This window comes from Sphingomonas sp. SL1004 (genome assembly GCF_057815015.1).
On the sequence record NZ_JBYMUX010000001.1, the window covers coordinates 4102171 to 4159841 of the forward strand.

The window sequence follows — 57671 nt, forward strand, 5'->3', positions numbered from 1 at the left end:
CGAATACGACCTCGGGGGTATCACCAGGCATGACGGCGCAACTCCTTCGACGAAGTGAGCTAGGGCAGATCGACGTCCAGTTTAAGCCGGGAGGGTAGAACTTTCCATCCGTCATGCCGGACTGGTTCCGGCATCCACCGTCCCACACGAGCGAAGGAATTGAATTTGCGGAACCGTGGACCCCGGAACAAGTCCGGGGTGACGGAAAGGCTTGGTATTGGTTCCGCTCAAAACTCCGACCGTCGATCTGCTCCGATGCTCGATCTTCAGATGTAAGGCGGTTGCGTATAACCCTTGGGGCTGAGCGTGAAGATGTCGCACCCCGTTTCGGTAATCCCGATCGAATGCTCGAACTGCGCCGACAGCGAGCGGTCGCGCGTGACCGCCGTCCAGCCATCGTCGAGCAGCTTCACGTCGGGGCGACCGATGTTGATCATCGGCTCGATCGTGAAGATCATGCCGGGGCGAAGCTCGGGGCCGGTGCCGGGCTTGCCGACATGGACGACTTCGGGGGCGTCGTGGAACAGGCGGCCGACACCGTGGCCACAGAAATCGCGGACCACGCCGTAGCGGTGCTTCTCGGCATGACGCTGGATCGCGTTGGCGACGTCGCCCATGCGGTTGCCGGGCTTGGCATGCTCGATGCCGATCATCAGGCATTCGTAGGTGACTTCGACGAGGCGCCGCGCCTTGATCGGCACGTCGCCGATCAGGTACATCCGGCTCGTGTCGCCATGCCAGCCATCGAGCAAGGGCGTGACGTCGACGTTGACGATATCGCCCGATTTCAGCGTCTTCTCGCTCGGGATGCCGTGGCAGACGACATGGTTGATCGAGATGCAGACGCTGTGCGTATAGCCGCGATAGCCGAGCGTCGCGGGGACGCCGCCGCCGGCGACGATGAAGTCGTAGATCAGCCGGTCGATCTCGGCGGTGGTCACGCCCGGCACCATGTGCGGGACGATCATGTCGAGCGTTTCGGCGGCGAGCTGCCCTGCCTTCATCATGCCGGCGAACGCGGCGGGGCCGTGCAGTTTGATGGCGCCGGTGCGTGCGTCGGGCTGGTCCGAGGTGACGGTTACATATTCGGTCATGTCGCGCGATATAGCGTGGCGGGCGCGGTTTTGCGAGGCTATGCGAGGGGCATGACAGAGGAACGCATCTGGACGGCCGCGCTGACGATCATCGGCGACGAGATCCTGTCGGGCCGCACGCAGGACAAGAACGTCGCGCAGATCGCGGCGTGGCTCAACGTGCAGGGCATCCGCCTCGCCGAGGTGCGCGTGGTTGCCGACAAGACCGAGGCGATCGTCGAGGCGGTCAACATTCTCCGCGCGCGCAACGATTACCTGTTCACGACCGGCGGGATCGGGCCGACTCACGACGACATCACGGTCGATGCCATCGCCGAGGCGCTGGGCGTCGCGGTCGAGCATCATCCGCGCGCGATGGCGGTGCTGGAGGCTTATTACGCGACCCGCGGCGGGCTAACCGAAGCGCGCGCAAGGATGGCGCGGGTGCCGGTCGGGGCAGATCTGATCGACAACAAGGTGTCGGGTGCGCCGGGAATCCGGATCGGCAACATCTTCATCATGGCGGGCGTGCCCCACATCACCGCGGGAATGCTCGACGCGCTGACGGGGACGCTGGAGGGTGGGCGCCCGGTGGTGTCGAAGACGATCGGCTGTTGGGTCGCGGAAAGCGAAGTGGCGGACCTGTTGCGCGATGCGGAGAAAACGCATGAGGGCGTCGCGATCGGCAGCTATCCGTTCTTCCGCGATGGCAAGACGGGCGCGAATTTCGTCGTGCGGAGTTCGGACGAGGCGTTGGTCGACCGCTGCCTCGCGGACCTGACCCGCGATCTCGAGGCGACCGGCCGGACGGTTACCGCGCAGGGAATCTAACGCGGTTCAAGCCCCCCATTTGGGGCCTGCGGGATCGGGATAGAAGACGTCGGGATCGTAGGATGAGGACGGCGCGGGCTTGTCCGGTACCGGCAAATTCGGCGCTTCGCCACCGAAGCGGATGCGGACCTAGCCCATGCTGCCAGCAAGCGCCTGGAAGACAACGGCATAATCCCCCTGCTGCATGCGCCGCCCGATGAACGGTGCGCGTTCTGCCGACAGATAGCCCATCTGCACGCCGCGCAGGCTGAACACCGCGACAGCATTGGCGTCATGCGGGTTCTTCGGTTCGCGACGCAGTTCGACCGGCTCGCCCGGCGCGCAGAGCAACAGCTCCATACGCCGGTTGCTCTTGCTCTTGTCCGGATTGGGGAAGTCGATGCCGACCACGCTGAGCGTCAGTTCGTCCATACCGGACAGCGTACGCGTCAATCGAGCAAATCGGAAGCTGGAGCGGGTGAAGGGAATCGAACCCTCGTCACTTGCTTGGGAAGCAAAAGCTCTACCATTGAGCTACACCCGCGCTATCAGCTGCGATGGCCGGCTCTATCGAGTGCCCGCGGTCGGCGCAATAGGGATCCGCGGCCCGCCGGCATCATCGATTCTGGTTCGGCAAGTCCAGTTGCGCAGCGAGGCCGCGCAGCGAGGCGGCCCGTGTGAGCTTGAGCGTGCCGCCGTTGAGTTCGGCCAGTTCGCGGGTGATCGACAGGCCGAAGCCGTGGCCGTCGCCGCGCTCGTCGAGCCGTCGTCCCGGCAGCATCGCCTCATCCAGGGCGGCATCGTCGAGGCCCGGGCCATCGTCCGAGATAACGATCGCCACCACCGCGTTGACGGTGCTCACCTCGATCGCGATCGTAGTGCGAGCGTGTCGCCAGGCATTGTCGAGCAGGTTGCCGACCATCTCGTCGAGATCCTGCGGGTCGATCGCGACGGCGAGCGTCTCCGGTACGTCGATGTGCAGCGTCATCGGTCGCTCGGCATGGATATGCTGGAGGACGGAAACCAGATCGGCGATCGCCGGCGCTACCATCGTCCGCGCGCGCGCGCCGGAACCCGCGGCGTCTGCGCGGGCGCGGCCGAGATGGTGACGCAGCCGGCGGTCGATCTGGTCGACCATGTCGCGCACGTCGTCGGCGGCGCCTGCTTCGGCGAGTTTCAACGACAGCGCGGCCAGCGGGGTCTTCAGCCCGTGCGCAAGGTTGGCGACATGCTGGCGGGCATGCGCGAGGCCGGCAGCGTTCTGGTCGATCAGCGCGTTCAGTTCGGTGACCAGCGGTTGCAATTCGCCGGGCTGGTCGGCGGGCACGTGCCGCTCGGTGCCGGCGCGAACCGCGGCGAGCGAGATGCGCAGATCGCGTAGTGGCCTGAAGCCGATCCGCAGCTGGAACAGCGTCGCCAGCGCCAGCCCGACTCCCAGCAGCGCAAGCGAGCCGAGCAGTGGGATCATCGCCTCACGTAGCGGAGCCTCGACGATCCGACGCGGGCCGAACGCGGTGATCGTGACCGGACCGATACGGGTGGCGACGGTCAGCGTCCGCGAATGCAGGCGCTCGCCGTTGAGGCCGTGGCTCTCGCCGGGACGCGGTCCGCGGTCGTCGCGATCGTCGCGGTGATCGCTGTCGAAGCGTTGCGGGCCCGGCGCGATCTGAAGCGGGGTGGCGGTGCTCTGCCAATTGCCGACCGGGCCATCGACTTGCCAGACCCACCCTGAGTCGCGTTCGTCGAATCCGGCAAGATCGATGACCCGCGCCCGATCGAGCGTCGCATCTGGGCGGACCGCGCGGGCCAGCACCGAGACCTGCGCGTCGAGCCGATCGTCGAGCCCGTGCATCACGAACCGCTCGAGAACATGGCTGATCGTCATTCCCGCGAATATCAGTGCGAGCAGCGTCGATATCGCGGAGATCGCGAGCATCCGCCCGAATAGCGAACGCGGAATGAGCGCGTGTCTACGCCGCGTCACGCTGTGCCGTCCGCCGTCAGTCGATAGCCTCGCCCACGCACCGTCTCGATCATCTGTGCGCCGATCTTGCGCCGCAGTCGGCCGATGATGACTTCGATCGAGTTCGAATCGACGTCCGCGTCGCCTTCGTAGACGCGTTCGATCAGGTCGGAGCGCTCGATGACGACTTCGCGACGGAGCATCAGCGCGGAAAGGACCCGCCACTCGAACGCGGTGAGTTTCAGCGGCAGGCCGTCCAGTTCGAACGTGCCGAGTTGCGCGTCGAACGTCAGCGGCCCGCAGGTAACGCGCGATGCTGCGTGCCCCGCTGCACGGCGGACGAGCGCGCGAAGGCGCATCACGACTTCCTCGACGCGGAACGGCTTCACGACATAATCGTCGGCGCCGGCCTTGAAGCCCTCGACCTTTTCCGACCAGCCATCGCGCGCGGTGAGGATCAGCACGGGGAGGTCGCGTCCCGCCGCGCGCCAGTCGCGCAGTACCGACAGCCCGTCGCGCTTGGGGAGGCCGAGATCGAGCACGGCGGCGTCGTAGAGTTCGGTGGCGCCGAGATGCCCGCCATCCTCGCCGTTGCTGGCTACGTCGACCGCGAAATGCTCCGCGCGTAACGCCCGCGCGAGCCCCTCGGCGATCGCCGCATCGTCTTCGACCAATAATACCCGCATGCCGATGTCCCTATCCTCGCATGCCCAACGGAAACTGAACGGCTTGGTTCAGCGGGCGTCGGCAGCGGCGGCGTAAACGGTGATTCGTCAACCAATGAGAGGAACGACATAGTGACCGAACACTCCCATACCGCCCCCGGGCGCTTCAACTTCCGCCGCAACCGCCTCGCACTCGCCGCGGCCGGCCTGCTCGTCGTCGGTGGTGCCGCCGGTGCCGTCACCGTCGCCGCGACCCGACCGAGCGTGACGATGGCGCCGGCTACCCCGGTCGCCATTCGGTCGCTCCAGTCGGACGGCATCGTCACGATCCGCGGCACCGTCGCCGAGATCTATGGCAACAAGTTCGTGATGGCCGACCCGACCGGCCGCGCACTGGTCGACCTGGGCCGCGAAGGGGAAGACGGCAGCCTGGTGAGCGCCGGTCAGCCGGTCACGATCCAGGGCCGGTTCGAGCACGGCTTCGTCCACGCGTCGTTCCTGGTCGGCGCCGGTGGCAAGGTGACGGCGCTCGGCCCGCTCGGTGGCCCACCGCGCGGTCGTCATGGGCCGGGTCATGGCCCAGGTCGGGACGGTCCGGATCGTGATGGCGGCCCGGACGGTGGCCCGGACGGTGGTCCGGATCGCGGCCCCGGCGCGCCCCCGCCGCCCGCCGGCATGGCACCGCCACGGCCCGCAATGGCCCCCGGCGCTGCTCCTGCACCGGCCACCGCGCCGGCGACCTGAGCGGACGAGGCGCCGGTGAAAAGCGCCGGCTGCCTGTCCCGCCCGATCACCGACCACTCCGTCACCCCGGACTGGTTCCGGGGTCCACTGTTCCGCAAACTCAATGCTATCGGTTTTGCGGTACCGTGGATGCCGGAACCAGTCCGGCATGACGGAGGACCAGTCAGACCCGTCGATCCAAACCAGCTGTCCACCCGGTCCCATGAGTCCTGGCGGGACGGCGGGCCGGTTTGCGCCAAAACCACGCGGTCACCACCAACGGTGCAGCTAGCAACGACCCCGCAGCGCCATCCCAGCCGCCATCGCCGACCAGGCCCGCGCCCAGCCCGATAATCGTCGCGATGCCCAGCAGGATCGGTACGCCGAAGATCTGGCGGTTGGTCTTGTGGCTCATGCCTCGCCCGCCATCACGACTTCGCGGACGCGCTGGTCGCTCGGTCCGCCGCGGCGGCCGATCCAGAGATATAGCCCGCTGCCCAGCACGACGATCGTCAAGACGTCGAACAGCGCCCAAACGATCTTCATCGCCAGCCCGCCATAATCGCCGAAGTGCAGCGGTTGCGCGAGCAGCATCGCCTGCATGTACCACGGCATCGGAGTCACCGCGTCGAGCCGCCCGGTGGCCGCATCGACGAAGCCGGGCAGCAGCAGCTTCGACGTCAGCGGCGTCGTGCCGTGGAAGAAGACGGCATAGTGATGCTTGCTGCTGAAGACGACGCCGGGGAAGGCGATGAACTGCGGCTTCATGCCCGGCGCCTTGGCCTGCACCGCGTCGAGCGCGGCCTGTACCGATGCGCGCTGGGGCCCGAGCGGCGTGCGCGTTTCGCTCGCCATGATCTCGGCGAGGCCGTTCGATTTCCAGATCGCGGTGATCGGCACGACGAACGTGTTGATTGTGCCCGTTACGCCGACGACACTGGCCCAGACGAGCGTGACGATGCCGAGCAGATTATGCCGATCGAGCCACCCGAGCCGCTTGCTGCGTCCGCGCCGCAGCGTGCCGAAGTCGAGTTTCGCCATGAACGGCGCGTAGAGCACCACGCCGGACACGATCGCCGCGAAGAACAACAGGCCCATAAACCCGAGGAAGATTTCCGCCCAGAAGCCGAGCAACATGTCGGTGTGGAGCTTCAGGATGAAGTCCATCACGCCCGAAACATAGGGTGGCATTGCCTCGCCGGTGCGCGCGTCGAGGCCCATGAAATGCATCTGCGCGGGGGCGGCGTCGGGCGTGGGGCCGCTGGTGACGTAGACGATCGGTCGCTCGTCGTCGAAGCTGAGGTAGAGCGGGACATTGCCCGGTGCCGTCTTCGCAGCACGCGCGAGGATCGTGTCGAGGGAGAGCGGCGGGGTGTTGGCGGGCAGCGCGGCAAGCGGGGCGGGGGGATCGAGCCACTCGTCGATCTCGTGGTGAAAGATCAGCGGCAGGCCGGTCACGCACAGCATCAAAAGGAACGCGGTACAGATGAGGCTCGTCCATTTGTGGACGAGATACCATGCCTTGATCGTGCCGCGTGTCATCGCGGGGCGGTGTCACAGATGTGATAACGATGTGCAATAGCGATGTGTGAGGTGGTTATCGATCGTGCTGGGGGAGCCGGCGTTCAGCGGTCTCGACCGCGACCGCTTAGTATCGCTCCGTCACCCCGGACTGGTTCCGGAGTCCACCGTGCCGCAAACCAAATTCCATCGATTTTGTGGCGACGTGGATGCAGGAACAAGCCCGGCATGACGGACGATGGGGCGGGTCCTTCGATCCGAACCGAAAGACGATACGATCCGAACGAGAAGAGCTCTCGTTCGCGACGCGACTTCGGCTCAACTCTTCGCCGACCTCAAGCCACGCCTGCACCGCCGGTAACGCCGTAAACCTCGCCGGTGATGTAGCTCCCCTCCTGCGAGGCAAGCAGCACATAGACCGGCGCGATCTCGACCGGTTGGCCGGGGCGGCCGAACTGACTCTGCGACCCGAACGTCTCGACCTTCTCCTGCGGCTGGCCGCCGCTCGGCTGCAGCACCGTCCAGAACGGGCCTGGCGCGACGACGTTCGCGCGGATACCCTTCTCTATTAGCTGCTTGGCGAGCCCTTTGGTATACGCGACGATCGCCGCCTTGGTGGTCGCGTAGTCGAGCAGGTTGTCCGACGGATCATAACCCTGCACCGAGGCGGTGGTGACTACCGCAGCGCCGGCAGGGAGATGCGGGATGGCCGCCTGCACGAACCAGTGCAGCGCATAGACGTTGGTCTTCATGGTTTTGTCGAAATCGTCCGTCGAGATATCGGCGACGGTCGGGCGCGTCTGCTGACGCCCGGCGTTGACGACCAGTACGTCGAGCCCGCCTAGGCCGTCCACCGCTCGCTGCACCGCCGATCGGCAGAAGGATTCGTCCGTCACGTCGCCGGGCAACGCGATGCCCTTGCGACCCTCAGCCTCGATCAGCGCGATGACCTCTTGCGCGTCGGCTTCCTCGGCAGGAAGGTAGACGATCGCGACGTCGGCGCCTTCGCGTGCGTAGGCGATTGCAGCGGCGCGGCCGATGCCGCTGTCGCCCCCGGTGATCAGCGCCTTGCGCCCCGTCAGCTTGCCCGAACCCTTGTAGCTGGTCTCGCCGTGATCGGGCTTCGGGTCCATCTTCGACGCGATGCCGGGCGCTTTCTGCGGCTGTTGCGGAAAGGGAGGCTGCGGATATTGGGTGCGGGGATCCTGCATGGTGAGGCGGTCGGCCATGGGTTGCTCCTGTGAAGATTGAGCAGGAGCAACCCGCGCCGGGCCGGTTGGTTGCGTATCACTTGAGCAGGATCAGCGCCTTCGACAGCGTCATGTAGATGCCCCACAGGATCGGCAATCCGACCGCCAGCCACGCGAATACGACGATCGGCGAGGTGCCGGTTTCCGCCGCAACGGCGCCCCCGGTGGTCGTCTCGACGATGATCGGCGCGTCCTCTGCCGCCATGTGGAACTTGGCTGCAACCGGGCGCACGAACAGGTTCGCGACGAACCCCGCGACCAGCATCGCCGCAAGTACCCAGAAGATCGGCTGGTACACCTGATCGCGCGGTACGCCGGCCGCGATCCGCCCGTCACGCATGTTGGCGACGAGCAACGGCCCGACCACGCCCGCGGTCGACCAGGCGGTTAGCAACCGGCCGTGGATCGCGCCGACATATTTCGTCCCGAACAGATCGGCGAGATAGGCGGGCGCAGTCGCGAACCCGCCACCGTACATCGAGGCGAGTATGCAGAAGACGAGGATGAACAGGCCGAGCGTGGTGCCTGCCAGCGCTGGTGCTGCCAGGCCGTAGAGCAGCGCGCCGGCCACCAGGATCGTCGCGAACAGCGGTTTGCGTCCGATCCGATCGGACAACCATGCCCAGAAGAACCGCCCGCCGATATTGAACAGGCTGATCGCGCCGACAAAGCCGGCACCGACCGCCGCGGCCGCCTTTTTCTGGTCGTCGTCAAACGCGGTGAACAGGATGCCGGGGGCATCGATCAGGCGTCCGCCGAACAGTTCCTGCAGCATCGGCGACGCGATGCCAATGATCCCGATCGAGGCGGAGACGTTGAAGAACAGGACGAGCCACACCAGCCAGAATTGCGGTGTGCGGTGCGCGTCGGTCAGCGCGACGTTGAAGCGGCTGATCGAAGCCTTGGCGCTGGTCGGCGCAGTCCAGCCGGCGGGCGCCCAGCCCTCGGCGGGGACGCGGTAGCCGAGCGCACCGGCCATCATGAACACGAAATACACGCTCGCGAGCACGAGGAACGTCTGCCAGACGCCGACGCCCGTGGGGCTGGCGAAATGCTTCATCAGCAGGTCGGCGAGCGGTCCGCCGATCATCGCACCACCGCCGAAACCCATGATCGCCATCCCGGTCGCCATGCCGCGCCGATCGGGAAACCATTTGATCAGCGTCGAGACCGGCGAGATATAACCGAGCCCCAGCCCGATTCCGCCGATCACGCCGGACCCGATCCAGATCAGCCAGAGCTGATGCATCGACACGCCGATCGCGGCGATGCCCATCCCGCCGCACCAGCAGAACGCCGCGACGACGGCGGCTTTGCGCGGGCCGGCACGTTCGAGCCAGCCGCCCCAGATCGCGGCGGCGGCACCGAGCACGACGAAGAACAGTGTATAGGTCCAGACGAGATCACTGACGCGCCAGTCGCAGGTCGTGGTCGTCAGCGCGCCGAGCAGCGAGAGGTTGGGGCAGGCGACCGGGTCCGAGATCCCGATCGCGCGCGACAAGGGCAGCCAGAACACGCTGAACCCGTACGCCATGCCGATGCACAGGTGGATCGCGAGCGCGCAGGGGGGCACCAGCCAACGGTTGAAGCCGGGTGCGGCGACGGTCCTCGCCCTGCTGAGAAAGCCATCGGTTCGCGCGTCTCTGGTTTCCGGCATGCAACCCCCTGTTTATTTTAGGTTATAGAACCGAGGATGGCGGATCAGACGGCGAATGTCACCTGCAGCGGTTCGAACCCGTCGATCGTCGCGCGTACGGCCTGACCGCGCAGGATCGGGCCGACGCCGGCGGGGGTGCCGGTGAAGATCAGGTCGCCGGGCGCGAGCTCGACATAGGTCGACAGCGTCGCGATGATCTCGGGCACGCTCCAGATCATCATCGACAGGTCGCCCGACTGGCGCGTCTCGCCGTCCACCGTCAAGGCGATCGTGCCGGTTGCAGCGGGTACGCCGGGCGTGATGGCGGCGATCGGCGCGGACTGGTCGAAGCCTTTTGCCATGTCCCAGGGACGACCGGCCTTCTTCGCGACGGCCTGGAGATCGCGGCGCGTCAGGTCGATACCGACGCCTGCACCGAAGATCATGGCCGTAGCGTCGTCGGCGGCGACGTTCCTGCCGCCAGCACCAAGCGCGACGACCAGTTCGACTTCGTGATGCAGGTCTTCGGTCTGGACGGGGAAGGGGAGCGTGCTGCCGTTTGCGACGACCGCGTCGGCAGGCTTGGAGAAGAAGAACGGTTGTTGCCGGTCGGGATCGGATCCCATTTCGCGCGCGTGATCGGCGTAATTCTGGCCGACGCAGAAGATACGGCGGACGGGGAAGCGGTCGGACGAACCGGCAATGGCGATCGTCGGTGCGGTGATGTTCGGGATTCGCATGATTGCTCCTTTGCGGGCTCTCATCGGCCGCGCGGCGCTGGTTTGCAACGTGACGGCGCCGGCGGGATACGGAACGTCTTTCCGGTCAAGGGGTTAGGGTCGCGTACCCAGTGGAGATCTCCTATGCCCAGCAAGCAACCCGTCCGTTTCGATCCGACGGTCGAGACCATCGCGCCCGACGAGCAGGAGACGATGAAGACGCTGGAGGGGTCTTTCCAGGAAATCCTCGAAACGACGTCGGAGGATTACGGCCACGCGGTACGGTCGGTCCACGCCAAGGCACACGGTATCGCGCGCGGCACGTTTACCGTCGCCGACGACCTGCCTGCCGAACTGGCGCAGGGTATCTTTGCGACCCCGGGCGCGCATGAGGCGGTCATTCGTATCTCGACCAACGCGGGCGATATCCTCGACGACAGCATCAGCCTGCCACGCGGTCTCGCGCTGAAGATCCTCGACGTCGAGGGCGCGCGCCTGCCGGGATCGGAGGGTGATACGACGCAGGACTTCATCATGGTCAACGGCCCTGCCTTTTCCGCGCCGGATGCAAAGGCGTTTTCCAAGAACCTGAAGCTGTTGGCGAAGACTACCGACCGGTTCGAAGGTGTGAAGAAGGCGATGTCCGCCACATTCCGCGTCGTCGAGTCCGCACTGGAAGCGGTCGGTGGCCAATCCGCGACATTGCAGACGCTCGGCGGCGCCAAGCCCGTCCATCCGCTGGGTGAAACCTATTATTCGCAGACCCCATTCCGACATGGTGACTATATCGCGAAGGTCGCGCTGTTCCCCGTTTCGCCAGGGCTGACCCGCCTTACCGGCGACCTAGTCGACATCACGGCACGTCCGGATGCACTGCGCGAGGTGGTTCGCGACGAACTGATCGAGCATGGCGGCATTTGGGAATTCCGCGTACAGCTCAACACCGATCTGGAAGTGATGCCGATCGAGGACGCAACGGTGGTCTGGGAGGAGAAGGAGAGCCCGTTCGTGACCGTCGCGACGCTTGAAATTCCGCCGCAGCTCTCCTGGGAGCATGGTGTCACGGATCATACCGATGATGCGCTGTCGTACAGTATCTGGCACGGCATCACCGCCCACCAGCCGCTCGGCGGGGTAAATCGTGCGCGGAAGGATACTTACAAGCAGTCGGCGGACTTCCGCGGCAAATTCAACGGGTGCCCGATGCACGAGCCGGCCAAGCTGTCCGAACTTGCCTGAGACCGCCAAGCTGAAGCTGTTCCACGTCAGCGACGTCCATTTCGGCGCGGAGGACCCGGCTGCGATCGCCTGGTTCTCCGAGCGGGTTGCGATCGAAAAGCCGGACGCGGTCATCATGACGGGTGACCTGACGATGCGCGCGACCAAGGATGAGTTCCAGCGCGGCGGAGACTGGCTCCGCTCGTTGGGCGTTCCCGTCACGCTGGAAGTCGGCAACCACGATATTCCCTATTATTGGGACCCGTTCCGCCGGATCTTTGCGCCGTACCAGCGGTATGCGGCTGTGGAGAAGATGATCGAGCGACCGCTGGAACTGCCGGGCCTGACGATCGTGCCGCTGAAGACCACGGCGCGTGCGCAGTGGCGATGGAACTGGTCGAAGGGGCGTGTCAGCTCCGGTTCGCTAAAGCGCGCGCTGGCGATGATTGCCGAGGTGCCCAAGGGTAATCTGATCTTCGTCGCGGCGCATCATCCGCTGATCGAGGGCGGTACGACCGGCACGGCGAAGACTCGTCACGGGGACGAGGCACTCACCGCGCTGGCGGCGGCAGGCGCGCACGCGGTGCTGTCCGGGCATGTCCACGACCCGTTCGACGTACCGGTCGAGCGCGAAGGCCAGACGATCCGGATGATCGGCGCTGGCACTTTGTCGAAGCGTACCCGGGGCAGCCCGCCGGCGTTCAACGAGATCATGGTCGATGGTACCCGCTTCGAGACATTGGCGCGCACGCTGTCGCCGGCGCCCAAGAGGTCGATCACCTTCGAGGTCTAACGTGCAGCCGAGGAGTGGAGGCGGCGCCCCGGCGCTCCGAATGGTTATCGAAAGCCGCCCGCGGTATAGGTCAGCCTGATCCGGATCGTCGATCCGATCATTTTCTTGCCATCGATCTGTGGCGGTATGATCCGGTACTGCCAGGACGCGAGCCGCATTGCTCGACCAATTCCCGATCCGATCGGCGACTCGGCAAGTGTCCGGCAATTGTCCACGCGATTGTCGGGCAGCGCCCGGCACGCGATCAGCCCCCAACTGCCCGGCGGTTGTCGCGTGAGGTAGCCGTTCATCTCGGCGTCCGTCGGTACGTGGTACCAGTCGGCCATATCGTACATCGGTCCGCCATTCGGGCCGTCTCCCGGCCCGATGATCGCGGCTGCTTTCGTGCGGACGATCGGCTTGTCCTTCTCGACCTTGGCCAGACGATCCTCGGGATGAACCGGCAGCTTGGCGACATCGGCTGCCTTGAACAGTTCGCCGCCGCCAAGCAGTTCGATCGGCAGCGTCAACTTCCCCGGCGGCGGCGGAGGCGCATTTTTCGCGTCCGCCAGGACACGGGGCGGGGCGGGGAGAGGCGATCGGTCCCCGCGGCTCGCCGGTTTGGCCGTGGCAGGTGATGGCACATGCTGCGCCGGCGCCGGAGCACCGCGATCCGGCAGCATCTGGAACGTGACGGGGTTGCGCTGCGCCAACGGCGATGTCCGCAAAGAAGGCGCCAGTTGCATGAGCAGCAGGATGATGAAGATATGCGCAACGATCGTCAGTGCCAAAGCACTACTGCGCCGCCACGCAGCGCCGCGCGTGTCGATCGACGAAGAATGGTATGCCGACCGCATCGGCAGTTCGCCTAGCCCCCGGACGGCCGCTCGGCAACCGTCGGTCTGCTCATGACGAAGAGTTCATGGGGGACGGGCGATCCGCATTCCTCCGCGGCGACGCCGACATCATCTTGCCAATGTTTCTCTTACGGCGTCATCATCCGCCAGATGATCAAACGCGAGCGGTAGGCTCGCTCGTCATCAATAGGGGAACCGCCATATGCCCGATATCGTGACAGAGCGCGCCTTGAAGCTCATCGAGAATTGTGCCGACGCGAAGAGCCTGAGACAGATCGCCAAGAATGCTCGGGACAAGGGGGCGCTGGATGTCGCGCGCGCCGCCGACCTCAAGCTTTATGCCACCCTGCCGTCGGACGTCTCCGGAACACTGGAATATGACGTATGGCAAAGTATTCACGCGCTTGAAGGCACGCTTACTGTCGAACGCGGCAAGACTACGCGGCTGGCGCGCACACGCCAAAAGATCACGCGTGTCGGCGAGCTGAATACCGTCAGGGACCTGATATCCAGCACGAAGCCGTCCGAGGGTTTCGCTATGCTGATCGCACGCGACATGCCCGCTTTGACCTTCGAAGCGATAGCGCTTCGGCATCCCGATCGATTTGACCCGGCGGTGTTGGACGCCGCTACGCTACGGTTGACGTCGATCGCGACCGACTAAGACCGACCCATGGGTCAGGTTCTCGGCGTCGATCCCAAGCTTGAGCAGATGTGATCGGTTGGCCGGTTCCAATCTCCTATCGATGCATCGCGGTCGAAAGGTAGCGTGTTTCTCCGCGAAGGCGGGGAAACAGTCTGGACTCCCGCCTTCGCGGGAGAACAAGAAAGGGTGCGCTGCGCTGAACCATGATCCAGCGTGAAGACGCTCTGCCGACCGCCAAACACAAAAAGGCCGCCGCCCGGTATCCCGGACGGCGGCCTTTTCCTTAGTCAGCGCCTGAGCGTCTGACGAAACCGATTACTCGGCTTCGTTCAGATACTCGCCGGCATCAGCGTCGGTGCCGGTGCCCGAGGTGACGACCGCTGCGAGCGGGTCCTCACCGACGCCGCCTGCATCACGCGGGCTACGCGCGAGTTCGGCGGCGTGCTCGTCGGCAGCCGACATCGGTGCCACGATCGACACCTCCGCCATCTTGCGCTGCTGGACGCGCATCGCGGCGTCGCGGCTGTTGGCCACGACACGCAGGCGGTTGAGGCCTGCACCGGTGCCTGCCGGGATGAGCCGGCCGACGATCACGTTCTCCTTCAGGCCCATCAGCATGTCCTGCTTGCCCTGGACCGCTGCCTCGGTGAGGACGCGGGTGGTCTCCTGGAACGATGCCGCCGAGATGAAGCTGCGGGTCTGCAGCGACGCCTTGGTGATGCCGAGCAGGATGGGCTTGCCCTGTGCGCGGGTCTGCTTCTTCTCGAGCTTCTCGTTGGTCGCGTCCATTTCCTCGCGATCGACCTGCTCGCCCTTCAGCAGCGTGGTGTCGCCGCCGTCGGTGATCTCGACCTTCTGCAGCATCTGACGAACGATCGTCTCGATGTGCTTGTCGTTGATCTTCACGCCCTGGAGACGATAGACCTCCTGGATTTCCGACACGAGATACTCGGCGAGGGGTTCGATGCCCATCGTCTCGAGGATGTCGTGCGGATCGGGCGAGCCGCCGATCAGGTTGTCGCCGCGCTTGACGTAATCGCCTTCCTGGACGTCGATGACCTTCGACTTCGGCACCAGATACTCGACGACGTCGCCGCCATCCTCGGGCTGGATGCCGATCTTGCGCTTCGCCTTGTAGTCCTTGCCGAACACGACGCGGCCCGAGATCTTGGCGATGATCGCCGAGTCCTTGGGGATACGTGCTTCGAACAGCTCGGCAACACGCGGCAGACCACCGGTGATGTCGCGCGTCTTGGCGCTCTCGCGGCTGACACGGGCCACGACGTCGCCGCCGAACACCTGTGCGCCATCCTCGACCGACAACGTCGCGCCGATCGCCAGCATGTAACGACCGGTCTCGCCCGACGTCTCGTCGAGCAGGGTCATGCGCGGACGCAGATCCTCCTTCGACTTGGTCGCCGCACGATATTCGATCACGACGCGCTGGGCGATACCCGTGGCTTCGTCGGTCTGCTCGGTGAGCGTCTTGCCCTCGATCAGGTCGACATACTTGATCGTGCCCGGGTTCTCCGTGATCACCGGCATGGTGAACGGATCCCACTCGGCCATCCGATCACCGCGCGACACGATGTAACCATCGTCGAACAGCACGTACGCACCGTAGGGGATGCGATCGACCGAGAGCTCGCGGCCGTCCATGTCGACGATCGCGATTTCGCCCGAGCGGCTGAGCACCACGCGACGGCCACGCTGGTCGACGATGATACGCAGATCGCGGAACTGCACCGTACCGTCGGCATGCGCCTCGAGGTTCGACGTTTCGTTGAGCTGCGCCGCACCACCGATGTGGAACGTACGCATCGTCAGCTGCGTGCCAGGCTCACCGATCGACTGCGCGGCGATGACGCCGACAGCTTCACCGATGTTGACCGGCGTACCGCGGGCGAGATCACGCCCGTAGCACTTGCCGCAGACGCCGATCTTCGACTCGCAGACCAGTGGGCTGCGGATCTTGCACGACTGCGTGCCGAGGCCTTCGATCGTCGTGATCATCGGCTCGTCGAGCAGCGTGCCCGACGGGATGACGACCTTGCCGGTCTTCGGATCGACGATGTCTTCCGCAGTCGTACGACCGAGGATGCGCTCGCCGAGGCTTGCGATCGTCGAACCACCCTGAAGGATCGCCTTCATTTCGAGTGCGCGCGTGGTGCCGCAATCCGGTTCGATGATGACGCAATCCTGCGACACGTCGACCAGACGACGCGTCAGGTAGCCCGAGTTCGCCGTCTTCAACGCCGTATCCGCGAGGCCCTTGCGAGCGCCGTGGGTCGAGTTGAAGTACTCAAGGACGGTCAGGCCCTCCTTGAAGTTCGAGATGATCGGCGTCTCGATGATTTCACCCGACGGCTTGGCCATCAGGCCGCGCATGCCGGCAAGCTGCTTGATCTGCGCCTGCGAACCACGAGCACCCGAGTGCGCCATCATGTAGATCGAGTTGATCGGCTTTTCACGGCCGGTTTCCTCGTCGACCTTCACCGCACGGATCTCGTCCATCATGGCGTTCGCGACCTGGTCGCCGCAACGGCTCCAGGCGTCGATCACCTTGTTGTACTTCTCCTGCTGCGTGATCAGACCGTCCTGATACTGCTGCTCGAAGTCCTTCACGAGCGCCTTGGTGTCGTCGACCAGACCAACCTTGGCGTCCGGAATGATCATGTCGTCCTTGCCGAACGAGATGCCGGCGCGGAACGCGTGGCGGAAACCGAGCGACATGATCGCGTCGGCGAACAGCACGGTCTCCTTCTGGCCGGTGTGACGATAGACCTCGTCGATCACGTCGCCCACGTCCTTCTTGGTGAGGAGGCGGTTGACGGTATCGAACGGCACCTTGTGGCTGTGCGGCAGGCACTCGCCCAGCAGCATGCGGCCCGGGGTCGTCTCATACCGCTTGAGGTACTGCTTGCCCTTCTCGTCGGTCTGCGGAACGCGGCTGATGACCTTGGTGTGCAGCGTGACCGCCTGAGCGTTCAGCGCCTGATGCACTTCGGCCATGTCACCGAGCAGCATCCCCTGACCCGGCTCGTTCTCCTTCATCATCGAAAGATAATAGAGACCGAGGACCATGTCCTGCGACGGAACGATGATCGGCTTGCCGTTGGCAGGCGACAGGATGTTGTTCGTCGACATCATCAGGACGCGCGCTTCGAGCTGGGCCTCGAGGCTCAGCGGGACGTGCACGGCCATCTGATCGCCGTCGAAATCGGCGTTGAACGCCGAGCAGACCAGCGGGTGAAGCTGGATTGCCTTGCCCTCGATCAATACCGGCTCGAACGCCTGGATGCCGAGACGGTGAAGCGTCGGCGCACGGTTCAGCATGACCGGATGCTCGCGGATCACCTCGTCCAGGATATCCCAGACTTCCTTGCGCTCCTTCTCGACCCACTTCTTCGCCTGCTTCAGGGTCATCGACAGACCCTTCGCATCGAGACGTGCGTAGATGAACGGCTTGAACAGCTCGAGCGCCATCTTCTTCGGCAGGCCGCACTGGTGCAGCTTCAGCTCAGGACCGGTCACGATGACCGAACGACCCGAATAGTCGACGCGCTTGCCGAGAAGGTTCTGACGGAAGCGGCCCTGCTTGCCCTTGAGCATGTCGGACAGCGACTTCAGCGGACGCTTGTTCGCGCCCGTGATCGTGCGACCGCGGCGACCATTGTCGAACAATGCGTCGACGGCCTCCTGGAGCATGCGCTTCTCGTTGCGGACGATGATGTCCGGCGCACGAAGCTCCATCAGGCGCTTCAGGCGGTTGTTGCGGTTGATCACGCGGCGATACAGATCGTTCAGATCCGACGTCGCGAAACGACCACCGTCCAGCGGCACCAGCGGGCGCAGCTCGGGCGGGATGACTGGAACGACCTCGAGGATCATCCACTCGGGGCGGTTGCCCGAATCGATGAAGCTCTCGACGACCTTCAGGCGCTTGATGATCTTCTTGGGCTTCAGCTCGGACTTGGTGACCGCGAGCTCTTCGAGCAGCGCGGTACGCTCACCGACGAGGTCGAGCGATTCGAGCATGATGCGGACCGCTTCGGCACCGATACCGGCCGAGAACGCGTCCTCGCCATACTGGTCCTGCGCGTCGAGGAGCTCGTCCTCCGTCATCAGCTGGTACTTCTCGAGCGGGGTCAGGCCCGGCTCGATCACGATGTACGCCTCGAAGTACAGCACGCGCTCGAGCTGCTTCAGCTGCATGTCGAGCAGCAGGCCGATGCGCGACGGCAGCGACTTCAGGAACCAGATGTGCGCGACCGGCGCGGCGAGCTCGATATGGCCCATCCGCTCGCGGCGAACCTTCGAGACGGTAACCTCGACGCCGCATTTCTCGCAGACGATGCCCTTGTACTTCATGCGCTTGTACTTGCCGCACAGGCACTCGTAGTCCTTGATCGGACCGAAGATGCGCGCACAGAACAGGCCGTCACGCTCGGGCTTGAACGTGCGGTAGTTGATGGTCTCGGGCTTCTTGATCTCGCCGAACGACCACGAACGAATCTTGTCCGGGGACGCGATGCCGATCTGGATCTGGTCGAACGTCTCGGTCTTGGCGACCGGATTGGCGAAGGGGGTCATCTCGTTCATATTTCAGTTCCCGTTTGGGAGAAAATTTCCAGCGAAATTTACGTTGGCTAGCGGCAGGTTTCGAACCTGCATCCTCGACCACTCCGTCGTGCGTCTACCATTTCCGCCACGCTAGCCGTAAATTCACTCCGCCGCGATCTGGATGCCGTCGCTGTCGAAGCCGGGCTCCGACTGCTTCAGGTCCACATTCAGGCCGAGCGAGCGCATTTCCTTGACGAGCACGTTGAAGCTCTCCGGGATGCCGGCCTCGAACGTGTCGTCGCCCTTGACGATCGCCTCGTAGACCTTGGTGCGGCCGACCACGTCATCGGACTTCACCGTCAGCATTTCCTGCAAGGTATACGCCGCGCCGTAGGCCTGAAGTGCCCAGACCTCCATCTCGCCGAAGCGCTGCCCACCGAACTGCGCCTTACCACCCAGCGGCTGCTGCGTGACGAGGCTGTACGGCCCGATCGACCGTGCGTGGATCTTGTCGTCGACCAGATGGTGAAGCTTCAGCATGTAGATGTAGCCCACCGTCACCTTGCGATCGAACTGATCGCCGGTGCGGCCGTCGAACAGGTCCGACTGACCCGACGTGTCGAGGCCCGCCAGCGCCAGCATCGCCGAGACGTCGGCTTCGCGGGCACCATCGAACACCGGCGTCGCCATCGGCACGCCGCCCTTCAGGTTCTTGGCGAGCTCGACGATCTCGTCACCCGTGCGGGCGTCGATCTCGGCGTGATACTGCTCGCCGTACACCGTCTTGAGGCGATCGCGGACCGCCTCCGGCATCGCACCCGGCTTGGCGTCCGGATTCTCTTCACGCCACGTCTCGAGAGCCGCGGTGATCGACTGACCCAGGCCACGTGCAGCCCAGCCCAGATGCGTCTCGAAGATCTGCCCGACGTTCATGCGGCTCGGCACGCCCAGCGGGTTGAGCACGATATCGACCGGCGTACCGTCGGCGAGGAACGGCATGTCCTCCGCCGGCAGGATGCGGCTGATGACGCCCTTGTTACCGTGACGGCCGGCCATCTTGTCGCCCGGCTGCAGCTTGCGCTTCACCGCAACGAACACCTTGACCATCTTCAGCACGCCCGGCGACAGCTCGTCACCACGCTCCAGCTTCTCGCGACGATCGTGGAACTTGTCCGTGATCAGCTTGGCTGCATCGTCGTACTGGATCTTGACCGCTTCCAGATCGCTCTGGACCTTGTCGTCGGCGACCGCGAACTTCCACCACTCGTGGCGGTCGACGCTGTCGAGTAGATCCATGTCGATCACGACGCCCTTCTTGACGCCCTTCGGCGCCGAGGTGGCGGTCTGGTCGAGCAGCATCTCGCGAAGACGCGACCAGGTCGCACGGTTCAGGATCGAACGCTCGTCGTCCGAATCCTTCTTCAGGCGCTCGATCTCCTCGCGCTCGATCGCCATCGCGCGCTCGTCCTTGTCGATGCCGTGACGGTTGAAGACGCGAACGTCGACGACCGTACCCGACACGCCCGGTGGCAGGCGAAGCGACGTATCGCGCACGTCGCTGGCCTTCTCGCCGAAGATCGCACGGAGAAGCTTCTCCTCCGGCGTCATCGGCGATTCACCCTTCGGCGTGATCTTGCCGGCGAGGATATCGCCCGGCTCGACCTCTGCACCGATGTAGACGATGCCCGCCTCGTCGAGGTTGCGAAGCGCTTCCTCGCCGACGTTCGGGATGTCGCGCGTGATGTCCTCAGGTCCGAGCTTGGTATCGCGAGCCATCACCTCGAACTCGTCGATATGGATCGACGTGAACACGTCGTCCTTCACGATCCGCTCGGAGATCAGGATCGAATCCTCGTAGTTGTAGCCGTTCCACGGCATGAACGCGACGAGGCTGTTGCGACCCAGCGCCAGCTCGCCGAACTCGGTCGACGGGCCGTCGGCGAGCACGTCGCCGGCACGGACCGCATCGCCCACCTTCACCAGCGGACGCTGGTTGATGCAGGTCGACTGGTTCGAGCGCTGGAACTTCATCAGCGTGTAGATGTCGACGCCCGACTTGCCGGCATCGATCTCGCCGGTCGCCCGGATCACGATACGCGCCGCGTCGACCTGATCGACGATGCCCGCACGCTTTGCCGAGATCGCGGCCCCTGAGTCACGCGCAACCGTCTCTTCCATGCCGGTGCCGACGAACGGCGCCTCGGCCTGGACGAGCGGCACGGCCTGACGCTGCATGTTCGAGCCCATCAGCGCGCGGTTGGCGTCATCGTTTTCCAGGAACGGAATGAGCGATGCGGCGACCGAGACGAGCTGCTTTGGCGAAACGTCCATCAACGTGATGTTGTCGGGGAGCGCCATCAGGAATTCGCCAGCCTGACGCGACGACACCAGTTCCTCGACGAAGCCGTTCGACGAATCGAGCTCGGCGTTGGCCTGCGCGATCGTGTGCTTGGCCTCTTCCATTGCCGACAAATAGACGACGTCGTCGGTGACCTTGTGGTCGACGACCTTGCGGTACGGGGTCTCGATGAAGCCGTACTTGTTGACGCGCGAGAAGCTGGCGAGCGAGTTGATCAGACCGATGTTCGGGCCTTCCGGCGTCTCGATCGGGCAGATGCGGCCATAGTGCGTCGGATGAACGTCGCGGACTTCGAAGCCAGCGCGCTCACGCGTCAGACCACCTGGTCCAAGTGCCGACACGCGACGCTTGTGGGTGACTTCCGACAGCGGGTTCGTCTGATCCATGAACTGCGACAGCTGCGACGAGCCGAAGAATTCGCGGACCGCGGCAACCGCAGGCTTCGCGTTGATCAGGTCGTTCGGCATGACGGTCGAGACGTCGACCGACGACATGCGCTCCTTCACGGCGCGCTCCATGCGGAGCAGGCCGACGCGGTACTGGTTCTCGAGCAGCTCGCCGACCGAACGGACACGACGGTTACCGAGGTTGTCGATATCGTCGATTTCGCCCTTGCCATCCTTGAGGTTCACGAGCGTCTTGATGACCTCGAGAATGTCCTCGGTGCGCAGCGTCGTCACGGTGTCCTCGACGTCGAGGTCGAGACGCATGTTGAGCTTCACGCGGCCGACGGCCGACAGGTCGTAGCGATCCGGATCGAAGAACAGACCCGAGAACAATGCCTCTGCAGTCTCCAGCGTCGGCGGCTCGCCGGGACGCATTACGCGGTAGATGTCGGACAGCGCCTGCTCGCGCTCCTCGGCCTTGTCGACCTTCAGCGTGTTGCGGATCCAAGGACCTGTCGCGACGTGATCGATGTCGAGCAGGTCGAGACGCTCGATGCCTGCCTGGTCGAGCAGTTCGAGGTTCTCGGCGGTCACTTCGTCACCGGCTTCGATGTAGATGCGGCCGGTCGACTCGTCGATCAGGTCGTAGGCCGAATAACGGCCGAAGATTTCCTCGGTCGGGATCAGCAGGTCGGTGAGGCCGTCCTTGAACGCCTTGTTCGCAGCGCGGGGGCTGATCTTCTGGCCGTTCGGAAACACGACTTCGCCGGTCTTCGCATCGACGATGTCGAACATCGGCTTCTGGCCACGCCAGTTCTCGACCTGGAACGGAACGATCCAGCCACCCTGGCCGCGGACGAACGTCACGCGGTTGTAGAAATAGTTGAGGATCTCTTCCGACGTCATGCCGAGCGCATAGAGCAGCGCCGTGACGGGCAGCTTGCGCTTGCGATCGATGCGGACGTTGACGATGTCCTTTGCGTCGAACTCGAAATCGAGCCACGAACCGCGATACGGGATCACGCGCGCGGCGAACAGATACTTGCCCGACGCGTGCGTCTTGCCGCGATCGTGATCGAACAGCACGCCCGGCGAACGGTGCATCTGCGAAACGATGACGCGCTCGGTGCCGTTGATGAAGAAGGTGCCGTTCTCGGTCATGAGCGGCATGTCGCCCATGTACACGTCCTGCTCCTTGATATCGATGACCGACTTGGCCTCGGTATCGGGATCGACCTCGAACGCGGTCAGGCGCAGCGTGACGCGCATCGGCGCGGCGTAGGTGATCCCGCGCTGGCGGCATTCCTCGACGTCGAACTTCGGCGGCTCAAGGACGTAGTCGTCGAAATCGAGATAGGCGGTGCCGGCGAAATCCTGGATCGGGAACACGCTGCGCAGCGTCTTCTCGAGACCCGAGACGTGGCCGATCGACTTGTCGGAGCGCAGGAACTGCTCATAGCTCTCGCGCTGGACTTCGATCAGGTTCGGCATCTGCACGACTTCGTGGATGTTGCCGAAAACCTTGCGGATACGGCGCTTAGCAGTGCCGTGGTCGATCGCCTTGGAAGCCATAGGTTTTGTTTCGCCCTATAAAAACTGACGGATCAGTCGTAATTTCGTGCTTGGGAACCCCCAAGCGGGACGCACGTTCACGCAAAAAGGCCGCGCGCATCAGGTGCGGCGGCTCTCAGCGTATGAAACCTCGGTATCCAATACGATCGACACGCTGCGCGACGGCATGTCATTTCCCGGATGCTGTGGTGAGATGCGGATATAGGCGTGGCACGGCGTTATGTCAAAGGGTGCCGTGATAGGTCGTTGCGACGGGTTGTTGGGTTGTTTCGGCACTCCGTCGATGGCCGATCAACTATATCCCGGTGCGGCGTCGGGCCGGTAATGCGATCGCAGGGCGACGTCTAACATGGATGAGGACTGGACGGCGAAATGAGCGAGAATTTCGACATGCGGGTAATGACCGAAGAGGATCGCGCGAATTGGTCGCGACTGATCGACGATCACGAGCGGATCGCCAACCAGTGCGTCGCGCTCGCCATGATGGCGCAGGAGCCGAGCACGCAAAGCATGGCCGCGTCGCGCAAGCTGATCGAGCTTGCCGTTTCGGTTGCCGATCATCTCGGTGTCGAGGACGAAGTGATCGATCGCACCGCGGTCGCGATGGGCGCACGCTATTCGGCTGATACGATCGCGATGATGGCAGAGGATCTCGACATCCTGCGGTCCGACTGGAAGACGTTCATCGCCCGCTGGTTGCCGATCATCATGCCCAACGACTGGCAGGCATTTGGCGAGCAGGCGGATTCGATGCTCGATCGGCTGGCGACCCAGGTGAAGCTCGAAACCGAGATATTGTACGACAACGCGCTGCGCGACGGCGTGGTGCGACCCGGCGCACCCGTGCTGCACTGATTGGTGGCCTTGCAGCCAATCGGATCGTCACTCTCAGGCGCCTTCCCAAAATCAACCACCCCGGCGAAGGCCGGGGCCCAATTGGTAAGGTGGTAGTAAGGGAGCGCCGCACTACGTCGTCGGCGTCCCCCAATTGGGCCCCGGCCCTCGCCGGGGTGGTGCCGTCGCTAGCGATGTGCGTTGCTACGAGGCGTTTACGTCAACTACCGTCGCTTCTTCTTCGACGGCACGACCACAACCGGCGCCACCGGCACCGGCGGTTGCACCGTCACCTTCACGACCAGCGGCAACACCCCCGGATCCGCCGGATACTCCCGCCGACCCCGCGCGAACACGAACCGGGCCTTCGCCGCCCCAGGCGCACTCTCGCTCGCGCCGACCCAGCGCCAGTGCCACGGCTCCCACTTCACATGCTGCTTGTTCCCACCGGGAAAGCTCTGCTCGAACCCGAACCGCGGGGCGTTCAGCCGCAGCCAGCGCGCCGCAGGCGTAGCGGCCATGCAGGCCTCCGCATCGGGACATCCGTTCGCAGGACGCACCGCAAAATCCAGCGCGTAGCCGGTCGAATGCTCGCTATACCCCGGCGGCGCGACCGAGATCGCGCGGTCGGCCGGGCTGCTCGTCTCGCCGCGACAGAAAACGTTGCGCTGACGGGCGATCGACCGCTGGCACGACAACGCGCGGAGTTGACCCATTACCGAAGGATCGCCCTGCGCGGCCGCAAATAGCCGCAACAGATCGGGCAAGATGTCGGCGCGCACCACGCAAGGGTTGCCCACAGAATAGGCCGAAGGCAGCGTGACGAGTTCGCTTTCGGGCGCGTCGCCATACGGCAAATGCCCGAACGCGCGCCCGTCGGAGGAGATCGCCGCGCTTTGCCCCTCGCACAACTGGGCCTCCGCCACGGTCGGGGCGAACAGGAGTGCGAGAGCCAGTGTGCGGTGCAACATCGACGCGGGCTCTGGCACGCAGGCGCTAATGATGGCAAGGGCGGCGCCATGCATGGTGAACGCGTACTCTTCCTCGACGGCGAGGCCCTGGTGATCGACAAGCCCGCAGGGCTGCCGGTCGATCCGCCCCGCGATGGCTCGCTGAGCCTCGAAAATCATCTCGAAAGCCTGAAGTTCGGCTTCCAGCGTTGGCCCAAGGCCGTGCACCGGCTCGACCGCGACACGAGCGGCTGCCTGCTCCTGTCACGCAATCCCAAGGCGCATGCCCGGTTGCAGCAGGCGTTCGAGCAGGGCCTCGTCTCGAAACGCTACGTCGCGTTGCTCGACGGCGTGGTCGAAGGCACGTCCGGCCTGATCGAGATGGCGCTCGGCAAGGTCAGCACTGCCGAGACAGGCTGGCGGATGGTCGAGGATCCGAACGGCAAGAAATCGCGCACCAACTGGCGTGTGCTCGAGATCAAGGACGGGCGTTCGCTGGTCGAGTTCCTCCCCGAGACCGGCCGCACGCATCAGATCCGCGTCCACGCCGCGAGTGGCCTCGGCGCACCGGTGGTCGGCGACGGCGTGTACGGCAAGGCGGACGGGCTCGGCATGATGCTCCACGCGCAACGTCTGATCGTGCCGCGCCCGGGCAAGCCCGATGTGCTCGCCGAAGCGCCATTGCCCGAGCGGTTCGCCAAGGCGGGGTTCGCAGATGAGGCTGCTCCGGTTGCCGGCGTCGCTCCGGCTGCCGATGCGGTAACGACGCCCGACTCCGCCGACGACTGAGCGGGCAGGGGCCGATGGTCGCGATCCCGATCACCCGATCGATCTCGATCGACGACAGCGAGCTGATCGAGAGCACGACGCGCTCGGGCGGTCCCGGCGGTCAGCACGTCAACACCACGGACAGCGCGGTGATCCTGCGCTTCGACGTCGGCCTCTCGCCCGGCCTACCGCTGGCGGTGAAGAACCGCATCGCCGTGCTGGCCGGATCGCGCCTCACCCGCGACGGTGTGCTGGTGCTACGCAGCGAAGGCTCACGCTCGCAACTGCTCAACCGCCAGGAAGTCCGCGAACGCCTCGTCGCGCTGATCAAGGAAGCCACGATCGTCCCCAAGGCACGCCGCGCGACCAAGCCGTCCAAGGCGGCAAAGGCAAGGCGGGTCGATACGAAGAAGGTGCGGAGCGGCGTGAAAGCGGGGCGGGGGAAGGTCCGCGACGATTGAGGATCGCTGCCCGGCCATCCCTCCTCCCGGCTATCCCGTCGCAAAGCCCGTCACCCCAGCGAAAGCTGGGGTATCCTTGAGGAACGGGCAGCGGGCGCCAACATGGAGAGCCCAGCTTTCGCTGGGATGACGGATTTTGAAGCGTGCTAGTTCCATCAAGATGCCGACCAAGGAAGACTCATGTACCAGTTCGACATTGCCGCCGGCACCAAAGCCGATCTCTACCGCGATCTTCTCGCCGCACTCGACGCGCTGACCGCGGACGAGCGCGATCCGATCGCCAACATGGCCAATGCCGCGGCGCTCGTATGGGAATATCTGCCCGACCTGAACTGGGCGGGGTTCTACCGGCTGGTGCCCGACGCGCACGGGGGCGAACTCGTGCTCGGGCCGTTCCAGGGCAAGGTCGCCTGCATCCGCATCGCCGTCGGCAAGGGCGTCTGCGGTGCCGCCGCCGCGACGCTGACGACGCAGCTGGTCGAGGACGTGCATGCGTTCCCGGGGCATATCGCCTGCGATGCCGCGAGCCGATCGGAACTGGTGGTGCCGGTGATGAAGGACAATACCCTGATCGCGGTACTCGATCTCGACAGCCCGGAACCGGCACGGTTCGACGCCGAGGACGCGGCGGGGTGCGAGGCGCTGGCGGCGATGCTTGGCCAGCGGCTTTAAGACTCGATCCATTTCGGGACAGCACGATCGCTGGAGACTCCCTCGCAGCTTTGGTAAGCAACGCGTTAAGACATCCTGCGTTTGCGCGGGATAGGGCGGCGAAACCAGGGAGACGGACATGCGGGGCTTTTTGATCGCGGGCGCAGGGCTAGCGCTGGCAAGCGGTGGTGCAGCGGACGCGCAGCAGCAGCCGGGCGCGAGTTACGGCGTACCCGGCGCGGTGATGCAGGCCCCGATGGCGAACCCCCGGCGCCCCGGTCCGATCGCCGCCAGTCCACCCGTGATCCATACTTCATCGCAGCCAACAGGCGTCCAACAGGCAGGCGGTCGCCGCCCGCCACGCTGGGGCAGCAAGATCGGTGGTCGCTGGTGGGGCGGTGCCAATGCTCCCGGCGGCTGGGCCGGATACCGTGCCCCGCACCGCGGTTGGGCGGTGCCGGGCTATTGGAACGCGCCGCGCTTTTATGTCGGGGACTGGTCGAATTACGGTCTCCCGCAACCGCCGCAGGGATATAATTGGGCGCGCTATTATGATGACGCGGTGCTGATCGATTCACGCGGATCGGTCTTCGATACCGCGAGCGATATCGACTGGGATCGCTATGATTCGGGTGGCTACGCGTCGATCAGTCCGCGCGATTATGCGACCAACGACTCAGTCTATGGTGGGCCGAGCGAGCGCGGCTATGCGCCGCCTCACGACGATCGCCCTCCCTATGACGATCGCCGCCCGCCGCGGCATGATAATGGTCTGGGCGGTGCAGCGATCGGTGCGGTTGCCGGCGGGGTTGCGGGCAACGTGATCGCCGGGCGCGGCAACCGCCTTGGCGGCACGCTGATCGGCGCGGGCGTCGGCGCGGCGGCCGGCTATGCGATCGACAAGCACGAGGATCGCGGACGTCGTACGCCGCCGGTTTCGGGATATGGCGCAGGCTATCCGCCACCGCCTGCCTACGCCGCGGATTATGCATCGCCGCCGCCCGCTTATCCCCACGATTATCCGGTGCAGCCCTATGGTGGGGATAACCGGCAACTACGCAATTATACAGTTGCGCCCGGTGGCAGCTGGGTCTCCCCGGACGGCGTGACGACAGTGACGACCACGGGCGGCAGCGCGTACCCGGCCAGCTCGACGACGGTGATCGTGCAGTCCGTGCCGGTGACGACGACGACCACCACGACCACCGAATATTATGACGCCGTGTCGTATCCGCGCAGGAAAGTCCGTCGGCGGCGGTAAGCGCGCTTTAGCCGAGCATGCCGGCGTAGGTCTGTGGCGGCAGTGGCAGGGCGACGCGCGCTGCCACGCCGGTGACGATCACTAGCAGGAGAGCCGCCGCCCCGGTTACTAGAGTTCGCCGCGGTGGGGCCCGGTCCGCAAGCAGGACCGTAGCCACCGCGGTCGCGATCATCGGCCACAAGTGGTAGCGCAGGTCCGAGGCGATGCTGAGGGCCGCGAAACTGGCCTCCAGCGCCAGCGCGGATACCAGCAGCGCGGTTGCAACGGGACGGATCGCATCGCGCGGGCGTGCCATGCAGGCGGCCAGCGCAGTAATCGCCACGATAATCCAGGCGATCGGCCAGCCGAGTGGTGTCTCGACGATCACGGCGGTCAGGTGTTCCCAGGCGCCAGCGGCGGCGTTGGGACTGCCGAGGTCGATCGTGTTGGGCTCCGACGCTACGGGCGGTGCGGCGCTCGGCCAGCGGAACGGGACGAGCCAGCGATCGGTCGAGTTCAGATGCGCCATGCGATGGGTCACATAGGCGATCGGGTGATGCAGGGCGGCGGACGCAAGCGTGACGTAGAGGGTTGCGGTCGGCAGCATTTTCAGGCGCGCCATCGTCGTTCCGCAGTGCGCGTCGTCGCCAAGCGGATCCCAGAAGAATGGCTTTGCGCAATGGCGGGCGATCACCGTGGCGGATTCGGCCTGTGTCAGGCCCGTGGTGTCACCGTTCGGTGTGCGGGCGGCGATGCCGGCGATGTCGTACAGCGCTTGGGTCGCCTCGACACCGCTGCGTTGCGCGTGGAGCAGCTGATGGTTCACGATCGGTGCGATACCCAGAATGGCGATGATCGCGGCGAGCCCGGTGGTAAGTTTGGCGAACGGATGGGCGGGGCGGGGGGCAAGGGTTACCACCAGTGGGACGACGATGAAGACGGCGTTCGCGCGGACAAGGACCGCATAGGCCAGCAGCAGTATTACCGGGAGCGCCATCGCGCGGGGCAGGGGGCGGCCAGCGAGGCGCCACCAGCTGACGATGCCGATCGCCGCGAGCAATGCGCCGACGAGCTGTGCGTCCTTCAGTACGACGCCCTGCCAGCCGAGGAACGGCGGCAGCGCGCCGGTGACGAGGATCGCGAGCGCGCTACGGCTGCGTCCGGTGCGGGCTAGAACGCCGGCGATCAGACCGAGGCCGAGCCAATAGGTGGCGAGTTGCAGGACCAGCATCGGCGTCGCGCCGGGGGCTAACGGCGCCAGCAACGCCCAGACCCGCGCCATCGCCGGGGGATGCCAGTCGTCGTACATGCCCGACAGAACCTGACGATATTGCGCGACGGTGTCGTACATCGCGATGCCAGGCCAGAAGAGCGCGAGCGAGGCGAGACAGAGTGCGGCTGCGATGACGAGGGGCGCGCTCGGGGTAGAGCTTGGCACGGGGTCGATCGACATTCGCGGGTCCTGCACCTGGTTTGGCGTAGGGCTGCGCGTGCCCCGCTGAATGCCGGTTCCGAAGGCTTATCTTGCCCTTTCGACAGGCTCCGGGGTCGCGGTCAAGTGCATTAGGGCCGAACCGAGACGGTTTGTGTCGTGGGTTGGCGGGTTGGTTGTGGATGGAGACATGAGGTGGAGGACGCCAGTCGGCACTCCGACCGAGCATTATCCGCACAGACCGAAACCCTATGCTCAAGGGTTCGGGATCTCATCGCGATGTCAGCGACTATGGATCCCCGCTTCTGCGAGACCCAAGGTTGAGATCTAAGGTTCGAGGATGGCCACCTTGGGAGGACAGCCTTTGTCTGACGAGGGTACGGGGAAGGAATACTTCCGTCCGGTGTCCTGCCCCTCCGTCGCCTTTGGCGCCACCTCCCCCTTGCGGGGGAGGATAGGTGGCTCTCAGTAGTGGATCGCCCGACCGTAGGCGGCCAGCACGCTCTCGTGCATCATTTCGGACAGCGTCGGATGCGCGAACACCGTTTCCATCAGCTCGGCCTCGGTCGTCTCGAGCTGGCGCGCGACGACATAGCCCTGGATCAGCTCGGTGACTTCCGCGCCGACCATGTGCGCGCCGAGCAGCTCGCCCGTCTTTGCGTCGAACACCGTCTTCACGAAGCCCTCCGCCTCGCCCAGCGCGATCGCCTTGCCGTTGCCGATGAAGGGGAATTTGCCGACCTTCAGCTCGTAGCCCGCTTCCTTCGCCTTCGCCTCGGTCATGCCGACGCTTGCCACCTGCGGGCGCGAATAGGTGCAGCCGGGGATGTTGGCCTTGTCCATCTGGTGCGGCGAACCGCCGGCGATCTTCTCGACCGCGATGATGCCTTCATGGCTGGCCTTGTGTGCCAACCACGGCGCGCCGGTGACGTCACCGATCGCCCAGATGCCGTCGACGTTGGTCCGGCCATAGCCGTCGGTCTTGATGTGGCCGCGGTCGGTTTCGATCCCCAATGCCTCAAGCCCAATATTCTCGGTGTTGGGGACGATGCCGATCGCGATGATCGCGTGGCTGAAGGTCTCTTCCGAAACCTTGCCGTCCTTCGCCTTGATCTTGGCCGTGACGCCGTTCGCCGAGGGTGCGAGACCTTCGAGGCCGGTCTGGGTCAGCAGCTTGATGCCCTGCTTCGACAGCGCCTTGTCCATGAACGCAGAGACTTCCTCGTCCTCGACGGGGAGGATCCGCGGGAGCATTTCGACGATCGTCACGTCGGCGCCCATGTCGTTGTAGAAGCTGGCGAACTCGACGCCGATCGCGCCCGAGCCGATGACCAGCAGCTTGGTCGGCATCTCGGTCGGGACCATCGCATGGCGATAGGTCCAGATCCGCTCGCCGTCAGCCTTGGCAAACGGCAGGTCACGCGCGCGCGCGCCGGTAGCGACGATGATGTTCTTGGCTTCCAGCTCGACCGTCTTGTCGCCCTGCTTGACCGAGAGCTTGCCCTTCGCCGTAACCGTGCCGACGCCTTCGACGACGGTCACCTTGTTCTTCTTCATCAGGCCTTTGACGCCCGCGTTCAGCTGGCCCGCGACCTTGCGCGAGCGGTCGACGATCTTGGCGAGGTCGAACCCGACATTGTCAGCCTTGAGGCCGTAGCTCTCGGCGTTCTGCATGTAATGATAGATTTCAGAGGTACGGAGCAGCGCCTTGGTCGGGATACAGCCCCAGTTGAGGCAGATGCCGCCCAGCCGCTCGCGCTCGACGATCGCGACCTTCAGGCCGAGTTGCGACGCGCGGATCGCGGCGACGTAGCCGCCGGGGCCCGAGCCGAGGATGACGAGATCATAGGTATCAGCCACGGTAGAGTCCTTCGATTCAGTTGGTTTCGGGCGGCACGGGCCGCGGTTTGCGGTCGTCGCCGACCGCCACGAAGATAAAACGCGCCTGCGTCACTTTGCAGCTGTCGTTGCTGTGGCGCGCGCGGCGCCACGCCTCGACCTCGATCGTCATCGACGTACGGCCGACGCTCACGAGTTCGGCATAGACGGACACCTCGTCACCGACGACGACCGGCATGTGGAATTTCATCGCATCCGCCGCAATGGTGACGGCGCGGCCGCCGCTGCGACGGGACGCGACCGAGCCGGCGGCAAGATCCATCTGGCCCATCAGCCAGCCGCCGAAGATGTCACCATACGGATTCGCGTCGGCGGGCATCGCGGTGACGCGGATCGTAGGAGCCTTTTCGGGCGGGAGGTCGGTCAAGCTTTACTCTCTCGAAATTTGCCGTGGGTCTGGCGGTCGAGACGGCGCGCGCGCCGCAGCGGACGGATGCCCATCGCGACGGTCGCGACCATCGCGGCGCCGCCGCACCACCAGATCACGTCCCACGCCAGCGGATACGACCACGCCGCCGCCCAGGTCATCGCCACCGCCGCCGCGAGCCCTGCGAGAATATGCAGGATCTCGATGGTGGTCTGCTTCATATCGAGCACCCCCCTAAACCGTTCGTGCCGAGCGCAGTCGAGGTACATGAGTCTCATGCCCCCTTCGGCGAAGCTCAGGACAGGCTTCGACTTCGCTCAGGACGAACGGGGTAGGGGAGGCGCTCGTCACGATCTTAAGCCAGCATGCCCAGCGGGTTCTCGACGAGATGCTTGAACGCCTTCATGAACTGCGCGCCGTCGGCACCGTCGATAGCGCGGTGATCGAAGCTGCCGGTCGCCGACATCACGGTCGCCACGGTCAGTTCGTCGCCGACCACGTACGGACGCTTCTCGCCAGCGCCGACTGCCAGGATCATCGCCTGCGGAGGATTGATGACCGCGTCGAACTGCGTGATGCCGAACATGCCCATGTTGCTGATCGAGGCGGTGCCGCCCTGATATTCCTCGGGCTTCAGCTTGCCATCGCGGGCACGGCCCGCAAGGTCCTTCATCTGCGTCGAGATCGACGACAGCGAGGCAGTGTCGGCGCCGACGATGATCGGCGTGATCAGGCCCGATGGCGTGCTGACAGCCACCGAGATGTCGGCACGCTGGAAGGTGATCAGCTGGTCGGGCGTGAACATCACGTTGCAGGTCGGGACCTGCATGAGCGCGACGGCCTGCGCCTTGATCAGCAGGTCGTTGACCGAAAGCTTCACGCCGCGTGCTTCGAGGCTCTTGTTCAACTCTCCACGTAGCTTGAGCAGCGCATCGAGGCGGATGTTCACGGTGAGGTAGATGTGCGGAACGGTCTGCTTCGACTCGGTCAGGCGCCGCGCGATCGTTTTCCGCACGTTGCTGAGCTTGGTCGCCTCATGCGGGATGTCCGGCACGGTCGCAGGCTTTGCGGCAGGGGCGGGGGCCGCAGCGGCAGTCGGCGCAGCAGCTTCGGTCTTCGCGGCAGCGGGAGCCGCACCTGGCTTGGCGCTGTCGACGTCGGCCTTGACGATGCGACCCTTTGGCCCCGACCCCGACACGGCGCCGAGATCGATACCCTTGTCGGCGGCAAGGCGGCGGGCGAGCGGGCTCGCCTTCACGCGGTCACCCGACGAGGCCGGGCCGGCATCCGCGGGGCGACCGTGATCCTCAGCCGAAGCCTCGGTGCGCGGTGCAGGCTTGGCCTCGCTACCGGTGTCGTTCGGATCCTTGGGATCGGGCTTGGCTTCCGATTCCTTCGCGGCCGGCTCGGGCGTCTCGCTCTTGGTAGGAGCCGACGAGACCGACGATGCGTCCTCGCCCTCTTCCGCGATGATCGCGATGACGGTGCCGACCTTCACGTTGTCGGTACCCTCGGCGACGAGGATCTTGACCACGGTGCCTTCGTCGACGGCTTCGAATTCCATAGTCGCCTTGTCGGTCTCGATCTCGGCCATCAGGTCGCCCGATTTCACGACGTCGCCCTCCTTGATCAACCATTTGGCGAGGGTACCCTCCTCCATGGTCGGGGACAGCGCAGGCATCTTGATCTCGATCGACATGGATTTCCCCAGGGCGTGACGTAACGGCATGCCTACTCGCGCCCTCGTCCGCTCGGGTCAACCCTTGCGGTCGCGAGTGCGCCCGAAACCTACCTGAAACCTACCTCGAAGCCTCCATGGAAGGCACGGTCTTGCGTCGCGCCCGGCATCGGGCCACCTACGGACGATAACGGGGGCGAACATGCGTATCTATCTGGTGGTGATCGACGACAGTCCGGAAGCCGGGATCGCGCTGCGCTTTGCCGCACGGCGCGCGGTGAAGACCGGCGGCGGTGTCGAGATCCTGACGGTTATTCCGCCACAGGAGTTCATCGCGTTCGGCGGCGTCCAGGCGACGATCGAGGAAGAGGCGCGGTTGCATGCCGAGGGTCTCGTGGCCGGCGCGGCGGGGACGTTGATCGAGGAATCGGGACTGCGCCCATCGATTACCGTGCGGGAAGGCGAGGGACCGAAGATCATTCGGGAAATGATCGAGGCCAACCCCGATATCGCGGCACTGGTCCTGGGCGCGGCGGCGAGCGGCGCACCGGGCGAACTCATCGCGCATTTCACCGGCGCCGATGCCGGTGCGCTGCCGGTGCCGGTGATGATCATTCCCGGTTCGCTGACACGCGAGGCGATCGACCGGCTGAGCTGATCGACAGGCTCTGCACCGGTGGGCTCAGGCTACGCCCGCGACGGTCCGTTGATCGAGCAGCCGCTCGACGCGGTCGATCCCCGTTTGGGTAAGTTGCAGCGCATCGACGCCGGGGTGCAGCGGTTCGAGCAGGCGCTTCGACTGGAGAACCCGAACCCAGCGGCCGACGACCGGGCCCGACAGGTGCAGATCGTCGACCATGGTCGTGACCGTCGCGATCCGGCTCTCGGCCTCGGCGACATACACCAGCAGCAGCATCCTCCAGGCATGATCCGCGCATAGGTCCGCGCCCAGTACCGCATCGCGCGCGCGGGACACCGCGAGCAGGTCCTTGGCTCGACGCCACAGGTCGTGGGGACTGGTATCGGAACCCGGATACCCGGCACTTCTTAGCGCGATGTTCGTGCAACCAGGGCTGGACTGTGCTTCGCGGGGTTCGATCGTGGACAGTGTTCCGACCAGATACCCCGATTCGCTATCGCCCAGGCGCGAGACTTCGACATCCAGCGCGACCACGCCACCTTCGCCGTCGATATAGCGCTTCCTGATCCGAGTGGCACCACTGTTTGGCCGCAATGCAGCAACGTGACTGAGGTTGCGTGCCAGATCGGCGGCATGCGTAATAGCAGTATACGATATGCCAACTAACTGTTTCTGGGTGCGCTGCAACATCGTTGCGACGGGCTCGTCTATGGCCAATATTACGCCGTGGGCGGTCGATACGGAATGGCCGATAATCATGGGATATCCCTGTTAGCGGGAAGCATCTTTGATATATCTATGATTAAGTCTAGAACATGGATCAATAGTAAACAGATTTGTTGCCTCTGATCACCAAATGTATTTTCCGATGCTCGGCAATATTTACCATCTTTTTTGGATGTATGCGTTCCCAAGCCGATCAGGCGGCGGCCGATTTTTTCCAGCCGCGGTCCGCCAGCGCGCGCGCTTCGGCGACGGGCATCGGGCGTCCGAAATAGAATCCCTGCGCCTTGCTGCAGCCCAGTTCCTGCACCACGCGGTGTTCTGCCTCCGTCTCGACGCCCTCGGCCGTCGTCGCCATGTCAAGGCTCTTTGCGAGCGCGATAACCGCCCGCATGATCGCGACAGCCTCCCGCACGTCCTTCGCCGCATCGCGGACGAAACTGCGGTCGATCTTGATCGTCGAGAATCGCGTGCGGCTGAGATAGCCGAGCGAGGAATAGCCGGTGCCGAAATCGTCCAGGCTGAGGCGCACGCCGAGATCGAGAATGCGTTCGAGTACTTTGACCGCCACCAGCCCTTCGTGCAGGAACACGCTCTCGGTCACCTCGATCTCCAGGCGTTCGGCGGACAGGCCCGTAGTCGCCAGCGCCGAGGCGACCGTCGTGACGAATTCGGGGTTCTGTAGCTGGTCTGCAGAGACGTTCACCGCGATGCGTATGTCCGAGGGCCATTTCGCCGCCTCTTCGCACGCGGTCCGCAATACCCAGGCGCCGATCGGGGCGATCAGCCGCGTTTCTTCGGCGAGCGGGATGAACTTGGTCGGCGAAACACTGCCGAATTCGGCGCTCGTCCAGCGCAGTAGCGCCTCGAACCCCCGTAGATACCCGGTGTCGGCATCGACGACGGGTTGATAGTCGAGATGCATCTCCCCCTTCTCGACCGCGCCGCGTAGCGCCATTTCGAGCACCCGCCGCTCTTCGGCCTGGACGTGGAGTTCGGGTTCATAGGTGCGGAACACGCCGCGGCCGGCGTCCTTGGCGCGGTACAAGGCGAGATCCGCCGAGCGGACCAGCATTTCGGCGGTGCGCCCATCGCGCGGGCCGATCGCCAGGCCGATGCTCGCGCCGATATAGAGCGTGTGCGCGTCGATCTCGTACGGGAGCGAGAGTGATTCGATGATCCGCTGTGCCAGTCGCTCTATCGCACGAGAATCGGTCGCGTCGCGGACCACGACGGCGAACTCGTCGCCGCCGAGGCGTCCACACATCTCGTTGGCGCTCATCAACTGGTTGAGGCGTTCGGATACGCGACCGAGCAGGCGGTCGCCGATCGGATGGCCAAGCGTGTCGTTGACCGCCTTGAACCGGTCGAGGTCGAGCATCATGAAGGCGTAGCGCGCGCCCAGCTTGTCGGCGTCGGTCATCGTCCGGACGAGCGTTTCGTTGACCATCAGCCGGTTCGGCAGGCCGGTCAGCGTGTCGAACCGCGCCATCCGGTTGATCTTGTCCGCCGAGGCGCGCTGTTCGGTGACATCGGAGCCGACCCCGCGAAAGCCGCAGAACTGGCCGCGGCTGTCGAACCGGGGCGAGGCGGCGATCTCCCACCAGCGATCCTCGCCGCGGACGTGCACGGGCAGGCGCAGGTCGCGGAAACTGTCACGGCGTTTCAGCTTGTCCGCCAGCGTGCGCAGCCCGGCTGAAAAGCTGCCGGTTTCCCAACTCGATCCGGCGAGCACCTGCAGCAACGGCATGCCTTCGACGGTAAGGGGATCGAGTCCGCAGGCATGGGCGAAGCGCTGGCTGGCCCTGATGATGCGACGCGTGGCATCGGTTTCCCAAAGCCAGTCCGACCCGGCATCTTCGAACTCGCGCAGCAACAGGCTGACGGTCTCGTCCCGTTCGGCGAGCGCGATCTCCGCGGCGTGGATCGCGACCAGTGCGCTGGCGCGGTTGAGGCACACGATTGTCAACAGCGCGGTGAACAGCAGCACCCCGCCTGCCGCCGCTAACGTGCCGGCGAAGGTGAGTTGGATGGCTATGGCCATACCGAGATAACTGATAAATACGAGCGTCGCCAACGCGAGCGGCGCCATCGTCAGCGCGGCGGCGACCATCAGGATGCCCAGCGTGATGCCCAGCCCCGCGGTCGTTCCGGACGGCGCGTGCGTGCAGAAGAACACCGGTACCGTCGACCATGCCAAAGCGAGCGCCAGCCCCTCCCACAACGTACCGCGAACCTCGCCCGGAGTCGCATAGCCGGCGCCGTCCCGCTCCACGGCAAGCCGGCGGAAGCTGACCGCGACCGCGACCGCACCGACCAGCGCCGCCCAGCAGGCAAGCTGCCATACCGGAACGATCGTCCGCAGCAGAAACGCCGTCGCCAGAGTCGCCAGCGCGTTCGCCGCGAGCAGGAGCAGCGCCATGCGTCGTCCGGCATAAAGCTGTGCGGCACGAATCCGTCCCCACACCGCAGGATCCGCCCCGTCGCGGAATCCCAGCAGCGTGGGAATGTCGAGCGCCATGCGGCTCGAGACGGAAGGCGGTGTCGTGCTCACGCCACGATCGTTAAAGCACGATAGTTAGCAGATCGTTCGTGATCCGCCGAAATGGATCTATTTATTACGGTTTATGAGGATATCGTGCGCGAATTCCCGCCTTCGCGCATCGATCCGGTCGTTCAGGCCGCGATATCGTACGGTTTGATATCGCCGCTGAGATACAGGTTGCGCGCCTTCGCCCGGCTGAGCTTGCCCGACGACGTGCGCGGCAAAGTGCGCGGCGGGATCAGTTCGATCACGCAGTTCATGCCGGTCACCGACCGCACCCGCTCGCGGATCTCGTCGCGCAGGCGCAGGCGCTCGGCATCGTCCAGGCTGCGGCACTGGACCAGCACGGCAGGCGTCTCCTCGCCCCCGGGCGTGGTGATCGCGAAGGCGGCGATGTCACCGGCCTTGAAGCCGGGAAGCTGTTCGACGGCCCATTCGATGTCCTGTGGCCAGTGATTCTTGCCGTTGACGATGATCATGTCCTTGGCGCGGCCGACGATGTAGATGTAGCCGTCCGACATATAGCCCATGTCGCCGGTATCGAGCCAACCATCGGCCATGCAGGCCTCGGTCGCCGCGTCGTCGCGGAAATAGCCGACCATCACCGACTTGCCGCTGCACCAGACCTTGCCGATCGCGCGATCGGGGAGGGGCGTGCCGTCCTCTTCGCGGATCTCGATCTTCATGTCGCGGACCGGCTTGCCGCAGTTGACGATCGCGCGATAACGCTGCGGGCGATCCCCGCCGCGCGAGCCGCCCGAAAGCTGGGTTTCCTCGACGAGTTCGACGCGGATGCCTTCGCCCGGCGGCATAAGCGAGACCGCGAGCGTCGCCTCGGCGAGGCCGTAGCTCGGCAGGAAAGCGGTCGCCTTGAAGCCCGCATCGGCGAACGCATCGACGAACGACTGCATCACGTCGGGGCGGATCATGTCGGCACCGTTGCCGGCGACGCGCCAGCGCGACAGGTCGAAACGGTCGCTCGCCTTGGTCTGCGATGACATGCGGCGCGCGCAGATGTCATAGCCGAAGGTCGGCGAATAGCTGAGCGTCGTGCCCGTGTTGCGGCTGATGAGATCGAGCCAGGCGAGCGGACGGCGCGCGAAATCCTCGGTCTTCAGGTAATCGGTCGAGACCTGGTTGGCGATCGGCGACAGGAAGCAGCCGACGAGGCCCATGTCGTGATACCAGGGCAGCCACGAGACGCAGCGATCGGTGTCGCAGACTTCCATGCCGTGACTGTGCGCGGCGAGGTTGTTGAGCAACGCCTCGTGCGTGATGACCACGCCGTGCGGGAAACGGGTCGAGCCGCTGGAATATTGCAGATAGGCGATGTCGTCGGGCTTTGCTTCGGGCAGCGTCGCGACGGGCGCGTCCTGCGCGGCGAACTCGGACCAGTCGATGCCGACGGTGCCGGACAGGCGCGCGGCTTCGCCGGCCATCTGCGCGAGCTCGGGCGGGAAGATCAGCATCTTGGGATCGCAGCTCGACAGCTGAACGCGGAGCTGTTCGATGTACGAATCGCGGCCGCCGAACGAGGTCGGCAGCGGCAGTGGCACGGGCCATGCGCCGGCATAGACGACGCCGAAGAACAATGCGGCGAACTCGGGACCGGTCTCGGCGACCAGCGCGATGCGGTCGGCGGGGGCGACGCCGGCGGCAATCAGGCGATCGGCCATAGCGCGGGCGTCGGTGCGGAGTTGCGCATAGGGGTAAGGCTGCGACAGGGTGCCGCGCGCGTCGTGGAAGTTCAGGCCGCGCGTGCCGGACGCTGCGTAGTCGAGCGCCTCGCCGAGCGTGCCGAAGTCGGCGAAGCGGCGCGGCAGGGCGTCCTCGGTCGGCGTCGCGACGATCGTCGCCGCGGTCTGGCCGTCCTTCTGAAGCGTCTCTGTCGTCATCGCAGTTCCTGTCTCTGGCGTCGTGCCCCGCATGGCGGCCGAACGCACCACACCTATCTCTAGTCTAGCCGTTCAATTTCGGGTGTCAGTGTGGCACAATGATGGCGTGTCAGATGATGACGACCCCGAACGCGCGACAGAGCGCCCCGCTAGCCGCGGGAAAGAGCGTGTGGCTGGGCGTACGGGCGGGCGAAAAGCCGAGCGCGCGCCGCTCAAGCCACTCGATGCGGCTGCGTTGGAGCGGATGGCGCTGCGCTATGTCGAGCGGTTCGCGACGACCCGAGGGCGATTGACCGATTATCTCACGCGGAAAATCCGCGAGCGGGGCTGGGACGGGGGATCCTTCGCGGCGCTGGCCGAGCCTGGGGAGCTGGCGCAGCGAATGGCCGATCTGGGCTATGTCGACGACCGTGCCTTTGCCGAACAGCGTGCTGCTGCGATGCAGCGCCGGGGCCTGGGTGCACGACGCGTCGCGGGAGCGTTTCGCGAGGCGCGGATCGACGACGGCGATGCGGAATCGGTTGCACCGGCGATCGCCGATCGTGCGGTCGAATCGGCGCTTGCCTTCGCGCGGCGCAAGCGCATCGGCCCTTACGGAAACGGCGAGGGTGACCGTAAGCTGCATGAAAAACAGCTCGCGGCGATGCTGCGCGCGGGTCACCGGTTCGACCTGGCGCGTAAAATTGTTGCTGCAGCGCCGTCCGACAGCCCCGAATCGATCGATTTCGAATAGGCAGCGTAACGGATTCATTGCGACTGCGACGAAGCGTGCTAGCTAGGCGTCCAGGGGTGTAACGATGCGTAACGACACGCGGCAGGGGGCTGACATGCCGGTCGAGACCGGACCGACGATTTTGAACGTGGACGGCGGCGGTGAAGGCGGCGCGGACGTGCGTGCGATCGGCGGCGTGATCAAATGGTTCGACGTTACGCGGGGCTTCGGATTCGCGGTCGCGGACGACGAGAGTGTCGGCGACATCCTGGTCCATTTCTCGGTGCTGCAGGCGCATGGTCGCCGCAGCCTGCCCGAAGGCGCGCGGGTCGAGACGCTGTCGGTGCAGCGCGGCCGCGGGTTCCAGGCGCGCGAGATCGTTTCGATCGACATGACCAACGCGATCGAAGAGCCGGTTCGCGCGCCGTCGTCGCCGGACCGGATCGATCCGATCGCGATGATCGATGCCGCCGGACCGTTCGAGGCGGCCTCGGTCAAATGGTTCAACCGTTTGAAAGGCTATGGTTTCCTGGTACGGGGCGCCGATGGCAGCGACATCTTCGTGCACATGGAAACGCTGCGTCGGGCCGGGATCGAATCGGTCGAGCCCGATCAGCGATTGCGCGCGCGCGTCGTCGATGGACGTAAGGGGCCGCTCGCCGTTGCGGTCGAAGAGGATCTGGGATGACGTTCGTGATGAAGGCCGTGTTGGCCGGTGTGCTGGCGCTGGGCGTTGGCGTCGGGGGTGTCGCGTACATGCGTAGCGGCGACGAGACCGAGGCGGCGCCCGTCGCCACGCTGCCGCTGACGATCAAGAGCGCGAACGGGACGCATGCGTTCACGGTCGAGCGCGCCAAGACGCAGGACGAGCAGGCACGCGGGCTGATGTATCGCACCGACCTGAAGCGGGATGGCGGCATGCTGTTCTGGCCGTATCCGCCGACCGGTGGCGCGCCGGTGGATGCGAACTTCTGGATGAAGAACACGCCGAGTTCGCTGGATATCGTCTATATTCGCGCCGACGGGACGATCGCGCGGATTGCGGAGAATGCCGTGCCGTTCTCGGAAGCGCCGATTCCCTCGGGGGAGCCGGTGGGGGCGGTGCTGGAGCTGATGGGCGGGCGGTCTGCGGAACTGGGCATAGCCGAGGGTGATCTGGTGACGTGGGACAAGGCGAAGTAGGCGCGCGAACCGTTCGATCAATGACACCACCCCGGCGATATACATCGCCCGTGACATCCACCTCCCGTACTTGGTCCTGAATGGCCGTAACTTGCTCCTGAATGGCATCTTCCGAACACGCACCGCCCCGGCGAAGGCCGGGGTCCAATTGGGAAGGTCGCTGTAATGGCGGACAGCGCTTCGTTAGCGACGTCCCCCAATTGGGCCCCGGCCTTCGCCGGGGTGGAATATGTGGCTATCGCCGTCTCCAGCCAAGTGTTTCCCCGCGAAGGCGGGGATCCAGACTGAGCTCCCGCCTGCCCGGGAGAACAAGCGGGGCTGCATCCAAGGCATAACGAACGCCTCAAAGACGAACCTCCCCGATCCTCCTCCTGGCGGGGGAGGATCAGGTCTTCGCGACGCCTTCTCCAACGATCGAGGTTGAAGCCCGCCCTTACTCGGGTTAAGCGCGGCGCATGGGCTTTCTCGCATCGACTTTCACGTGGTGGAACGGCGCCACCCTCGGCACCAAATTCGGCCTGCGCAGCATGGCGAAGATGGGGGAGGACGCGCTCGGCAACGTCTATTACCAGGGTGGCAAGGACACCGCGGGCAACCCGCGCCGCTGGGTGATCTATCAGGGCGCGACCGACGCCAGCCGTGTTCCGCCCGCGTGGTTCAGCTGGCTGCATCACCAGGTCGACGACGTGCCCGAGCGCGCGCTGCCGCCGATCCGCGCCTGGCAGAAGCCGGCCGTACCTAACATGACCGGTACCGCGCTCGCCTATCGGCCATCGGGTGCTCTCGAAAAGGGTGGCAAGCGCGCCGCCGCGACGGGCGATTACGAAGCCTGGACGCCCGAAGGGTGATCATGCGCTGGCTCGCCGCGGCCGTGTTGGTCGTGGCGTTGGCGGTGGGCGGCTGGTTCGGATACCGCGCGCTGACCAAGCCTGCGACTCCGATTGCCGCGGTCCAGCAGGACCTGCCCGGCCCGGATGAGGCTGGCAATTCCTCGATCGAGACGATCGATACCGGCGCCGCCGCGATCGCCAATGGCGGCACGCCGATGGCGCAGCGCGTCGCGGTGCTCGGCCTGCTCAACAAGCGTAACGGCGAAACCCGCGAAGTGACGCTGAAGCCTGGGCAAGCGACGCGGATGGGCGATGTCGTGCTGCGGCTGCGTGCGTGCGAGCAGACTGCGCCGTGGGAGCAGGAGCAGCTGACCGGCGCGTTCGTGCAGGTGCTGGTGCGCGGCGTCGACAAGCATTGGCGGCGGACGTTTTCGGGCTGGCTGTACAAGGAGCGTCCCGCGCTGAACGCGGTGCAGCATCCGGTCTACGACGTCTGGACCAAGAGCTGTGCGATGACTTTCCCGGCGACCGGCCCCGATACCGCGCCGGTCGCGGAGGCCTTGCCGGCCAAGCGGTCCAGCGCGCGGAAGTCGCCGGCGGCCGACGAGACTCCGGCGGCGGACGAGGGCTTGAGCGCACCGTCGAGCGCCGCACCCAGCAACGCGACGTAATCCGCGCGCTCGATCTCGATCGCGCCGAGCGAGGCGAGATGCGAGGTCTGGAACTGGCAATCTAGCAAGGTGAAGCCGCCGGTGCGCAGGCGCGCGACGAGGTGCGCGAGGGCGACCTTCGAGGCGTCGGTGGCGCGGCTGACCATGCTTTCGCCGAAGAACGCGCGGCCGAGCGACAGGCCGTACAGCCCGCCGACCAGCTTGCCGCCGTCCCAGCATTCGACCGAATGCGCGAACCCCATCGCGTGGAGCGTCTGGAAGACGCGCTCGATGCCGTCGTTGATCCACGTCTCGGGCCGCCCCTCGACGCTCTCAGCGCAGAGTTGCACGACACGCTCGAACGCGGTGTCTACGGTGACCTGGAACCGGTCCGCGGCGATCGTCTTCTTCAGCGAGCGCGAGAGCTGGAAGCCGTCGAGCGGGAGGACGGCGCGGCGGCGTGGCTCGACCCAATAGACGCTGGCGGCGTCTCGACTGTCCGCCATCGGGAAGACGCCGACCGAATAGGCGCCGAGCACCAGCTGGGGGTCCAGGATGTCGGTCACGCGGCGAGCCGTTGCTCGATTTGGCGCCAGAGATTGGCGAATGCCTGCGCGGCGGCGGATCGGGGCGCGAGCACACCAACCGGCGCGCGCTTGACCGCCATCGACTCGATACCGCTGGCCATCGGGATGACCGGCCAGTCGGGATGGCGCTCCAGTGCTTGGGCATGCAGTGCGCGCCGTCTGTCGACCATGACGTGGACGGGGAACAGCGGCGTGCGACCGCCGAGATGCTGGACCACCGCGTCGTACGCGCGGGTCGAGAGCGGGGAGGGGATGACGGGGATCACGATCAGGTCGGCGGCGCGCATGACCTGGTCCGCGGTCTCGGTCAGGCCCGGTGGGCAGTCGAGGATCACGCGGTCGTAGCCGGCAAGCTCGGACAGCAGCTTGGCGAGGCGCTTCTTCTTGTCGAGATCGTGGAACAGCTGGTCGAGCCCGCGCAGCGACGCGTCGGCGGCGATCAGGTCGAGATGGGGGTAGGCGGTCGGCCGCGCCTGTTTGCGGACCGCGACGTCCTTCGAGAACATCGCCTGCGCCTGGTCGGCGTTGGCCCCGACTCCATGGGGGCCACCGAGCACCCAGGTCGAGGCGGCCTGCGGATCGAGATCCCACAGCAGCGTGCGGCGTGCGGACAGGGTAGCGGCGCACCAGGCCAGGTTCACCGCGAGCGTCGTCTTGCCGACGCCGCCCTTGAGGCTGTAGATCGCGACTGTTGCCATCGCCCTAGGGTGCCGATCTCACGTCGTTCGGGCAAGAGCGCGCGGCACAAAGAAAAACGGCCGGCGAAGGATCCGCCGACCGTTCTGGACAATCATCGAAGCCGCAGGGCTCAGGCGTGGCAGATCTGCGCCGACTTGCCCGGTGCGGTCAGCGTGACGCTGTCGTCGTCGCCGGTCATCGACCAGCCGCCCTCGGCGGTCTTCGGCGCGCCGGCGACATCCGACTTCAGCGTGGTGGCGGGGCCGTCCTTCTTGGTGCGGACCACGGCCTGCTTGTCGCCCTGGAAGAACGTCACGTAGAGCAGGCTGTTGTCCTTGCAGCGCAGCGTCTTCTCGGACTTGATCGAAGGCGGCAGCTCGACCGGTGCGGCGTTGGCGAGCGTGTTCGCCATCGGATCCGGATTGGTGTCGACCACCTCGGGCGCGGCAGGCTTGGAGTTGCAGGCGGCCAGCGCGAGCAGCGCGGCAACGGCGGAGAGGGGGAGGATCTTCATAGTATCCCCGCTTCGCGCATGCAGCATAGGGCGTCAAGGTCTATGGCTGGATATGGGGCAGGAGAACTGTACCAAACCCGCCAGCCGGATAGTCCCGCGTGACGTCTCGAACTGCCGTCACGGCTACGCGGGGCAAGGTGGATCTCCGAGCGAATCCAGCCGGTCCTGCACCAGTCCGAGCGGCGTGGTGAGATGCGCGGCGATCAGCGTGTCGCCGACCGACTCCATGAGGTCTATGGCCTCTTCGAGCAGGGCCAGCGCGCGCGCGTATTCCGACAAGTCGCGATCCACCTTTTCCAGCGATCCCAGACGGTAACATGGATCATACCAACTGCACGCCGTTTTTTGCCGGGGTGTTTCCGGCGTGATCGGCGGCCCTGAACGTCGGACGTGCCGACCGCGAATTTAAGGCGGCAAACTTTCGCTCGCTTGCTCCGGACGCGCCGCCACGCCACATACCGGCGATGCATACGACACCCGACACGCTCGCCCTTATCGGCAATACTCCGCTCGTTCGGCTGAAAGGTCCGAGCGAGGCAACCGGCTGCGATATCTTCGGCAAGTGCGAATACGCCAACCCAGGTGCGTCGGTGAAGGATCGCGCCGCGCTGTTCATCGTCGAGGATGCCGAGCAGCGCGGGTTGCTCCAACCCGGCGGCACGATCGTCGAGGGCACCGCGGGCAATACCGGGATCGGCCTCGCGCTGGTCGCCAATGCGAAGGGCTACAAGACGATCATCGTCATGCCCGAGACGCAGAGCCGCGAGAAGATGGACACGTTGCGCGCGCTTGGTGCTGAACTCGTGCTGGTGCCGGCCGCCGCATTCTCGTCGCCGTGCCATTTCGTCCATACCTCGCGACGGATTGCGGAAGAAACGCCGGGCGCGATCTGGGCGAACCAGTTCGACAACACCGCGAACCGCCGCGCGCACATCGTCGGGACCGCGGAGGAGATCTGGGCGCAGATGGACGGGCGTGTCGACGGCTTTACCTGCGCGGCCGGTACCGGCGGCACGATCGCCGGCGTCGGACTGGGGCTGAAGGCCAAGGACGAGAATGTCTGCATCGCGCTCAGCGACCCGCACGGTGCAGCGCTCTATAACTACTACGCACATGGCGAGTTGAAGGCGGAAGGGTCTTCGGTCGCCGAAGGCATCGGGCAGGGGCGTATCACCGCCAATCTGGAAGGCGCGCCGATCGATACGCAGTTCCGGATTTCGGATCAGGAGGGCTATGCATGGGTCCGCCGGCTGCTCGACGAGGAAGGGCTGTGCCTTGGGCTGTCGTCGGGGATCAACGTCGCAGGGGCGGTGGCGCTGGCAAAACATCTCGGGCCCGGCAAGCGGATCGCGACGATCCTGTGCGACACCGGATTCCGGTATCTGTCGACGTTGTACGATCCGGCATGGCGCACCGCGAAGGGGCTCGTTTGAGCGATGAAATGCCTGTGAATCGACAGAAGCGCGGCAGTCGGGTATCATGGCGCGGCAAGATGAAGTTACCTCATGATCCCTCGCAGAGCATGCAACGCATCAAGGTTGGCATGATCGGGCTGGCCGCGGTCGTGCTGCTGATCGGCCTCGCCAGCGCGATCATCGGGTCTGCGAGCCGCGAGCGCCCTGTCGCGACGGCGGGCACGGCGCAGGCCGATGTGGTGGCGAACATGGGTGTCTCGAACGTCGTCGATGCCACGAGCGCTGGCGAGCCGCTGGCCGAGATGGGCGTGGCGCCGAGCGCCAACGCGCAGGCTCCCGCGCCATAGCCGGCGGAACAGGGTGCCAGGTACGATAGTCTGCTGGTTTTCGATCGTCCGACCATAAGGCCATCGCCTTGGCGAGCGGACCGTCGAGGCGGCGCATGATGCCTTGCCGCGGAGAATGGACGGTCACGTCAACGCATTAGGTCGTGGCGCGAAGAGTGAACCGTTGCTTCGGCGCATCAAGTCGTGGCACGAAGTGTAACCGTTGCCCGAGTAAATAAGCCGTCACCCCAGCGAAAGCTGGGGTCTCCATCGTGGCAGGTGACGGGTGTCACACGGGGATACCCCAGCTTTCGCTAGGGTGACGGAGCTTCTCCTGGGGTGGCGGCTGTTGCGGGTGGACTGCTGTGCTGTGCTGGCGGCATTCGCCGAGGTGGCGGTCTCCACCGGGGCAGTTAGTGCCGGATACGCCTTCATCGAACCTCGACTCGAACGATCCTCCCCCGCCAGGGGGAGGTGGCTAGCGCTTGCCAGACGGAGGGGGAGGAAAGCGATCACCGCTGTTGCGTGGTCCTCCCCCTCCGTCGCCTTCAGCGCCCCCTCCGTCAGATCGGGATCCGGCATCCGCCATCTGGCGCGATCCCCGAATATCCCCAGCCCAGGACTGCCCAAATCGTCACATCCGATCCGAACTGCGCACCATATCCCCCCAGACTGGCGTCCGAAACTCGTGGTGAATCCCGAGAATCCCCAAAAATCCCGTTGCGTCCCCGAACCTCTATGGTAGATGGAGGTTAATACAGGGGCACGTTCACCGTTAGCTGAAAGCGCGGTCGGGACGCGGCGATGGCCGCGTTTCGAGATGGTGAAGCGTGTGCGCCATTTCGAAGGGTTTTGGCGTGTCGGTACGGGGTCGCTATCAAGGAGACGGTATCGGCCTTGTCGACGACAAGGGCCGGGTAGCCATCCCCTCGGCACTTCGCACGATGCTCTCGGCAAATGCGCCCAAGGCGAACGGCAAGGACGGCGGGACCATCATCATCGGCGCGCATCAGAAGAATCGCTGCCTAGTCGCGTATGATCCCGGTTACGTCGACATCCTCGCCGAGCGCCTCGATCGCCGCGAATCCGAGAACACGTCCGAGAACGGCGAGTACGACTACAACATCAAGCGCGCCGCCGCATCCGGCGAAGCGGTGCCGTTCGACGGCTCCGGTCGCTTCATCATGCCCGCGTTCCCGCGCTTTTATGCGGGCATCAAGGGCCATGCGTTCTTCTACGGCGTGCTCGACTATATCGAGATCTGGGACCCCGCGACGCTGATCGCCACCGACGGCATGCCCCCCGTCGTCAAGGAGATGGCGCGCTTCTACATGGCCGAGAAGGGGGTGCAGCTGTGAGCACGCCCCCCATTCTCGACACGTCCGCACCGCACATCCCGGTACTGCTCGACGAAGTCCTGGCCGCGCTTTCCCCTGAGCCCGGCGAGACGATGGTCGACGGCACGTTCGGCGCGGGCGGCTATACGCTGGCGCTGCTCAAGTCGGGTGCGCGGATCGTCGCGTTCGACCGCGATCCCGATGCGATCGCCAATGGTCGCGCGATGGAAGAAGCCGAAGAAGGCCTGACGCTGATTGCCGCGGACTTCTCGGCGATGGCATCCGAACTCGAAGCGCGCGGCCTCGCGCCGGTCGACGGTGTGACGCTCGATATCGGCGTGTCGTCGATGCAGCTCGACCAGGCCGAGCGCGGCTTCTCGTTCCAGTCGGATGGCCCGCTCGACATGCGGATGGCGCGGGCCGGCATGTCGGCGGCGGACTTCGTCAACGAGGCGGACGAGAACGAGATCGCCGACGTGCTGTATCAGTACGGCGACGAGCCCAAGTCGCGGCGTGTCGCGCGCGCGATCGTCGCGGCGCGCCCGCTGACGCGGACCGGCGAGCTGGCGCACATCGTCCGCCGCGCGCTCGGCTACAAGGCGCACGACAAGAAGGATCCCGCGACGCGCGCGTTCCAGGCGATCCGGATCCACGTGAACCGCGAGCTTGGCGAACTGGCCGACGGACTGCTCGCGGCCGAGCGCGTGCTGAAGCCCGGCGGCCGCTTGGCGATCGTGACGTTCCACAGCCTCGAGGACCGGATGGTGAAGCGCTTCCTGCGCACCCGTTCCGGTGGCTCTCCTTCAGGTTCGCGTCATCTTCCGCAGGTGAAAGCCGTTGCGGAACCTAGTTTTTCTCATGTCGGCCGCGGTGTTCGCGCCGGCGAGGCCGAGATCGCGCGCAACCCGCGTGCGCGCTCGGCGACATTACGGACGGCGCGGCGGACCTCCGCGCAACCTTGGACGGAAGAGGTGACGACATGACGGCGGCGTATCGGATGAAGGGTGTGGGCTGGTTCGGGGGCTGCGTGGCCGTCGTGCTCGGTTTCTACCTCGTATCGCTACAGGTCGCCGCCGAGCGCAAGAAGCTGGAGGCGGTCAATGGTCAGATCCGCTCGGCGCAGCGCGACATCCGCGCGCTGGAGACCGAGTTCGACACGCGGGGCAATCTGGCGCAGCTCGAGCGCTGGAATGGCGACACGCTGGCGCTGTCGGCGCCGACTGCCGGCCAGTTCGTGGTGAGCGAGGCCGCGCTCGCGGCGCTCGACGTCAACAGCCTGCGCGCCGACGGGGTCCAGACCGCCGCGCTGCTGGTGCCGTCGGGGGCGGGGTCCGTCGTCTCCGCGTCGATCGTGCCGGTCACCGCCGCTCCGGCCGTTGTGAAGCTTGCCCCCGTCGCGCCGGTGCAGATGGCCCAGGTTACCGCACCGCGCGCGATGAACGTCGCGATCCAGGCGGCTTCGAAGACCGCGCTCAAGCCGGTCGTGATCCGCGCATCGGTCTCGACGCCGCGCTCCGCGGAGGCCGCGCTCGTCCGCGCCGCTAAGACCGAACGCCTCGCTGCCGTCGCCAAGGTCCGGCCGCAGGCGGTCGCGATGCTCGACCGGAAGCTGCTGTCCGACACGACGCTGGGTGACATTATGAGCGGCGCCCGCTCCGAGAGCCGTAAGCGGCGGTGACCGCATTGGTCGCCCGGCCTGTCTCGCAACAGCGTAGCGCCAACCAGCGTCACGCTCTGGTGGCGACGGCGCATACGCGCCTGATGATGCTGATGTTCCTGTTCGGCGCGGCGGTGCTGGTGGTGGTCGGGCGGCTCGGAATGCTGGCGGTACAGTCTTCGCTCGCCGATCCGCAGGCGCGCTCGGCGGCGATTGCGGCACGCGGCGACATCGTCGATCGCAACGGCGCACCGCTCGCGCGGACGATCGATGCGTGGACGATCGCGGTGCACCCGAAGAAGCTGATCGGCGATCCGACCGAGATCGCCAGCAAGCTCGCTGCGCTGATGCCCGAGGCGGGTGACCAGGCGCATTATTATGCGCTGCTGACGTCGGGCAAGAGCTTCATCTATCTTCAGCGGCGCGCGTCGCCGGCGCTGGTCGAGCAGGTCAATGCGATCGGCGAGCCCGCGATCGTGTTCGACCGCGATACGCAGCGGCTTTATCCGCAATCGACGATGGCGGCGCATGCGCTCGGCTTCCTGTCGACCGCGGGCCACGGCATGAGCGGAATGGAGCGCGTGCTCGACGAGCGGCTGACCAATCCTGCGCTCAACGGCACGCCCGTCGCGCTGTCGCTCGACAACCGCGTCCAGGCGGCAATGGAGAGCGAACTCGGCCGCGCGATGACCACCTTCTCCGCGCGCGGCGCCGGCGGTATCGTCCTCGACGTCGCGACCGGCGAAGTGATCGCGATGGTCTCGCTGCCCACGTTCAACCCCAATCGCGTCGGCATGTCCGGCAGCGAACAACTCCGCAACATCACGACTCAGAGCGTTTTCGAGCTTGGTTCCACGTTCAAGCCGATCACGATGGCGACCGCGATGGATACCGGCGTCGTGACGTCGTTCGCGCGGCGGTTCGACGCGACGCATCCGCTCCAGGTCGGGCGCTTCACGATCCATGACGAGCGCGGCGATCCGAAGCGCTGGCTGAACATGGCCGAGACGCTGATCTATTCGTCCAACATCGCCACCGCACGTGTCGCCGACGAGGTCGGGCCCGCAAAGATGCAGGCGATGTTCAAGAAGCTCGGCTTCGATACCAAGCCCGATATCGAACTGCGCGAGAAGGGTCGTCCGTTGTGGCCGAAATACTGGGCGCGCACGACGACGATGACCACCGCCTACGGTCACGGCATCGCGGTGACCCCGCTGCATCTGGCGAGCGCGTATGCGGCGCTGGTCAATGGCGGGATCTGGCGGCCGGCGACGTTGCTGAAGGTCGCGCCGGGGCATGCGGTTGCCGGTCGACGGGTGATCAGCGAGCAGACCAGCGCGCGGATGCGGCAGATGCTGCGGCTGATCGTGCAGCGCGGTACGGGTCGCAAGGGCGATGCGCCCGGCTACCGCGTCGGCGGCAAGACCGGGACGGCGGAGGCGGCCGTCTCGGGCGGCTACGATCATTCGCGCAACGTGGCGACGTTTGCCGCGGCATTCCCGATGGATGCGCCGCGCTATGTCGTGCTGGCGATGCTCGATTCGCCGCTTGGCACGAAGGAAACCGCCGGGTGGAAGACCGCGGCATGGAATACCGCGCCGGTCGTGGGACGGACGATCTCGCGCGTCGGGGCGATCCTGGGCGTGGTGCCCGATGCGCACCGCGACATCGACGTGTCTGACATCCTGCCGACTTTGTGGCAGGACCCGTCGCGTACGCAGCCTACCGGGCAATGAGGACTATTGCATGAAACTCGCAGCGCTGACCGACGGGACGGAAGAGGCGCAGGTGACGGGGTTCGCGATCGATCACCGCAAGGTCGCGCCCGGCACGGTGTTCGGCGCGTTCGAAGGCGCGCGGGTGAATGGCGAGGATTTCGTGGCCGATGCGATCCGGTCTGGTGCGATCGCCGTCGTCGCGCGGCCGGGTCTGCCGGTCGAGGGCGCGACGTACATCGCCGACGACAATCCCCGCGAGCGGTTCGCACAACTGGCCGCGAAGTTCTTCGCGCCGTTTCCCGAGACGTCGGTGGCGATTACCGGGACGAACGGGAAGACGTCGTGCGTCGAGATGACTCGGCAGCTTTGGCGGATGGCGGGGTTTCACGCGGCGTCGATCGGGACGCTGGGCGTTACGACCGCCGACGAGCGTGTGACGACCGGGCTGACCACGCCGGATGTGGTGACGTTCCTGTCGAACGTGGCGGGCCTCGCGCGTGAAGGCGTGACTCATCTGGCGTTCGAGGCGTCGAGCCACGGCCTGACGCAATATCGCACCGAGGGGCTGAAGGTGGCTGCCGCCGCGTTCACCAATCTCAGCCGCGACCATCTCGACTATCATGGCGACATGGCGGCGTATTTTACCGCCAAGATCCGGCTGTTCTCGGAAGTGCTCTCGACCGACGGTGCGGCGGTGGTGTGGGCGGACGATCCGCAGTCGGCGCGGGTGATCGACCTGGCACGCGAGCGCGGCAATCGGCTGATCACGGTCGGCACGCAGGGTGAGACGTTGCGGCTGGTCGGGCGCGATCCGACGCTGCTCGGGCAGGGGCTGACGATCGAGGCTGACGGCCAGACGTACAAGGTGACGCTGCCGCTGATCGGAGCTTACCAGGCGGCGAACGCGCTGGTGTCGGCTGGGCTGGTAATCGCGACCGGCGGCGACGTGGCCGCGACGATCGCCAACCTCGCGCGGTTGCAGCCGGTCCGCGGGCGGCTGGAACGCGCCGTGATCGCGAAGTCGGGTGCGCCGGTGTATGTGGATTACGCGCATACTCCCGATGCGCTGGAAGCCGCGATCGCTGCGCTCAAGCCGCATGCTGGCGGGAAACTGATCGTGGTGTTCGGGGCAGGTGGCGACCGGGATACGGGCAAGCGCGAGACGATGGGGCAGGTCGCGGTGCAGCATGCGGACCGTGTCATCGTGACCGACGACAATCCGCGGACTGAGGACGCTCGAGCGATCCGGTGCGACGTCCTGAAGGGTGCGCGGGGCGCCGAGGAGATTGGCGATCGACGGGCGGCAATTGGCGCGGCAGTGCGAGAGGCTGGCCCAGAAGACATCGTGCTGATCGCCGGCAAGGGCCACGAACAAGGCCAGATCGTCGGCGACATGGTCCTGCCGTTCGACGACGTGACCGTCGCGCGGGAGTGCGCGGCGTGAGGGCGGCGACATCGTCATTCCCCTCCCGCTTGCGGGAGGGGCTAGGGGAGGGCGCGACGTACGTACTGGCGTCCGCGCTGTTTGGTCAGCCCCTCCCCCGACCCCTCCCGCAAGCGGGAGGGGAGCAGTGAGCTTGTGGACTTCAGCTGAGATTGCAGCGGCTACCGGTGGTGTGGCGTCTGGTGACTTCTCCGTCAGCGGCGTCGCGTTCGACTCGCGCGAAGTCGGCCCCGGCGATTTGTTCGTGGCGATGAGGGGCGAGGCCAGCGACGGGCACCTGTTCCTCGATCAGGCCTTCGCACAGGGCGCGGCGGGGGCGATCGTGTCCGAGCCTTGCGACCATCCGCACGTGCTCGTGGCGGACAGTTTTGCCGCATTAAACGCGCTTGGCGACGCTAGCCGTGCACGCTCGTCCGCCAAGATCATCGGTGTCACCGGGTCGGTTGGGAAGACCAGCGCGAAGGAGGCTTTGTTCGCCTGCCTGGACCGCGGGGCGCCCGGCGAGGTGCACCGCTCGGTCAAGAGCTACAACAACCATACCGGCGTGCCGCTGAGCCTCGCCCGGATGCCGCGCGACGCGAAGTTCGGCGTGTTCGAGATGGGGATGAACCACGCCGGTGAGCTTGCCGGGCTGACCCGGCTCGTCCGGCCGCACATCGCGATGATCACTGCGATCGCGCCTGCGCATACCGCGTTCTTTCCCGACGAGAGCGCGATCGCGGATGCCAAGGGTGAGATCTTTGCCGGGCTCGAACCGGACGGAACCGCGATCGTCCCCTATGACAGCCCCCACCGCGATCGGCTGCTCGGCCACGCCGCGCCGTATGCCGCGCACATCATCACGTTCGGCAGCGAGAAAGGCGCCGATGTCCGCGCGATCGAGGCGATGCGGCTGCCGACCGGCGGGACGTTCGTCACCGCGCGGATGGGGCAGGGGGTCGAGCATGAGCTGAGCTTCACGATCGCGCAGCCGGGCGCGCATTGGGTGTCGAATGCGCTCGGCGTGCTCGCGTGCGTGCAAGCGGCCGAGGGTGATCTCGGGCTGGCTGGACTCGCGCTGGCCGAACTTGATGGCCTGCAAGGTCGCGGTGCGCGGTCGCTCGTCGAGGTTGGCTACGGGCAGGCGGTGGTGATCGACGAGAGCTATAACGCCAACCCCGCGTCGATGCGTGCTACGCTCAGCGTGCTGGGCCACGAGCCGGGCCGGCACATCGCGGTGCTCGGCGAGATGCGCGAACTGGGCGAGGGCTCCGACGACTATCACGCCGGCCTCGCCGAACCCATTCTCGCCGCGCGCGTCGAAATGGCGCTGCTCGTCGGTGAAGCGATGCGACCGCTAGCGCAGGTGCTTGAGGGACAGATCGAAACCGTCCATGTGGGCGACGCTGCGGCCGCGCTCGCGTCGTTACGGACGATCCTGGCGCCGGGCGATGTCGTGCTCGTCAAGGGATCGAACGGGGTGGGCCTCGCTCGCGTCGTAGCGGGTCTCCAGGCTGGCCTCAAAGGCGGGATTAACTGAATGTTGTACTGGCTCGCCGAGCATCTGGGGTTTCCCGGCCTGCTGAACCTCATCCGGTATCAGACGGTTCGGACCGGCGGCGCGGTCGCGACCGCGCTGATCATCGGCCTGATCATCGGGCCGAAGTTCATCGGATGGTTGCGCGTGCGGCAGGGCAAGGGCCAGCCGATCCGTGCCGACGGCCCGCAATCGCATCTGTCGAAGCGCGGCACGCCGACGATGGGTGGGCTGATGATCCTCACCTCGATGTGCCTCGCGATCTTCCTGTGGATGGACCTGAGCAATCCGTATGTCTGGGCATGCGTGTTTGTGACGCTCGGCTTCGGGACGATCGGGTTCCTCGATGATTACGACAAGGTGCGCAAAGCCAGCACGGCGGGGATCAGCGGCCGCACGCGGCTGCTGCTGGAGTTCGCGATCGCCGGGATCGCCGCGACGATCATCATGTCGCAGAACGGGCCGCATCTGTATCTGCCGTTCACATCGCGCATGTATCTGGATCTCGGCTGGTTCTTCCCGGTGTTCGCGGCGTTCACGATCGTGTCGTTCGGCAATGCGGTGAACCTCACCGATGGGCTCGACGGGCTGGCGACGATGCCGGTGATCATCGCCAGCGTCGCGTTCATGGTCATCGTGTATCTGGTCGGGAACGTGAAGTTCGCGGACTATCTCGGTATCCCGCACGTTCCTCGCGCGGGTGAACTTGCGATCTTCTGCGGGGCTATCGTTGGGGCAGGGCTCGCATTCCTGTGGTTCAATGCGCCGCCGGCGGCCGTGTTCATGGGCGATACCGGTTCGCTGGCTTTGGGCGGCGCGCTGGGGACGATCGCGGTCGTCGCGCATCACGAGATCGTGCTGGGGATCATCGGCGGGCTGTTCGTGATCGAGGCGCTGTCGGTGATCATTCAGGTGTTCTTCTACAAGCGCACCGGCAAGCGCGTGTTCCGGATGGCGCCGATCCACCATCATTTCGAACAGCTCGGCTGGGCCGAGGCGACTGTCGTGATCCGCTTCTGGATCATCGCGCTGGTGCTGGCGCTGGTCGGCCTTTCGACGTTGAAGCTGCGGTGATTGTTGCGAAGGCCTGGCGCGGGAAACGCTATGCGGTGCTGGGGTTGGCGCGGTCTGGGGCTGCGACTGTGCGGGCGTTGGTTGCTGGCGGAGCGCAGGTCGTTGCGTGGGACTCCGACGAGGTGAAGCGTGATGTCTTCACTCCCTCTCCCCTCCGGGGAGAGGGGCGGGGTGAGGGGCAGCCCAGCAGTGTTGCGTCTGGAACAGCCCCTCACCCAACCCTCTCCCCGGAGGGGAGAGGGCTTTTTGAAGTCGCGCCGCTCGATGATCTCTCGGGCTTCGACGCGCTTGTCGTATCGCCGGGAGTGCCTCTGAACACGCACCCGCTCGCCGCCGCTGCGCGCGCGGCTGGCGTGCCCGTCATCGGCGACATCGAACTCTTCGCCCAAGCCCGAGCCGACCTCCCCCCGCACAAGGTCGTCGGCATCACCGGCACCAACGGCAAGTCCACCACCACCGCGCTCGTCCACCACATCCTCAAGACCGCCGGCATACCCACGCTGATGGGCGGCAATATCGGCCTGCCGATCCTCGAACAGGAAGCGCTCCCCGAGGGCGGCGTCTACGTGCTTGAACTGTCGAGCTACCAGATCGACCTGACGCAGACGCTCGATTGCGACGTCGCGGTGCTGCTCAACATCACGCCGGATCATCTCGATCGCTATGACGGCTTCGAAGGCTATGCCGCCTCGAAGGCGAGGCTGTTCGCGATGCAGTCGGCCGAGCATGACGCGGTAATCGGCATCGGCGACGCACCCTCCGCCGAGATCGCGCGCGGGCTGTCGACGAAGGGCGAGCACCTCACCAAGATCGCCCCGGGCGTGTGCATGGATCAGAGCAGCTGGCCGACGCTCCAGGGCCCGCACAACGCCCAGAACGCACTCGCCGCGATCGCCGTGGTCAAGGCGCTGGGTGTGAGTGAGGTCGATATCGACCGTGGCCTCGTGAGTTTCACGGGCCTGCCGCACCGCATGGAGCAGATCGCCTCGTACGGCGGCGTTGCCTATGTCGACGACAGCAAGGCGACCAATCCCGAGAGCACAGCGCCGGCGCTCGCCGCGTTCGACAGGGTCCACTGGATCGTCGGTGGGCGCGCGAAGGGCGACGACCTCGACGCCTGCAAGCCTGCCTTCGGCCACGTCGTCCACGCCTACACGATCGGCGAGGCTGGCCCAAATTTTGCCGAAATCCTGAAAGACTCGATGCCCGTAGATAACGTCGGCACGCTCGACGCCGCCGTCCGCAGCGCCGCCGCCAACGCGCGTCCCGGCGACACGGTGTTGTTATCCCCCGCTTGTGCTAGCTTCGACCAGTTTAGCGATTACGAAGCACGCGGGGCGGCGTTCCGCGCTGCGGTGGAGTCGCTGGCATGACCGATATGCGCGCTGGGACCATGGATATGGGTGTGTCCGGACAGAAGAACGGGATCGTCGCGAAGATGAAGCGGCGCGGCGGGCGGGGCGATCAGTCGCCGCTCGGCACGTGGTTCTGGGATATCGACCGGATGCTGCTGCTGCTGACGCTGTTCCTGATCGCGATCGGGCTGATCGCGGTGGCGGCGGCGTCGCCAGCGAGCGCGGTCCGCTATTCGGGCGAGCATCACAAGATCGCGCCGCTCTACTATTTCTGGCGGCAGCTGATGTGGGTCGGCGTGTCGCTGCCGGTGCTGTTCGGCGTGTCGATGATGCCGGTGTCGATGGCGCGGCGGATGGCGATCGGCGGGTGCGCGCTGTTCGTGCTGATGCTGATGGTGACGCCATTCATCGGGGTCGAGGCGAACGGTGCACGGCGCTGGCTCGGCGTTGGATTCGCGCAGTTCCAGCCTTCGGAGTTCCTGAAGCCGCTGTTCATCGTCACGGTCGCGTGGCTGCTGTCGTTGCGCGCGAAGGATGCCGAGCTGCCGACCGTGCTGATCACCGGCGCGATGACTGCGGGCGTCGCGGTGCTGCTGATGCTGCAACCCGATTTCGGCCAGACGATCATCTTCTGCTCGGTCTGGATGGCGCTGCTGATGATCGCGGGGACGCCGGCCAAGGTGATGCTCGGCCTCGTCGCGATGGCGCCGGCGGGCCTGATTGCCGCCTATGTCTTCTATGGCGTGGCGCGGTCGCGGATCGATGCGTTCTTGTTTCCGGGCGTCGAGGGCGAGGGCGCGGGCGACCATTTCCAGACCAACGCGGCACATAACACGCTGACCGCGGGTGGCTGGACCGGAACCGGTCCCGGCGCTGGTGCGGCGAAGTTCGGGCTGCCCGAGGCGCATACCGACTATATCTTCTCGGTGATCGGCGAGGAATTCGGGTTGATCGCGTGCTCGGTGATCGCGGTGATCTTCCTCGCGATCGTGGTGCGCGTGTTCGTCAAGCTGCTGGACGAGCAGGACGAATTCAAGCTGCTGGCCTCCGCGGGCCTCGCCACGCAGTTCGGCGCGCAGGCGCTGGTCAGCATGGCGGTGAACACCGGCCTCGCGCCGTCGAAGGGCATGACGCTGCCGTTCATCAGCTATGGCGGGTCGTCGATGATCGCTTTGTCGGTCGGCATGGGGTTGCTGCTGGCGTTTACCCGGCGCAATCCGTTTCTCACGCGGAGCCCCTATGTCGTCCGCTGGAGTGGTGAATGAGTAAGCATTACGTCCTCGCAGCCGGTGGGACCGGGGGACACATGGTCCCGGCAGCGGCGCTCGCAGTCGAACTGACCAAGCGCGGCCACCGCGTCGCGCTGGTCAGCGATGCGCGCGGCGTGCGCTTTCCGGGGTTGTTCGAGGATATCCAGACGCATGTCTTGCCGGCGGGACGCTTTACCGGTGGACCGCTCGGTTGGGCTCGGGCCACGCGGGAGATGTGGCGCGGGCGGGCGATGGCGCGCGAGCTGTACCGGACGTTCAAGCCCGCCGCCGTGATCGGCTTCGGTGGCTATCCTGCGCTACCGGCGTTGCTGGCGGCGTTCGCGGACAAGATCCCGACTGCGGTGCATGAGCAGAACGCGGTGCTGGGGCGCGTGAACCGGTTCGTCGCGGGGCGCGTGGACGCGATCGCGACCTCGTCCGAGCCGACCGAGCGCCTCGCGCCGAAGCTGCTGGGCAAGGCGCATCTGGTCGGCAATCCCGTGCGCGAGGCGGTGCTGGCGCTGCGCGCGCGGCCGTATCCGTTGCTGGAGGAGGACGGGATCTTCCGTGTGCTTGTGACCGGCGGCAGTCAGGGGGCGAGCATCCTGAG

General features: G+C 65.6%; 53 protein-coding genes, 2 tRNA genes and 1 pseudogene (2 of these 56 only partly in view). 28 read left to right on the top strand and 28 right to left on the bottom strand.

Going from position 1 to position 57671, the window contains the following annotated elements; genetic code table 11:
* On the bottom strand, positions 1–31 hold the start of the coding sequence (locus AC3D24_RS18965) for a BrnA antitoxin family protein (RefSeq protein ID WP_489032605.1). Its footprint begins 245 nt before the window's first position; 31 of the gene's 276 nt are visible here — the first part of the coding sequence; it begins with the start codon at positions 29–31; the stop codon falls past the left edge of the window.
* 235 nt (positions 32–266) lie between these two features.
* Entirely contained in the window at positions 267–1094 is an 828-nt protein-coding gene (gene map, locus AC3D24_RS18970; RefSeq protein WP_489032606.1) for a type I methionyl aminopeptidase, read from the bottom strand.
* Positions 1095–1145: 51 nt separating this feature from the next.
* On the opposite strand from map, the gene AC3D24_RS18975 reads away from it, so the two are divergent.
* The gene (locus AC3D24_RS18975; protein ID WP_489032607.1) at positions 1146–1904 is read left to right on the top strand and encodes a competence/damage-inducible protein A; all 759 of its coding nucleotides are present in this window, start codon (positions 1146–1148) and stop codon (positions 1902–1904) included.
* A 129-nt stretch (positions 1905–2033) separates the two neighbouring features.
* On the opposite strand, the gene AC3D24_RS18980 is transcribed toward AC3D24_RS18975, so the two are convergent.
* From AC3D24_RS18980 to AC3D24_RS18995, 4 genes are all read right to left on the bottom strand, one after another.
* Positions 2034–2315, bottom strand: a complete 282-nt coding sequence (locus AC3D24_RS18980) for an HIRAN domain-containing protein (protein WP_489032608.1) — start codon at positions 2313–2315, stop codon at positions 2034–2036.
* Positions 2316–2353: 38 nt separating this feature from the next.
* Positions 2354–2427 (bottom strand) — tRNA-Gly (locus AC3D24_RS18985).
* 72 nt (positions 2428–2499) lie between these two features.
* Positions 2500–3867, bottom strand: a complete 1368-nt coding sequence (locus AC3D24_RS18990) for a sensor histidine kinase (RefSeq protein ID WP_489032609.1) — start codon at positions 3865–3867, stop codon at positions 2500–2502.
* Positions 3864–4532 (bottom strand): response regulator, encoded by a 669-nt coding sequence (locus AC3D24_RS18995; protein ID WP_489032610.1) that lies wholly within the window; start codon positions 4530–4532, stop codon positions 3864–3866. The genes AC3D24_RS18990 and AC3D24_RS18995 overlap by 4 nt, the downstream gene beginning before the upstream one ends.
* A 111-nt stretch (positions 4533–4643) precedes the next feature.
* Here AC3D24_RS18995 and AC3D24_RS19000 point away from each other — a divergent pair, with 111 nt between their 5' ends.
* Positions 4644–5255, top strand: a complete 612-nt coding sequence (locus AC3D24_RS19000) for a hypothetical protein (protein WP_489032611.1) — start codon at positions 4644–4646, stop codon at positions 5253–5255.
* A gap of 163 nt (positions 5256–5418) precedes the next feature.
* Here the strand turns inward: AC3D24_RS19000 and AC3D24_RS19005 are convergent, their stop codons facing one another.
* From AC3D24_RS19005 to AC3D24_RS19025, 5 genes are all read right to left on the bottom strand, one after another.
* Complete coding sequence (locus tag AC3D24_RS19005) at positions 5419–5649, bottom strand: hypothetical protein (RefSeq protein WP_489032612.1); 231 nt, start codon at positions 5647–5649, stop codon at positions 5419–5421.
* Complete coding sequence (locus AC3D24_RS19010; protein WP_489032613.1) at positions 5646–6776, bottom strand: PepSY-associated TM helix domain-containing protein; 1131 nt, start codon at positions 6774–6776, stop codon at positions 5646–5648. Before AC3D24_RS19010 ends, AC3D24_RS19005 begins: the two co-directional genes overlap by 4 nt.
* A 314-nt stretch (positions 6777–7090) precedes the next feature.
* On the bottom strand, positions 7091–7984 hold the full coding sequence (locus AC3D24_RS19015) for an SDR family oxidoreductase (protein WP_489032614.1): 894 nt from the start codon (positions 7982–7984) through the stop codon (positions 7091–7093).
* Between the two features lie 58 nt (positions 7985–8042).
* Positions 8043–9662, bottom strand: a complete 1620-nt coding sequence (locus tag AC3D24_RS19020) for an OFA family MFS transporter (protein ID WP_489032615.1) — start codon at positions 9660–9662, stop codon at positions 8043–8045.
* Between the two features lie 44 nt (positions 9663–9706).
* A complete protein-coding gene (locus AC3D24_RS19025; RefSeq protein ID WP_489032616.1) occupies positions 9707–10381 on the bottom strand; it encodes a fumarylacetoacetate hydrolase family protein in 675 nt (224 codons plus the stop codon).
* A 123-nt stretch (positions 10382–10504) separates the two neighbouring features.
* Here AC3D24_RS19025 and AC3D24_RS19030 point away from each other — a divergent pair, with 123 nt between their 5' ends.
* Both AC3D24_RS19030 and AC3D24_RS19035 read left to right on the top strand, forming a co-directional pair.
* Positions 10505–11599, top strand: a complete 1095-nt coding sequence (locus AC3D24_RS19030; RefSeq protein ID WP_489032617.1) for a catalase family protein — start codon at positions 10505–10507, stop codon at positions 11597–11599.
* Entirely contained in the window at positions 11592–12371 is a 780-nt protein-coding gene (locus AC3D24_RS19035; protein ID WP_489032618.1) for a metallophosphoesterase family protein, read from the top strand. The genes AC3D24_RS19030 and AC3D24_RS19035 overlap by 8 nt, the downstream gene beginning before the upstream one ends.
* Positions 12372–12415: 44 nt before the next feature.
* Here the strand turns inward: AC3D24_RS19035 and AC3D24_RS19040 are convergent, their stop codons facing one another.
* Complete coding sequence (locus tag AC3D24_RS19040) at positions 12416–13207, bottom strand: hypothetical protein (protein WP_489032619.1); 792 nt, start codon at positions 13205–13207, stop codon at positions 12416–12418.
* Positions 13208–13409: 202 nt separating this feature from the next.
* Here AC3D24_RS19040 and AC3D24_RS19045 point away from each other — a divergent pair, with 202 nt between their 5' ends.
* Positions 13410–13871 carry a hypothetical protein gene (locus AC3D24_RS19045; RefSeq protein ID WP_489032620.1) on the top strand — a complete coding sequence of 154 codons (462 nt, stop codon included), beginning with the start codon at positions 13410–13412 and terminating at the stop codon, positions 13869–13871.
* A 297-nt stretch (positions 13872–14168) separates the two neighbouring features.
* Here AC3D24_RS19045 and rpoC read toward each other — a convergent pair whose 3' ends face one another.
* From rpoC to rpoB, 3 genes are all read right to left on the bottom strand, one after another.
* Positions 14169–18455, bottom strand: a complete 4287-nt coding sequence (gene rpoC / locus AC3D24_RS19050) for a DNA-directed RNA polymerase subunit beta' (protein ID WP_489032621.1) — start codon at positions 18453–18455, stop codon at positions 14169–14171.
* Between the two features lie 45 nt (positions 18456–18500).
* Positions 18501–18571 (bottom strand) — tRNA-OTHER (locus tag AC3D24_RS19055).
* A gap of 7 nt (positions 18572–18578) precedes the next feature.
* Complete coding sequence (gene rpoB / locus AC3D24_RS19060) at positions 18579–22733, bottom strand: DNA-directed RNA polymerase subunit beta (RefSeq protein WP_489032622.1); 4155 nt, start codon at positions 22731–22733, stop codon at positions 18579–18581.
* A gap of 372 nt (positions 22734–23105) precedes the next feature.
* Between rpoB and AC3D24_RS19065 the strand changes: the two genes are divergently transcribed.
* A complete protein-coding gene (locus tag AC3D24_RS19065; protein WP_489032623.1) occupies positions 23106–23588 on the top strand; it encodes a hypothetical protein in 483 nt (160 codons plus the stop codon).
* A gap of 203 nt (positions 23589–23791) precedes the next feature.
* On the opposite strand, the gene AC3D24_RS19070 is transcribed toward AC3D24_RS19065, so the two are convergent.
* Entirely contained in the window at positions 23792–24538 is a 747-nt protein-coding gene (locus AC3D24_RS19070) for a M15 family metallopeptidase (protein ID WP_489032624.1), read from the bottom strand.
* Between the two features lie 48 nt (positions 24539–24586).
* On the opposite strand from AC3D24_RS19070, the gene AC3D24_RS19075 reads away from it, so the two are divergent.
* The 4 genes from AC3D24_RS19075 (at position 24587) to AC3D24_RS19090 (ending at position 27658) form a co-directional block, all read left to right on the top strand.
* Positions 24587–25306 carry an RluA family pseudouridine synthase gene (locus AC3D24_RS19075; protein WP_489032625.1) on the top strand — a complete coding sequence of 240 codons (720 nt, stop codon included), beginning with the start codon at positions 24587–24589 and terminating at the stop codon, positions 25304–25306.
* Positions 25307–25320: 14 nt separating this feature from the next.
* Entirely contained in the window at positions 25321–25746 is a 426-nt protein-coding gene (gene arfB, locus AC3D24_RS19080; protein WP_093399511.1) for an alternative ribosome rescue aminoacyl-tRNA hydrolase ArfB, read from the top strand.
* Between the two features lie 180 nt (positions 25747–25926).
* Positions 25927–26418, top strand: a complete 492-nt coding sequence (locus AC3D24_RS19085; protein ID WP_489032626.1) for a GAF domain-containing protein — start codon at positions 25927–25929, stop codon at positions 26416–26418.
* Positions 26419–26536: 118 nt separating this feature from the next.
* Positions 26537–27658, top strand: a complete 1122-nt coding sequence (locus AC3D24_RS19090; RefSeq protein ID WP_489032627.1) for an RcnB family protein — start codon at positions 26537–26539, stop codon at positions 27656–27658.
* Positions 27659–27665: 7 nt separating this feature from the next.
* Here AC3D24_RS19090 and AC3D24_RS19095 read toward each other — a convergent pair whose 3' ends face one another.
* From AC3D24_RS19095 to AC3D24_RS19115, 5 genes are all read right to left on the bottom strand, one after another.
* On the bottom strand, positions 27666–29090 hold the full coding sequence (locus tag AC3D24_RS19095; protein WP_489032628.1) for a hypothetical protein: 1425 nt from the start codon (positions 29088–29090) through the stop codon (positions 27666–27668).
* 444 nt (positions 29091–29534) lie between these two features.
* Positions 29535–30929, bottom strand: a complete 1395-nt coding sequence (lpdA, locus tag AC3D24_RS19100) for a dihydrolipoyl dehydrogenase (RefSeq protein WP_489032629.1) — start codon at positions 30927–30929, stop codon at positions 29535–29537.
* A 16-nt stretch (positions 30930–30945) separates the two neighbouring features.
* The gene (locus AC3D24_RS19105; protein ID WP_489033237.1) at positions 30946–31287 is read right to left on the bottom strand and encodes an acyl-CoA thioesterase; all 342 of its coding nucleotides are present in this window, start codon (positions 31285–31287) and stop codon (positions 30946–30948) included.
* Between the two features lie 44 nt (positions 31288–31331).
* Complete coding sequence (locus tag AC3D24_RS19110; protein ID WP_489032630.1) at positions 31332–31556, bottom strand: hypothetical protein; 225 nt, start codon at positions 31554–31556, stop codon at positions 31332–31334.
* Positions 31557–31690: 134 nt separating this feature from the next.
* A complete protein-coding gene (locus AC3D24_RS19115) occupies positions 31691–33034 on the bottom strand; it encodes a pyruvate dehydrogenase complex dihydrolipoamide acetyltransferase (RefSeq protein WP_489032631.1) in 1344 nt (447 codons plus the stop codon).
* 181 nt (positions 33035–33215) lie between these two features.
* On the opposite strand from AC3D24_RS19115, the gene AC3D24_RS19120 reads away from it, so the two are divergent.
* Positions 33216–33671 (top strand): universal stress protein, encoded by a 456-nt coding sequence (locus AC3D24_RS19120; RefSeq protein ID WP_489032632.1) that lies wholly within the window; start codon positions 33216–33218, stop codon positions 33669–33671.
* A gap of 24 nt (positions 33672–33695) precedes the next feature.
* On the opposite strand, the gene AC3D24_RS19125 is transcribed toward AC3D24_RS19120, so the two are convergent.
* The 3 genes from AC3D24_RS19125 to AC3D24_RS19135 form a co-directional block, all read right to left on the bottom strand.
* Positions 33696–34412, bottom strand: a complete 717-nt coding sequence (locus tag AC3D24_RS19125) for a hypothetical protein (protein WP_489032633.1) — start codon at positions 34410–34412, stop codon at positions 33696–33698.
* Positions 34413–34572: 160 nt separating this feature from the next.
* Positions 34573–36897 (bottom strand): putative bifunctional diguanylate cyclase/phosphodiesterase, encoded by a 2325-nt coding sequence (locus AC3D24_RS19130; protein WP_489033239.1) that lies wholly within the window; start codon positions 36895–36897, stop codon positions 34573–34575.
* Positions 36898–37052: 155 nt separating this feature from the next.
* A complete protein-coding gene (locus tag AC3D24_RS19135) occupies positions 37053–38816 on the bottom strand; it encodes a fatty acyl-AMP ligase (protein ID WP_489032634.1) in 1764 nt (587 codons plus the stop codon).
* 169 nt (positions 38817–38985) lie between these two features.
* On the opposite strand from AC3D24_RS19135, the gene AC3D24_RS19140 reads away from it, so the two are divergent.
* The 5 genes and pseudogenes from AC3D24_RS19140 to AC3D24_RS19160 all read left to right on the top strand — a co-directional run.
* Entirely contained in the window at positions 38986–39549 is a 564-nt protein-coding gene (locus AC3D24_RS19140; protein ID WP_489032635.1) for a regulatory protein RecX, read from the top strand.
* Between the two features lie 64 nt (positions 39550–39613).
* Positions 39614–40216: a cold-shock protein gene (locus tag AC3D24_RS19145; protein WP_489032636.1), complete on the top strand. Its 603-nt coding sequence runs from the start codon at positions 39614–39616 to the stop codon at positions 40214–40216.
* A 68-nt stretch (positions 40217–40284) separates the two neighbouring features.
* Complete coding sequence (locus tag AC3D24_RS19150) at positions 40285–40710, top strand: DUF192 domain-containing protein (protein WP_489033241.1); 426 nt, start codon at positions 40285–40287, stop codon at positions 40708–40710.
* 455 nt (positions 40711–41165) lie between these two features.
* Positions 41166–41558, top strand: a complete 393-nt coding sequence (locus AC3D24_RS19155; RefSeq protein ID WP_489032637.1) for an NADH:ubiquinone oxidoreductase subunit NDUFA12 — start codon at positions 41166–41168, stop codon at positions 41556–41558.
* Positions 41559–41755: 197 nt separating this feature from the next.
* A pseudogene (locus AC3D24_RS19160) lies at positions 41756–41989 on the top strand (DUF2155 domain-containing protein); the annotation flags it as partial.
* Between the two features lie 35 nt (positions 41990–42024).
* On the opposite strand, the gene aat reads toward AC3D24_RS19160, so the two are convergent.
* From aat to AC3D24_RS19180, 4 genes are all read right to left on the bottom strand, one after another.
* Entirely contained in the window at positions 42025–42756 is a 732-nt protein-coding gene (gene aat / locus AC3D24_RS19165; RefSeq protein WP_489032638.1) for a leucyl/phenylalanyl-tRNA--protein transferase, read from the bottom strand.
* Positions 42753–43475: a ParA family protein gene (locus tag AC3D24_RS19170; protein ID WP_489032639.1), complete on the bottom strand. Its 723-nt coding sequence runs from the start codon at positions 43473–43475 to the stop codon at positions 42753–42755. The genes aat and AC3D24_RS19170 overlap by 4 nt, the downstream gene beginning before the upstream one ends.
* Before the next feature lie 110 nt (positions 43476–43585).
* Positions 43586–43969 carry a hypothetical protein gene (locus AC3D24_RS19175; protein WP_489032640.1) on the bottom strand — a complete coding sequence of 128 codons (384 nt, stop codon included), beginning with the start codon at positions 43967–43969 and terminating at the stop codon, positions 43586–43588.
* Between the two features lie 123 nt (positions 43970–44092).
* Entirely contained in the window at positions 44093–44248 is a 156-nt protein-coding gene (locus AC3D24_RS19180) for a hypothetical protein (protein WP_489032641.1), read from the bottom strand.
* A gap of 185 nt (positions 44249–44433) precedes the next feature.
* On the opposite strand from AC3D24_RS19180, the gene AC3D24_RS19185 reads away from it, so the two are divergent.
* The 12 genes from AC3D24_RS19185 to murG form a co-directional block, all read left to right on the top strand.
* Positions 44434–45402, top strand: coding sequence for a cysteine synthase A (locus tag AC3D24_RS19185; protein ID WP_489032642.1), 969 nt, complete (start codon positions 44434–44436; stop codon positions 45400–45402).
* 59 nt (positions 45403–45461) lie between these two features.
* On the top strand, positions 45462–45731 hold the full coding sequence (locus tag AC3D24_RS19190) for a hypothetical protein (protein WP_489032643.1): 270 nt from the start codon (positions 45462–45464) through the stop codon (positions 45729–45731).
* Positions 45732–46567: 836 nt separating this feature from the next.
* Positions 46568–47068, top strand: coding sequence for a division/cell wall cluster transcriptional repressor MraZ (locus tag AC3D24_RS19195; RefSeq protein WP_107952158.1), 501 nt, complete (start codon positions 46568–46570; stop codon positions 47066–47068).
* Positions 47065–48030 (top strand): 16S rRNA (cytosine(1402)-N(4))-methyltransferase RsmH, encoded by a 966-nt coding sequence (gene rsmH, locus AC3D24_RS19200; protein WP_489032644.1) that lies wholly within the window; start codon positions 47065–47067, stop codon positions 48028–48030. Before AC3D24_RS19195 ends, rsmH begins: the two co-directional genes overlap by 4 nt.
* Positions 48027–48725 carry a hypothetical protein gene (locus AC3D24_RS19205; RefSeq protein ID WP_489032645.1) on the top strand — a complete coding sequence of 233 codons (699 nt, stop codon included), beginning with the start codon at positions 48027–48029 and terminating at the stop codon, positions 48723–48725. Before rsmH ends, AC3D24_RS19205 begins: the two co-directional genes overlap by 4 nt.
* Positions 48722–50440, top strand: coding sequence for a peptidoglycan D,D-transpeptidase FtsI family protein (locus AC3D24_RS19210; protein ID WP_489032646.1), 1719 nt, complete (start codon positions 48722–48724; stop codon positions 50438–50440). The genes AC3D24_RS19205 and AC3D24_RS19210 overlap by 4 nt, the downstream gene beginning before the upstream one ends.
* Positions 50441–50450: 10 nt before the next feature.
* Positions 50451–51866: a UDP-N-acetylmuramoyl-L-alanyl-D-glutamate--2,6-diaminopimelate ligase gene (locus tag AC3D24_RS19215; protein WP_489032647.1), complete on the top strand. Its 1416-nt coding sequence runs from the start codon at positions 50451–50453 to the stop codon at positions 51864–51866.
* A 127-nt stretch (positions 51867–51993) separates the two neighbouring features.
* On the top strand, positions 51994–53385 hold the full coding sequence (locus AC3D24_RS19220; RefSeq protein WP_489032648.1) for a UDP-N-acetylmuramoyl-tripeptide--D-alanyl-D-alanine ligase: 1392 nt from the start codon (positions 51994–51996) through the stop codon (positions 53383–53385).
* Positions 53386–54456: a phospho-N-acetylmuramoyl-pentapeptide-transferase gene (gene mraY / locus AC3D24_RS19225; protein WP_056486650.1), complete on the top strand. Its 1071-nt coding sequence runs from the start codon at positions 53386–53388 to the stop codon at positions 54454–54456.
* Positions 54453–55829, top strand: a complete 1377-nt coding sequence (murD, locus tag AC3D24_RS19230; protein WP_489032649.1) for a UDP-N-acetylmuramoyl-L-alanine--D-glutamate ligase — start codon at positions 54453–54455, stop codon at positions 55827–55829. Before mraY ends, murD begins: the two co-directional genes overlap by 4 nt.
* A 65-nt stretch (positions 55830–55894) precedes the next feature.
* Positions 55895–57076: an FtsW/RodA/SpoVE family cell cycle protein gene (locus AC3D24_RS19235; RefSeq protein ID WP_060526809.1), complete on the top strand. Its 1182-nt coding sequence runs from the start codon at positions 55895–55897 to the stop codon at positions 57074–57076.
* Positions 57073–57671, top strand: partial view of an undecaprenyldiphospho-muramoylpentapeptide beta-N-acetylglucosaminyltransferase gene (gene murG / locus AC3D24_RS19240; RefSeq protein ID WP_489032650.1) — the 5' portion only. It continues 544 nt past the right edge of the window; 599 of the gene's 1143 nt are visible here — the first part of the coding sequence; its start codon is at positions 57073–57075; its stop codon lies beyond the right edge, outside the window. The genes AC3D24_RS19235 and murG overlap by 4 nt, the downstream gene beginning before the upstream one ends.

What these genes read in the sequence shown, in the direction of transcription:
- AC3D24_RS18995 (WP_489032610.1), bottom strand. Translation starts at nt 4,532, where the DNA reads ATGCGGGTATTATTGGTCGAAGACGATGCGGCGATCGCCGAGGGGCTC.
- AC3D24_RS19075 (WP_489032625.1), top strand. Translation starts at nt 24,587, where the DNA reads ATGCATGGTGAACGCGTACTCTTCCTCGACGGCGAGGCCCTGGTGATC.
- AC3D24_RS19205 (WP_489032645.1), top strand. Translation starts at nt 48,027, where the DNA reads ATGACGGCGGCGTATCGGATGAAGGGTGTGGGCTGGTTCGGGGGCTGC.
- AC3D24_RS19130 (WP_489033239.1), bottom strand. Translation starts at nt 36,897, where the DNA reads ATGGCGCTCGACATTCCCACGCTGCTGGGATTCCGCGACGGGGCGGAT.
- AC3D24_RS19115 (WP_489032631.1), bottom strand. Translation starts at nt 33,034, where the DNA reads ATGTCGATCGAGATCAAGATGCCTGCGCTGTCCCCGACCATGGAGGAG.
- AC3D24_RS19040 (WP_489032619.1), bottom strand. Translation starts at nt 13,207, where the DNA reads ATGCGGTCGGCATACCATTCTTCGTCGATCGACACGCGCGGCGCTGCG.
- AC3D24_RS19030 (WP_489032617.1), top strand. Translation starts at nt 10,505, where the DNA reads ATGCCCAGCAAGCAACCCGTCCGTTTCGATCCGACGGTCGAGACCATC.
- rpoB (WP_489032622.1), bottom strand. Translation starts at nt 22,733, where the DNA reads ATGGCTTCCAAGGCGATCGACCACGGCACTGCTAAGCGCCGTATCCGC.
- AC3D24_RS19090 (WP_489032627.1), top strand. Translation starts at nt 26,537, where the DNA reads ATGCGGGGCTTTTTGATCGCGGGCGCAGGGCTAGCGCTGGCAAGCGGT.
- AC3D24_RS19120 (WP_489032632.1), top strand. Translation starts at nt 33,216, where the DNA reads ATGCGTATCTATCTGGTGGTGATCGACGACAGTCCGGAAGCCGGGATC.
- AC3D24_RS19215 (WP_489032647.1), top strand. Translation starts at nt 50,451, where the DNA reads ATGAAACTCGCAGCGCTGACCGACGGGACGGAAGAGGCGCAGGTGACG.
- AC3D24_RS19185 (WP_489032642.1), top strand. Translation starts at nt 44,434, where the DNA reads ATGCATACGACACCCGACACGCTCGCCCTTATCGGCAATACTCCGCTC.
- AC3D24_RS19150 (WP_489033241.1), top strand. Translation starts at nt 40,285, where the DNA reads ATGCGTAGCGGCGACGAGACCGAGGCGGCGCCCGTCGCCACGCTGCCG.
- arfB (WP_093399511.1), top strand. Translation starts at nt 25,321, where the DNA reads ATGGTCGCGATCCCGATCACCCGATCGATCTCGATCGACGACAGCGAG.
- AC3D24_RS19020 (WP_489032615.1), bottom strand. Translation starts at nt 9,662, where the DNA reads ATGCCGGAAACCAGAGACGCGCGAACCGATGGCTTTCTCAGCAGGGCG.
- AC3D24_RS19175 (WP_489032640.1), bottom strand. Translation starts at nt 43,969, where the DNA reads ATGAAGATCCTCCCCCTCTCCGCCGTTGCCGCGCTGCTCGCGCTGGCC.
- AC3D24_RS18975 (WP_489032607.1), top strand. Translation starts at nt 1,146, where the DNA reads ATGACAGAGGAACGCATCTGGACGGCCGCGCTGACGATCATCGGCGAC.
- AC3D24_RS19085 (WP_489032626.1), top strand. Translation starts at nt 25,927, where the DNA reads ATGTACCAGTTCGACATTGCCGCCGGCACCAAAGCCGATCTCTACCGC.
- AC3D24_RS19015 (WP_489032614.1), bottom strand. Translation starts at nt 7,984, where the DNA reads ATGGCCGACCGCCTCACCATGCAGGATCCCCGCACCCAATATCCGCAG.
- AC3D24_RS18980 (WP_489032608.1), bottom strand. Translation starts at nt 2,315, where the DNA reads ATGGACGAACTGACGCTCAGCGTGGTCGGCATCGACTTCCCCAATCCG.
- rpoC (WP_489032621.1), bottom strand. Translation starts at nt 18,455, where the DNA reads ATGAACGAGATGACCCCCTTCGCCAATCCGGTCGCCAAGACCGAGACG.
- AC3D24_RS19110 (WP_489032630.1), bottom strand. Translation starts at nt 31,556, where the DNA reads ATGAAGCAGACCACCATCGAGATCCTGCATATTCTCGCAGGGCTCGCG.
- AC3D24_RS19065 (WP_489032623.1), top strand. Translation starts at nt 23,106, where the DNA reads ATGAGCGAGAATTTCGACATGCGGGTAATGACCGAAGAGGATCGCGCG.
- map (WP_489032606.1), bottom strand. Translation starts at nt 1,094, where the DNA reads ATGACCGAATATGTAACCGTCACCTCGGACCAGCCCGACGCACGCACC.
- AC3D24_RS19010 (WP_489032613.1), bottom strand. Translation starts at nt 6,776, where the DNA reads ATGACACGCGGCACGATCAAGGCATGGTATCTCGTCCACAAATGGACG.
- AC3D24_RS19190 (WP_489032643.1), top strand. Translation starts at nt 45,462, where the DNA reads ATGAAGTTACCTCATGATCCCTCGCAGAGCATGCAACGCATCAAGGTT.
- AC3D24_RS19155 (WP_489032637.1), top strand. Translation starts at nt 41,166, where the DNA reads ATGGGCTTTCTCGCATCGACTTTCACGTGGTGGAACGGCGCCACCCTC.
- AC3D24_RS19070 (WP_489032624.1), bottom strand. Translation starts at nt 24,538, where the DNA reads ATGTTGCACCGCACACTGGCTCTCGCACTCCTGTTCGCCCCGACCGTG.
- AC3D24_RS19025 (WP_489032616.1), bottom strand. Translation starts at nt 10,381, where the DNA reads ATGCGAATCCCGAACATCACCGCACCGACGATCGCCATTGCCGGTTCG.
- mraY (WP_056486650.1), top strand. Translation starts at nt 53,386, where the DNA reads ATGTTGTACTGGCTCGCCGAGCATCTGGGGTTTCCCGGCCTGCTGAAC.
- AC3D24_RS19145 (WP_489032636.1), top strand. Translation starts at nt 39,614, where the DNA reads ATGCGTAACGACACGCGGCAGGGGGCTGACATGCCGGTCGAGACCGGA.
- AC3D24_RS19170 (WP_489032639.1), bottom strand. Translation starts at nt 43,475, where the DNA reads ATGGCAACAGTCGCGATCTACAGCCTCAAGGGCGGCGTCGGCAAGACG.
- AC3D24_RS19125 (WP_489032633.1), bottom strand. Translation starts at nt 34,412, where the DNA reads ATGATTATCGGCCATTCCGTATCGACCGCCCACGGCGTAATATTGGCC.
- AC3D24_RS19095 (WP_489032628.1), bottom strand. Translation starts at nt 29,090, where the DNA reads ATGTCGATCGACCCCGTGCCAAGCTCTACCCCGAGCGCGCCCCTCGTC.
- AC3D24_RS19045 (WP_489032620.1), top strand. Translation starts at nt 13,410, where the DNA reads ATGCCCGATATCGTGACAGAGCGCGCCTTGAAGCTCATCGAGAATTGT.
- AC3D24_RS19005 (WP_489032612.1), bottom strand. Translation starts at nt 5,649, where the DNA reads ATGAGCCACAAGACCAACCGCCAGATCTTCGGCGTACCGATCCTGCTG.
- AC3D24_RS19235 (WP_060526809.1), top strand. Translation starts at nt 55,895, where the DNA reads ATGAAGCGGCGCGGCGGGCGGGGCGATCAGTCGCCGCTCGGCACGTGG.
- AC3D24_RS19105 (WP_489033237.1), bottom strand. Translation starts at nt 31,287, where the DNA reads ATGCCCGCCGACGCGAATCCGTATGGTGACATCTTCGGCGGCTGGCTG.
- AC3D24_RS19135 (WP_489032634.1), bottom strand. Translation starts at nt 38,816, where the DNA reads ATGACGACAGAGACGCTTCAGAAGGACGGCCAGACCGCGGCGACGATC.